45 protein-coding genes and 4 riboswitches (1 of these 49 only partly in view) are annotated in these 57,671 nt (G+C 69.1%); of the genes, 24 read left to right on the top strand and 21 right to left on the bottom strand.

What is annotated here, in order from left to right; genetic code table 11:
* The 3 genes in view from ACZYY4_RS02895 to cobN are tightly spaced (each overlapping or abutting the next) and all read right to left on the bottom strand, a layout consistent with a single transcriptional unit that may run on beyond the window.
* Positions 1-77, bottom strand: the 5' portion of a protein-coding gene (locus ACZYY4_RS02895) for a cobyric acid synthase (RefSeq protein WP_463807907.1). 1,375 nt of this gene lie to the left of the window's left edge; the window shows 77 of its 1,452 coding nt (coding positions 1-77); the start codon lies at positions 75-77; the stop codon falls past the left edge of the window.
* Entirely contained in the window at positions 77-814 is a 738-nt protein-coding gene (cobF, locus tag ACZYY4_RS02890; RefSeq protein WP_463807906.1) for a precorrin-6A synthase (deacetylating), read from the bottom strand. Before cobF ends, ACZYY4_RS02895 begins: the two co-directional genes overlap by 1 nt.
* Positions 811-4,386, bottom strand: a complete 3,576-nt coding sequence (gene cobN / locus ACZYY4_RS02885; protein ID WP_463807905.1) for a cobaltochelatase subunit CobN — start codon at positions 4,384-4,386, stop codon at positions 811-813. The genes cobF and cobN overlap by 4 nt, the downstream gene beginning before the upstream one ends.
* Positions 4,387-4,618: 232 nt before the next feature.
* A riboswitch (cobalamin riboswitch) is annotated at positions 4,619-4,811 on the top strand.
* Positions 4,812-4,848: 37 nt separating this feature from the next.
* Between cobN and ACZYY4_RS02880 the strand changes: the two genes are divergently transcribed.
* The 4 genes from ACZYY4_RS02880 to ACZYY4_RS02865 are packed head-to-tail and all read left to right on the top strand — an operon-like array spanning position 4,849 to position 9,450.
* Positions 4,849-6,063: an ABC transporter substrate-binding protein gene (locus ACZYY4_RS02880; RefSeq protein ID WP_463807904.1), complete on the top strand. Its 1,215-nt coding sequence runs from the start codon at positions 4,849-4,851 to the stop codon at positions 6,061-6,063.
* A complete protein-coding gene (locus ACZYY4_RS02875; RefSeq protein WP_463807903.1) occupies positions 6,060-7,094 on the top strand; it encodes a FecCD family ABC transporter permease in 1,035 nt (344 codons plus the stop codon). Before ACZYY4_RS02880 ends, ACZYY4_RS02875 begins: the two co-directional genes overlap by 4 nt.
* A complete protein-coding gene (locus ACZYY4_RS02870) occupies positions 7,091-8,863 on the top strand; it encodes an ATP-binding cassette domain-containing protein (RefSeq protein ID WP_463807902.1) in 1,773 nt (590 codons plus the stop codon). Before ACZYY4_RS02875 ends, ACZYY4_RS02870 begins: the two co-directional genes overlap by 4 nt.
* Positions 8,860-9,450 carry a DUF7676 family protein gene (locus ACZYY4_RS02865; RefSeq protein ID WP_463807901.1) on the top strand — a complete coding sequence of 197 codons (591 nt, stop codon included), beginning with the start codon at positions 8,860-8,862 and terminating at the stop codon, positions 9,448-9,450. The genes ACZYY4_RS02870 and ACZYY4_RS02865 overlap by 4 nt, the downstream gene beginning before the upstream one ends.
* 49 nt (positions 9,451-9,499) lie before the next feature.
* Here ACZYY4_RS02865 and ACZYY4_RS02860 read toward each other — a convergent pair whose 3' ends face one another.
* Positions 9,500-10,105, bottom strand: coding sequence for a TetR/AcrR family transcriptional regulator (locus ACZYY4_RS02860; protein ID WP_463807900.1), 606 nt, complete (start codon positions 10,103-10,105; stop codon positions 9,500-9,502).
* Positions 10,106-10,167: 62 nt separating this feature from the next.
* On the opposite strand from ACZYY4_RS02860, the gene ACZYY4_RS02855 reads away from it, so the two are divergent.
* Genes ACZYY4_RS02855 through ACZYY4_RS02835 form a run of 5 tightly spaced genes read left to right on the top strand, consistent with a single transcriptional unit; the run spans position 10,168 to position 15,354 of the window.
* Entirely contained in the window at positions 10,168-12,345 is a 2,178-nt protein-coding gene (locus ACZYY4_RS02855; protein WP_463807899.1) for a molybdopterin-dependent oxidoreductase, read from the top strand.
* Positions 12,342-12,764, top strand: coding sequence for an ester cyclase (locus ACZYY4_RS02850; protein WP_463807898.1), 423 nt, complete (start codon positions 12,342-12,344; stop codon positions 12,762-12,764). Before ACZYY4_RS02855 ends, ACZYY4_RS02850 begins: the two co-directional genes overlap by 4 nt.
* Before the next feature lie 24 nt (positions 12,765-12,788).
* Positions 12,789-13,751 carry an NADP-dependent oxidoreductase gene (locus tag ACZYY4_RS02845; protein ID WP_463807897.1) on the top strand — a complete coding sequence of 321 codons (963 nt, stop codon included), beginning with the start codon at positions 12,789-12,791 and terminating at the stop codon, positions 13,749-13,751.
* The gene (locus ACZYY4_RS02840) at positions 13,748-14,698 is read left to right on the top strand and encodes an LLM class flavin-dependent oxidoreductase (protein ID WP_463807896.1); all 951 of its coding nucleotides are present in this window, start codon (positions 13,748-13,750) and stop codon (positions 14,696-14,698) included. Before ACZYY4_RS02845 ends, ACZYY4_RS02840 begins: the two co-directional genes overlap by 4 nt.
* Positions 14,695-15,354: a maleylpyruvate isomerase family mycothiol-dependent enzyme gene (locus ACZYY4_RS02835; protein WP_463807895.1), complete on the top strand. Its 660-nt coding sequence runs from the start codon at positions 14,695-14,697 to the stop codon at positions 15,352-15,354. The genes ACZYY4_RS02840 and ACZYY4_RS02835 overlap by 4 nt, the downstream gene beginning before the upstream one ends.
* Before the next feature lie 136 nt (positions 15,355-15,490).
* On the opposite strand, the gene ACZYY4_RS02830 is transcribed toward ACZYY4_RS02835, so the two are convergent.
* The 3 genes from ACZYY4_RS02830 to ACZYY4_RS02820 all read right to left on the bottom strand — a co-directional run bounded on the left by ACZYY4_RS02830 (position 15,491) and on the right by ACZYY4_RS02820 (position 21,634).
* Entirely contained in the window at positions 15,491-17,224 is a 1,734-nt protein-coding gene (locus tag ACZYY4_RS02830) for a PPE domain-containing protein (RefSeq protein WP_463807894.1), read from the bottom strand.
* Between the two features lie 33 nt (positions 17,225-17,257).
* Positions 17,258-17,440, bottom strand: a riboswitch (cobalamin riboswitch).
* A 169-nt stretch (positions 17,441-17,609) separates the two neighbouring features.
* The gene (locus tag ACZYY4_RS02825) at positions 17,610-19,205 is read right to left on the bottom strand and encodes a PPE domain-containing protein (protein ID WP_463807893.1); all 1,596 of its coding nucleotides are present in this window, start codon (positions 19,203-19,205) and stop codon (positions 17,610-17,612) included.
* A 29-nt stretch (positions 19,206-19,234) separates the two neighbouring features.
* Positions 19,235-19,376: riboswitch (cobalamin riboswitch) on the bottom strand.
* A 23-nt stretch (positions 19,377-19,399) separates the two neighbouring features.
* Positions 19,400-21,634 (bottom strand): NADP-dependent isocitrate dehydrogenase, encoded by a 2,235-nt coding sequence (locus ACZYY4_RS02820; protein WP_463807892.1) that lies wholly within the window; start codon positions 21,632-21,634, stop codon positions 19,400-19,402.
* Between the two features lie 141 nt (positions 21,635-21,775).
* A riboswitch (SAM riboswitch) is annotated at positions 21,776-21,896 on the top strand.
* Positions 21,897-22,035: 139 nt separating this feature from the next.
* Here ACZYY4_RS02820 and ACZYY4_RS02815 point away from each other — a divergent pair.
* From ACZYY4_RS02815 to ACZYY4_RS02795, 5 genes are all read left to right on the top strand, one after another.
* Positions 22,036-23,373: a bifunctional o-acetylhomoserine/o-acetylserine sulfhydrylase gene (locus ACZYY4_RS02815; RefSeq protein WP_463807891.1), complete on the top strand. Its 1,338-nt coding sequence runs from the start codon at positions 22,036-22,038 to the stop codon at positions 23,371-23,373.
* Between the two features lie 11 nt (positions 23,374-23,384).
* Positions 23,385-24,515 carry a homoserine O-acetyltransferase MetX gene (gene metX / locus ACZYY4_RS02810; protein ID WP_463807890.1) on the top strand — a complete coding sequence of 377 codons (1,131 nt, stop codon included), beginning with the start codon at positions 23,385-23,387 and terminating at the stop codon, positions 24,513-24,515.
* 61 nt (positions 24,516-24,576) lie between these two features.
* Complete coding sequence (locus tag ACZYY4_RS02805; protein WP_463807889.1) at positions 24,577-25,323, top strand: class I SAM-dependent methyltransferase; 747 nt, start codon at positions 24,577-24,579, stop codon at positions 25,321-25,323.
* Between the two features lie 147 nt (positions 25,324-25,470).
* A complete protein-coding gene (locus ACZYY4_RS02800; protein ID WP_463807888.1) occupies positions 25,471-25,938 on the top strand; it encodes a DUF732 domain-containing protein in 468 nt (155 codons plus the stop codon).
* 280 nt (positions 25,939-26,218) lie between these two features.
* Positions 26,219-27,088, top strand: a complete 870-nt coding sequence (locus tag ACZYY4_RS02795) for a cyclopropane mycolic acid synthase family methyltransferase (protein WP_463807887.1) — start codon at positions 26,219-26,221, stop codon at positions 27,086-27,088.
* Between the two features lie 15 nt (positions 27,089-27,103).
* Here ACZYY4_RS02795 and ACZYY4_RS02790 read toward each other — a convergent pair whose 3' ends face one another.
* Both ACZYY4_RS02790 and ACZYY4_RS02785 read right to left on the bottom strand, forming a co-directional pair.
* A complete protein-coding gene (locus tag ACZYY4_RS02790; RefSeq protein WP_463807886.1) occupies positions 27,104-27,394 on the bottom strand; it encodes a DUF3017 domain-containing protein in 291 nt (96 codons plus the stop codon).
* The gene (locus ACZYY4_RS02785) at positions 27,391-28,239 is read right to left on the bottom strand and encodes a bifunctional methylenetetrahydrofolate dehydrogenase/methenyltetrahydrofolate cyclohydrolase (RefSeq protein ID WP_463807885.1); all 849 of its coding nucleotides are present in this window, start codon (positions 28,237-28,239) and stop codon (positions 27,391-27,393) included. The genes ACZYY4_RS02790 and ACZYY4_RS02785 overlap by 4 nt, the downstream gene beginning before the upstream one ends.
* A 60-nt stretch (positions 28,240-28,299) precedes the next feature.
* On the opposite strand from ACZYY4_RS02785, the gene ACZYY4_RS02780 reads away from it, so the two are divergent.
* Both ACZYY4_RS02780 and ACZYY4_RS02775 read left to right on the top strand, forming a co-directional pair.
* Positions 28,300-29,487 carry an NADH:flavin oxidoreductase gene (locus tag ACZYY4_RS02780; protein WP_463807883.1) on the top strand — a complete coding sequence of 396 codons (1,188 nt, stop codon included), beginning with the start codon at positions 28,300-28,302 and terminating at the stop codon, positions 29,485-29,487.
* A gap of 78 nt (positions 29,488-29,565) precedes the next feature.
* Entirely contained in the window at positions 29,566-32,250 is a 2,685-nt protein-coding gene (locus ACZYY4_RS02775; RefSeq protein WP_463807882.1) for an ATP-binding cassette domain-containing protein, read from the top strand.
* A gap of 16 nt (positions 32,251-32,266) precedes the next feature.
* Here the strand turns inward: ACZYY4_RS02775 and ACZYY4_RS02770 are convergent, their stop codons facing one another.
* Genes ACZYY4_RS02770 through ACZYY4_RS02755 form a run of 4 tightly spaced genes read right to left on the bottom strand, consistent with a single transcriptional unit; the run spans position 32,267 to position 36,564 of the window.
* Complete coding sequence (locus ACZYY4_RS02770; RefSeq protein ID WP_463807881.1) at positions 32,267-32,848, bottom strand: GTP-binding protein; 582 nt, start codon at positions 32,846-32,848, stop codon at positions 32,267-32,269.
* The gene (locus tag ACZYY4_RS02765) at positions 32,826-33,218 is read right to left on the bottom strand and encodes a DUF742 domain-containing protein (protein WP_463807880.1); all 393 of its coding nucleotides are present in this window, start codon (positions 33,216-33,218) and stop codon (positions 32,826-32,828) included. The genes ACZYY4_RS02770 and ACZYY4_RS02765 overlap by 23 nt, the downstream gene beginning before the upstream one ends.
* 17 nt (positions 33,219-33,235) lie before the next feature.
* A complete protein-coding gene (locus tag ACZYY4_RS02760) occupies positions 33,236-33,679 on the bottom strand; it encodes a roadblock/LC7 domain-containing protein (protein WP_463807879.1) in 444 nt (147 codons plus the stop codon).
* Entirely contained in the window at positions 33,676-36,564 is a 2,889-nt protein-coding gene (locus ACZYY4_RS02755) for an ATP-binding protein (RefSeq protein WP_463807878.1), read from the bottom strand. The genes ACZYY4_RS02760 and ACZYY4_RS02755 overlap by 4 nt, the downstream gene beginning before the upstream one ends.
* 281 nt (positions 36,565-36,845) lie before the next feature.
* Here ACZYY4_RS02755 and ACZYY4_RS02750 point away from each other — a divergent pair, with 281 nt between their 5' ends.
* Positions 36,846-37,310 carry a tRNA (cytidine(34)-2'-O)-methyltransferase gene (locus tag ACZYY4_RS02750; RefSeq protein ID WP_463807877.1) on the top strand — a complete coding sequence of 155 codons (465 nt, stop codon included), beginning with the start codon at positions 36,846-36,848 and terminating at the stop codon, positions 37,308-37,310.
* A 135-nt stretch (positions 37,311-37,445) separates the two neighbouring features.
* Here the strand turns inward: ACZYY4_RS02750 and ACZYY4_RS02745 are convergent, their stop codons facing one another.
* The 4 genes from ACZYY4_RS02745 to ACZYY4_RS02730 all read right to left on the bottom strand — a co-directional run bounded on the left by ACZYY4_RS02745 (position 37,446) and on the right by ACZYY4_RS02730 (position 43,586).
* Complete coding sequence (locus tag ACZYY4_RS02745; RefSeq protein WP_463807876.1) at positions 37,446-38,093, bottom strand: nitroreductase family protein; 648 nt, start codon at positions 38,091-38,093, stop codon at positions 37,446-37,448.
* Between the two features lie 47 nt (positions 38,094-38,140).
* The gene (locus tag ACZYY4_RS02740) at positions 38,141-39,085 is read right to left on the bottom strand and encodes an alpha/beta fold hydrolase (protein ID WP_463807875.1); all 945 of its coding nucleotides are present in this window, start codon (positions 39,083-39,085) and stop codon (positions 38,141-38,143) included.
* Positions 39,086-39,241: 156 nt separating this feature from the next.
* The gene (locus ACZYY4_RS02735; RefSeq protein WP_463807873.1) at positions 39,242-40,231 is read right to left on the bottom strand and encodes an MOSC domain-containing protein; all 990 of its coding nucleotides are present in this window, start codon (positions 40,229-40,231) and stop codon (positions 39,242-39,244) included.
* 46 nt (positions 40,232-40,277) lie between these two features.
* Entirely contained in the window at positions 40,278-43,586 is a 3,309-nt protein-coding gene (locus ACZYY4_RS02730) for an error-prone DNA polymerase (protein WP_463807969.1), read from the bottom strand.
* A 113-nt stretch (positions 43,587-43,699) separates the two neighbouring features.
* Between ACZYY4_RS02730 and ACZYY4_RS02725 the strand changes: the two genes are divergently transcribed.
* Positions 43,700-44,131 (top strand): MmpS family transport accessory protein, encoded by a 432-nt coding sequence (locus tag ACZYY4_RS02725; protein WP_463807872.1) that lies wholly within the window; start codon positions 43,700-43,702, stop codon positions 44,129-44,131.
* Positions 44,128-47,031, top strand: coding sequence for an MMPL/RND family transporter (locus tag ACZYY4_RS02720; protein ID WP_463807871.1), 2,904 nt, complete (start codon positions 44,128-44,130; stop codon positions 47,029-47,031). Before ACZYY4_RS02725 ends, ACZYY4_RS02720 begins: the two co-directional genes overlap by 4 nt.
* Positions 47,032-47,040: 9 nt before the next feature.
* Here ACZYY4_RS02720 and ACZYY4_RS02715 read toward each other — a convergent pair whose 3' ends face one another.
* Positions 47,041-47,913, bottom strand: a complete 873-nt coding sequence (locus ACZYY4_RS02715; protein WP_463807870.1) for a universal stress protein — start codon at positions 47,911-47,913, stop codon at positions 47,041-47,043.
* A gap of 70 nt (positions 47,914-47,983) precedes the next feature.
* Here ACZYY4_RS02715 and otsB point away from each other — a divergent pair, with 70 nt between their 5' ends.
* Together otsB and ACZYY4_RS02705 are read left to right on the top strand one after the other, a co-directional pair.
* Positions 47,984-49,087: a trehalose-phosphatase gene (otsB, locus tag ACZYY4_RS02710; RefSeq protein ID WP_463807868.1), complete on the top strand. Its 1,104-nt coding sequence runs from the start codon at positions 47,984-47,986 to the stop codon at positions 49,085-49,087.
* Between the two features lie 51 nt (positions 49,088-49,138).
* Entirely contained in the window at positions 49,139-50,521 is a 1,383-nt protein-coding gene (locus ACZYY4_RS02705) for an acyl-CoA dehydrogenase family protein (protein ID WP_463807867.1), read from the top strand.
* A 2-nt stretch (positions 50,522-50,523) separates the two neighbouring features.
* Here the strand turns inward: ACZYY4_RS02705 and ACZYY4_RS02700 are convergent, their stop codons facing one another.
* A complete protein-coding gene (locus ACZYY4_RS02700; RefSeq protein ID WP_463807866.1) occupies positions 50,524-51,405 on the bottom strand; it encodes a MaoC/PaaZ C-terminal domain-containing protein in 882 nt (293 codons plus the stop codon).
* A 93-nt stretch (positions 51,406-51,498) separates the two neighbouring features.
* Here ACZYY4_RS02700 and ACZYY4_RS02695 point away from each other — a divergent pair, with 93 nt between their 5' ends.
* From ACZYY4_RS02695 to ACZYY4_RS02685, 3 genes are all read left to right on the top strand, one after another.
* The gene (locus tag ACZYY4_RS02695) at positions 51,499-52,215 is read left to right on the top strand and encodes a histidine phosphatase family protein (RefSeq protein ID WP_463807865.1); all 717 of its coding nucleotides are present in this window, start codon (positions 51,499-51,501) and stop codon (positions 52,213-52,215) included.
* A gap of 66 nt (positions 52,216-52,281) precedes the next feature.
* Positions 52,282-54,327, top strand: a complete 2,046-nt coding sequence (locus tag ACZYY4_RS02690; RefSeq protein WP_463807864.1) for an SDR family oxidoreductase — start codon at positions 52,282-52,284, stop codon at positions 54,325-54,327.
* 10 nt (positions 54,328-54,337) lie between these two features.
* A complete protein-coding gene (locus ACZYY4_RS02685; protein WP_463807863.1) occupies positions 54,338-55,291 on the top strand; it encodes a nucleoside hydrolase in 954 nt (317 codons plus the stop codon).
* A gap of 8 nt (positions 55,292-55,299) precedes the next feature.
* On the opposite strand, the gene ACZYY4_RS02680 is transcribed toward ACZYY4_RS02685, so the two are convergent.
* Entirely contained in the window at positions 55,300-56,895 is a 1,596-nt protein-coding gene (locus ACZYY4_RS02680) for a DNA polymerase Y family protein (protein WP_463807862.1), read from the bottom strand.
* 11 nt (positions 56,896-56,906) lie between these two features.
* Positions 56,907-57,620 (bottom strand): hypothetical protein, encoded by a 714-nt coding sequence (locus ACZYY4_RS02675; protein ID WP_463807861.1) that lies wholly within the window; start codon positions 57,618-57,620, stop codon positions 56,907-56,909.
* Positions 57,621-57,671: the final 51 nt, after the last annotated feature.

Below are 57,671 nucleotides of genomic sequence, written 5' to 3'. Positions count from 1 at the left end.
AGCGCCCGGCACAGCCCGGTGGTCACCACGGTCTTGCCGGCGTCGCTGGTGGTTCCGGCGATCAGCAGCCCCGCCATCAGGGCCGCCGCACCAGGAACACATCCATCACCCAGCCCGCTTCGGCCTTCGCCGCGCTGCGGGCGGCCGCGATCTCGTCGGCCACGTCGGCGACCCGGCCGGTCACCAGCCGCTCCCCTACCGCGCCCAGGTTGGCGCCCCACCAGATGGTCCAAGCGGCCAGCCCGCTCAGATCCAGCCGGTCCGGGTTGAGCATCGCGACGACGTTGTCCTGGCCGGCGGCCACAGCCTCCGAAAGCCGCCGCCCGGTGGTGATGTGCACCGGCCGGCCCACCTCGTGCAGCACGATCCGATGCCGCGCGGCCAGCAGCTGCGGGGCGCTGATTCCGGGCAGCACGTCGTAATCCAATTCCACACCAAGGGCTTTCACCCGCTCGACAATCCGGATGGTCGAGTCGTACAACGCCGGGTCGCCCCAGACCAGAAATGCCGCGGTGCCGCCGCGCGCCCGCAGCACCTCGGCGTAGCGCGCCGCACGGGCGGCATGCCAGTCGGCAACGGCCCGCCCGTAGCCGGGCTCGGTCAGCTCCGGCGAGCGGTCGCGGGGCGGATCGGTGACGGTCACGATCGGGACCGACCCGGCGTAGGTGTCGACGATGCTGCGCCGCAACGCAAGCAGCCCGTCGCTGTCGCTCTTCTCGGCGGCAACCACGTAGTCGGCCGACCGCAGCGCGTCGGCGACCTCGGGCGTGACGTGCTGGGGACCCATCCCCATGCCGAGAATCCAGAGTCTCACCGGTCCTCCAAATCCCCTTCGACGTCCAGGTAGGCCTGCTGCAGCGCCGCCATGGTCTCAGGATCAGGGGCAGCCCACAGGCCCCGGTCGGCGGCCTCCTGCAATCGTTCCACGATGCCGTGCAGCGCCCACGGATTGGACTTGTCGAGGAATTCACGGGTTTCGGGATCCAGCACGTACTCGGCCGCGAGCTTCTCGTACATCCAGTCGTGCACGACCCCGGCGGTGGCGTCGAACCCGAACAGGTAGTCGACGGTGGCGGCCAGCTCGAATGCGCCCTTGTAGCCGTGGCGGCGCATCGCGGAGATCCAGCGCGGGTTGACCACCCGCGCCCGGAACACCCGCGCGGTCTCCTCGGCCAGGGTGCGGGTACGCACGGCATCGGTTGACGTCGAGTCCCCGACATAGGCTTTCGGGTCGGAGCCGGTGAGCGCCCGCACGGTCGCGATCATGCCGCCGTGGTAGACGAAGTAGTCGTCCGAGTCGGCGATATCGTGCTCACGCGTGTCGATGTTTTTGGCCGCCACCTTGATCCGGCGGTAGTTGGTGCGCATGTCATCAGCAGCCGGCGCGCCGTCCAGTCCACGACCGTAGGCGAAACCGCCCCATGCGGTGTAGACCTCGGCCAGATCCTTGTCGTCGCGCCACGTTCCGGATTCGATCACCTGCAGGATCCCGGCCCCATAGGTGCCGGGCGCGGAACCGAAGACCCGGGTGGTGGCCCGGCGCAGGTCGCCGTGCTCCGCCAGGTCCGCGCGGGCGTGGGCGGCCACGAAGTTCACCTCGTCCGGCTCGTCGAGGGCCGCCACCATCTGCACGGCGTCGTCGAGCATCGTCACCACGTGCGGGAAGGCGTCCCGAAAGAACCCCGAGATCCGCACGGTCACATCGATTCTGGGCCGGCCCAGCTCCTCACGTGAGATCACCTCGAGCCCGGACACCCGCCGGGACGCCTCGTCCCACTCGGGCCGCACCCCGAGCAGCGCCAGCACCTCGGCGACATCGTCGCCGGAGGTGCGCATCGCCGAGGTCCCCCACACCGACAGTCCCACCGACTCCGGGTAACCGCCGGTTTCGTCGAGGTAGCGCTGAACCAACGAATCCGCCATGGCCTGTCCGGTCTGCCACGCCAGCCGAGACGGCACCGCCCGCGGGTCGACGGTGTAGAAGTTACGTCCGGTGGGCAGCACGTTGACCAGACCGCGCAGCGGCGACCCGCTCGGGCCCGGCCGCACGAATCCGCCGGCCAGGGCGTGCAGCACCGAGTCCAGCTCGGCTGCCGTGCCGGCCAGCCGCGGAACCACCTCGGTGGCAGCGAATCTCAGCACCCGGCGCACCTCGGGATCGGAGTGCAGCGAATCGGCCGTATCCGGCTGCCAGGCGGCGGCCTCCATCGCTTCGACCAGTTCCCGGGCGCGGCCCTCGATCTCGTCGACCGCCGCCGCCGGGGCGTCGTCCTTCAAGCCCAGCGCGGCCCGCAACCCGGGCACCGCATGGTCCACCCCGCCCCAAACCTGCGGGGCGCGCAGGATCGCCAGTACCAGGTTGACCCGCTCCGGGCCGATCGGGGCGCCACCGAGCACGTGCAGTCCGTCGCGGATCTGGGCGTCCTTGATCTCACAGAGCCAGCCGTCGACGTGCAGCAGAAAGTCATCGAACTCTTCATCCTCGGGCCGCTCGTCGAGCCCCAGATCGCGGTGCATCTCCGCCGCGCGCATCAGGTTCCAGATCTCGCCGCGGATCGCCGGCAGCTTTCCCGGGTCCATCGTGGCGATGTTGCCGTACTCGTCGAGCAGCTGCTCAAGACGGGCGATATCGCCGTAGGACTCGGCGCGCGCCATCGGCGGGATCAGGTGGTCGACGATGGTGGCGTGCGCCCGGCGCTTGGCTTGCGCGCCCTCACCGGGGTCGTTGACCAGAAACGGGTAGATCAACGGCAGATCGGCGATCATGGCGTCGGTGGCGCAACTCGCCGACAGCGCCGCGGTCTTGCCGGGCAGCCACTCCATCGAGCCGTGCTTGCCCAGGTGGATCACCGCGTGCGCACCGAAACCGTTTGCCAGCCAACGGTATGCGGCCAGGTAGTGGTGGCTCGGCGGCAGCTCCGGGTCATGGTAGATCGCCACCGGGTTCTCCCCGAACCCGCGCGGCGGCTGGATCATCAGCACGACGTTTCCGGATCGCATTGCGGCCAGCACGATCTCACCGGCGTCGTTGACGAACAGCTTGCCCGGCGCCGGGCCCCACGCCTGCGCCATCGCGTCGCGCAGCGCGCTCGGCAGCTCAGCGGTCCATTCGGCGTACTGTGCTGCGGTCACCCGCACCTGAGCGTCGGCCAGCTGGGCGGCGGACAGCCAGTCCTCGTCCTGGCCGCCGGCCTCGATCAGGGTGTGGATCAGCCGGTCCCCCGCTTCGGTCTCGTCAGCGATGCCCAGCACCCCGAAGCCGTCTCCGACGTCATACCCCTCGTCGGCCAGCCGGTGCAGCAGCCGCACCGCCGACGCCGGCGTGTCCAGACCGACCGCGTTGCCGACCCGTGAGTGCTTGGTGGGGTAGGCCGACAGCACCAGCGCCAGCTTCTTCTGATCATTCGGGATGCGGCGCAGCACGGCGTGGTTCACCACGACGCCCGCCACCCGGGTGCAGCGTTCGGCGTCGGCGGCGTAGTGCGGCAGCCCGTCGTCGTCGATCTCCTTGAAGGAGAACGGCACCGTGATGATCCGGCCGTCGAATTCCGGGATCGCGATCTGGGTGGCCGAGTCCAGCGGGGTGACACCGTCGTCGTTGGCCGCCCAGTCCGCCCGCGATGAGGCCAGGCACAGCCCCTGGAACACCGGGATGTCCAGCGCGGCGACCCGCTCGATGTCCCACGCGCCATCGTCGTCGCCGGCACCCACGGTCGCGGTGGCGTTCATCGCGCCGCCGGCCGCCAGCATGCAGACCACCACCGCGTCCAGGGTGCCCAGCGCATCGAACAGCTCATCGGCGGCGTTGCGCAGCGACGCGGCGAAGATCGGCACCCCGACCGCCCGGCCGGTGGCGTCGATCGCGTCGGCCAGGGCGTGGGCGAATCCGGCGTTGCCGCTGACCTCGTGCGCCCGGTAGTACAGCACTCCCACCCGCACGGCTTCCGCGGAAGTCTCGACCGCCGCGCGGGCAGCGTACCCCCACTCCGGTATCACCCTCGGCTCGTCGAAACCCTCACCGGTGAGCAGCACCGTGTCGCACAAGAACGCGTGCAGCTGAGCCAGATTCGCCGGGCCGCCCTCGGCGAGATAGGCGTGCGCCTGCGCCGCCAACCCGATCGGGACCGTCGAGCACTCCATCAACTCGGCATTGGGAGACCGCTCCCCGCCGAGCACCACCAGCGGCAGGCCCGTCGCACGCAGCAACTTCAGCTCGGTCTCGATCTCTGCGGACGACCCCAGGATCCGCAGCACCACGACATCGGCGCCCGTCAGCACCGGCTCGATGTCCTGACGCGCCGGGTTGCCGAGCCGGTAGGCGGCGCCGCTGGCCCGCGCCGACAGCAGGTCGGTGTCGGAGGTGGAGAGCAAGGCGATGCGCCGCATGAGGGGTCCTCCCCGGGGTTCGCGCCCCGTATCGTCGGATGCCCCGCGGCCGTATCTGGCTCGGGGCGCTTGCCGATGCGCCCCTCACAGTGGCGGAACCGCCCCGGAATTGAGCGGCGGTCCCAGCTTCGGCTCGCCTCCGCCGCCCCTTCGGGCCAACTCCGACGAGCCTCGCTGACCCGCCGGATTCGCACCGGGTTCCTGACGCCGCGAGACGGCGGCCAGCCTAACGCAGCACGGCATGCGAGAATGTCGCCGGTAAGGCGATGGCATCACAGTGAGGAAGCCGGTGCGAATCCGGCGCGGTCCCGCCACTGTCATCGGGGAGTGACCCTCATCAGCCACGGCCCGCCGTTTGTGGGGCTGGAAGGCGAGGCGAACAGTGATCCGAGAGCCAGGAGACTCACGTCATCGCGTCCTGCGAACCGGGGCGGTGTACCCCGAGGAAGCTGATGCGCGCCCATGTCCCGTGCACTGCGGGTAGTCCCTGCGCTAGCCATAGCGCTGGTAATAGCGCTGGCCACCGCGCTGGCCGGCTGCTCGGCCCAGCGCGTCCCGCGCACCCCCGAGGCGCGGCAGGGCTGCATCACCGACTTCGATCCGCACACCGACTACTTTCCGGACAAGTCGACGCTGTCCGAGGCCACCAACTTCAGTATCGAGTACCACCGCAGCTACCAGGTGCTGACCGTCCACCGCCCCTACCTCGGCGGCAAACCCGTGTCGTATGTGTTGGTGCGCTGCGGGGCGCCGGCGCCGGCGCTGAGCGGCGAACTGGACCCCGAATTGGCCCGGGCCCAACAGATCACCGTCCCGGTGCACAGCCTGTACTCGGGCTCGACGACGCATCTGGCGATGATCACCGAACTCGATAAGGCCGGGGTGGTCACCGGCGTGGCGAGCCCGGCCGCGGTCGCCGACCCACAGATCCGCGCGCGCATCGACGCCGGCGAGATCGTCGGCTACGCGCCCGGCGGACAGGTCAACATCGAGAGCGTGCTGCAGGCCGGTCCCGACGTACTGGTCACCCAGGGCATGGACGATCCCGGCTATCCCAAGCTGCGCGAGGCCGGCATCCCGGTGGTGGCGGACGCCGAATGGCTGGAGCCCACCCCGCTGGGCCGCGCCGAGTGGGTCAAGGTTTTCGCCGCGCTGACCGGCACCGAACGCCGGGCCGGGCAGGCCTACGAGTCCGTCCGCGACCGCTACCGCGCGCTGGCCGCACAGGCCGCGGGGACCCGACCCGTCGACGTGCTGGTCGGCACCATGTATTCGGGCAGCTGGTCGATGCCCACCGGGGCCAGCTACTCCGGCCGCCTCGTCGCCGACGCCGGCGGTAGCTACCCCTGGCTGGCCGACCACGGCGCCGAGAACAGGCAGCTGAATTTCGAATCGGTCTACACCCGAGCGGGAAGCGCTGCGCTGTGGCTGGTCACCGACGATTGGAAAACCGTCGACGACGCGGTGGCGCGCGACAGCCGGTACGGCGAACTCACCGCGGTCCGCAGCGGCCAGGTGTGGTCGGCGACCAAAGCCATCGGCCCCGGCGGCGGCAATCTGTACTGGGAACGCGGCACCGCGCGACCGGATCTGCTGCTCGGCGACCTGCTCGCGATCCTGCATCCCGAGCTGGGGACCGACCACGTCTTCGAGTTCTACCGACGGGTGGACCGATGAAGGCGCGCACCACCCTGGTGCTGGCGGGGCTGGCCGCCGCGGTCCTGGTGCTGGTCCTGCTGGGCCTGGCGCTCGGCCCGGTGCGGGTGCCGCTGGCCGACACCGTGCGGGTGCTGTTCGGCGCCGAAGCCTCCGATCCCCGCTGGCAGGTGATCGTGGCGAACATGCGGTTGCCGCGGGTGCTCACCGCGCTGGCCGCCGGGTCCGCACTCGGGGTCGCCGGGCTGCAGCTGCAGACCCTGTTCCGCAACACCCTGGCCGACCCCTACATCCTCGGGGTCAGCTCCGGGGCCAGCCTCGGTGTGGCGCTGGTGGTGCTGGCCGGCGGTGCGGCCGGCGCCGGTTTCTTCACCGCCGGCGCCAGCCGCGGCGGGGAGGTCATCGCGGCGGCGCTGGGCGCGGCGGCGATGCTGACGCTGGTGCTGATGCTGTCGCGCTGGACCCGCTCGGCGGCGACGCTGCTGTTGATCGGGGTGATGATCGGTGCGGCCAGCACCGCGCTGGTGAGTCTGGCGCTGGTGTATTCCGATCCGCAGCGGGTGCAGCAGTACCTGTTGTGGGGCCTGGGCAGCTTCGCCGGAACCGGCTGGGCCGACCTGCGGTTGTTGCTGCCGCTGGTGGCCGTCGGGTTGATTACCGCGGCAATGACGATCAGGCCGCTCAACGCCCTGCTGCTCGGTGAGAGTTACGCGGCGACCATGGGGATTCACGTGCACCGGGCCCGGGTGGTCACGGTCGCCTCGGCGTCGCTGCTGGCAGGTGTGACGACCGCGTTCTGCGGGCCGATCGCGTTCCTCGGGCTGGTGGTGCCGCACGTCGCCCGCATCGCCGTCGGGACCTCCGATCACCGCGTGGTGCTGCCGACGGTGGTGTTGTTGGGTGCGGTCGCCGCGCTGGCATGCGGCATCGTCAGCCAGGTACCGGACAGCGATCTGGTCATCCCGATCAACGCGGTCACCGCACTGGTAGGGGCGCCAGTGGTGATCACCGTGCTGCTGCGGGCCCGCCGCGGATCCGGGGTGCCGTCATGACCCGCATGACACCCGCTGTGGAACTGGCCAGCCTGGCGATCGGCTACCGCAGCCGGCGCCGATCGACGACCGTGGCGGCCGGGATGAGCGCGCAGGCCCGGCGCGGCGAACTGACCGTGCTGATCGGACCCAACGGCGCCGGCAAGTCCACCCTGATCCGCACCCTGGCCGGGCTGCAGCCCGCGCTCGGCGGCCGGGTCCTGCTGGACGGCGCCGACCTGACCGGGCTGCCCCGCGACGAACTGGCCCGCCGGGTCGCGGTGGTGTTGACCGAGCGGGTCGACCCGGGGCTGCTGTCAGCGCGGGCACTCGTCGGGCTGGGCCGCATCCCGCACCTGGGTCTGGGCGCCCGGCTGCGTCCCGAGGACGACGAGATCATCGACTGGGCGCTGACGGCGACCGGCGCGCAGCATCTGGCGTCACGACCGGCATCCGAACTGTCCGACGGTGAATGTCAGCGCGTCCTGACCGCCCGTGCGCTGGCTCAACAGCCCGGGCTGCTGGTGCTCGACGAACCGACCGCGTTCCTGGACGTGTCCTCGCGAGCCGGACTGTTCGGGCTCCTGCGCGAACTGGCCCGCGAGCAGCAGCTGGCCGTGGTGTGCAGCACCCACGACCTGGAACTGGCGCTGCGGGTGGCCGACCGGGTGTGGCTGCTGGATCCGGCGGGCACCTTGGTGGACACCGTCGGTGAGGAACTGATGCTGTCGGGGCGCATCGGCGCGATGTTCGACACCGACACGCTGCGTTTCGACCCGGCCAGCGGCATGTTCGAGTTCGGCACCGAGAACGGTGAGCTCCGGGGTGCCCGCGTCGACGCCCCGGAGCCGCTGCGCGCGGCGCTGATCCGGGTGTTGTCCCGGGAAGGCTGGGACGTCGACGGGCCTGCCGAAGGCTGCGAGATCTCCATCACCGCAACCGATCCCGCCACGATCACACTGCGCTCCGCAACGTCGACCATCCGCACCGCATTGCGTGACCTGCCGGAGCGGCTGCGGGCACTGCCCGCGGACGCGCAACGCTGCGCGCCAAAGGATCAGGTGATATCGGCGCTGGCCGCATTATCGGATGTCAGCCCGTATTTCGCGGTCTCCACGGGTACCGACGACGGAGGCGACTGGCGCCCGGTGACGCAGCTCTACACCGACCAGGCGCTACTCGCCGGCGCGTTCGCAGGCGTGCGGGAGCGCATCGGGGCACCGGATCTTCGGGTTGCGGCGTCGACATTCTTCCTCGGGTTCGCGGCGCGACTTTGGTCGGTCGCCCTCGGCGGGCTCTGCGAGCACGGGCTGCTGCTGGATCTGGATCCCGATGAGTTGCGCTACTCCGAATCCAGCGGAACAGTCCGGCTGCATCTTGCCGATCCGACGGCCTGGTCGTCGCCGGCCGGGGACGCCCAGCGACTGCTGGCCGACATGGTGCTGAACAGGCACCTGACGCCGTTGACCGCCGCGGTGCGAAAACTCGCTCCGATCTCGGAGAAGCTGCTGCACGGCAACGCCGCCTCCGCCGTGCTGGGCGCCGCCCGCGCCCTGCATCGGCATCGCGGTGCACAACTGGCGGCCGAGCCCAGCTGGGATCTGGCCCGAACCGTCTGCGCAGACGAACGCCTCACCGACACAATACGTTTCAACGAGGTTGGCACCGACTATCGACGATCCACCTGCTGCCTGTTCTACCGCACGCCCGGCGGCGGGTTATGCATCGACTGCGCCCTCACCCACAAGCCCCAGGTTCGCTCACAGCAACAATCGAAGGGATCCACATGACCGAGAACACCATCGCCGACGCTGGAACCGTCGTCGCCGATCCCCCGATCGTCGACACCGAAGACCGCGGCCGCGAACAACTGTGGCCGCTGCCCACCGACCAGCAGAGTCTGCTGGATCTGCTGCACCTGTGCTTCGACGAGTACTGGGACGAGATCTGGTTCGGCATCATCATGCAGGGCGCCGCATGGGAGGTGGCCGCCCCCAACGCACCGCGCAAGATCGCGATGCTCGACGGTTATGCCACCGTCGACTTCGGCCGGTGGCACTTTCACCTGTGCATCGGCAAGCACCGGGCCAGCGGCTCGGAGCTGGGCCGGATTCGCCGGTGCACCCGCGCCGAGCTGTACCGCCGGATCGGCAAGGACGGCAACCCGATGTCGTGGGGGGTGCGCCTGTTCAACGGGCGCGACGAGCAGATGATGACGCTGATGCTGCCCAACCCGTTCCTCACCAACGACCAGCAGATGCGCGACGAGCCCGAGTGGGGCCAGCTGGAGCTGTGGGACAAGTTGCGGGACAAGTACCTGGGCTTGGGCCCGGACCCGCTGGACCGCAGCGGAAACCGGATCCGCTGCGGCGGCTGACCCCTAGGGCGTATCGAACTGGCCGAGTTACCCGGCTACCGGACCTATGCTAGCTGGTGCGGTCCACCGCGATTCCTGCGAGCAGGCGCTCCAGCGCCGCCAGCGCATCCCGGCTTTCGCGGCGCGGGTCGGCGGACCTGGCGACGGTCATCGCGGCTTCACACATCGCTCCGTGAATAAGGTGCGCGAGCGGTTCCACTCGTTGCGGCGGGAGGCGACCGTCGCCGATCGCCATGGATAGCCCTTGGCGCAAAAGGGACGTGACGTGTTCGTCCTCGAGGTCACGCATCGCCTCCCAGCCCAGCACCGCCGGGGCATCGATCAACGTGATTCGCTGCACGCCCGGATCCAGCACGGCATCGAAGAATCCCCGGCAGCCTCGCACGAAGTTCTGCCAGCTGTCACCGCCGCCGCGGGCGGTCCGCAACACCGCGTGGCCGATAGCTCGCTGCTCGTCCTCGTAGACCGCGGCGAACAGGGCGCGTTTCCCGGTGAAGTGGTGGTACAGCGCGCCCTTGGTCATCCCGGCGCGCTCAACGACGACATCGAGGGAGGTGGCGTCGAAGCCGTCAGCAGCAAAAGCCTTCCGCGCCACCGCCAGGATCTGTTCGGTGGTGAGGCGGGTGCGTTCTGCTTGGGTACGCGGGCCGGGCACGCCGACCAGCATACGCGATCCATACTTGTGGTACATACCATCAGTATGTTAATACTGAGGGTATGCAAGTTCGTCGTCACGTCTGTCCGCTCTGCGAGGCCGGTTGTGGATTGCTGAGCGAGGTGGATGGCGACGAAGTGGTCTCCACTCGCGGCAACCCGGACCACGTGTCGAGTCGCGGGCACATCTGCCCAAAAGCCCTCGCGCTCCGCGAGTTACACGCCGATCCCGATCGGATACGCACGCCGCTGATCCGCTCCGCCGACGGAGAGTTGCGGCCCGCCTCTTGGGACCAGGCGTTCGCGGCGATCGACGCACGACTGACCGCGGTCCTCGATCGGCACGGACCCGATGCGGTGGCGTTGTATCTCGGCAACCCGGTAGCGCACGACTTCGCCACGACGCTGTACAGCAGTGCGACGATGCGAGCGTTGGGGTCCCGCAACATCTACACCGCCAACACCGTCGATGCGATGCCGAAGTTCGCGGCCTGCCAACTCATGTTCGGTGGGATGTACACGGTCCCGCTGCCCGACCTCGACCGCTGCTCACATGTGCTGATCCTGGGCGCCAACCCGCTGGTGTCGAATGGCAGCCTGCTCACCGCACCGGGGATGCGGGCACGGCTTCGCGCACTACGGCGCCGCGGGGGGCGGCTGATCGTCGTCGACCCCAATCGAAGCCAGACCGCCCGCGAGGCCGACGAGCACCACGCAATCCGGCCGGGCGCCGACGCCCTGCTGCTGCTCGCGTTGGTACATGCACTGTTCAGCGAGAACCGGGTCGATCTCGGCCGGCTGGCCCCACACGTCCGCGGCGTCGAGACCATCGAGGAGCTGGCCGGCGACTTCTCCCCCGAAGCCGTTGCGCCGCACTGCGACATCCCCGCGGCTGACATTCGCCGGATGGCCCGCGAACTGGCCGCTGCACCGACCGCAGCCGTGTACGGCCGCACCGGCACCTGCACCCAGCGGTTCGGGACCGTGACCAGCTGGCTGATCGAGGTGCTCAACGTGCTGACCGGAAATCTGGACCGGCCGGGCGGCGCCATGTTCGCCCGACCGGCGGCCGATCTGCGGGCGATGACCGCCCAACGCGGCGTCTCGTTCGGGCGCTGGCACAGCCGGGTCCGCGGCGCACCGGAGACCCTGGGCGAGTTGCCGCTGGCCTGCCTGGCCGAGGAGATCGACACCCCCGGGGACGGGCAGGTGAAGGCGCTGATCACCGTCGCCGGCAATCCCGCGCGCTCGGCGCCCGACAGCGCTCGGCTCACGGCGGCATTCGGCCAGCTGGAACTCATGGTCGGCATGGACCTATACCGCAATGAGACGACACGCCACGCCCATGTGCTCCTACCGGCGCCCTCACCGCTGACCAAGCCGCACTACGGCCTGTTCTTCCACCACTTCGCGATCCGCAACACGGCCACCTACGCGCCGCCCGTGCTGCCGCCGTCCCCCGACATCACACCGGAATGGCAGATCCTGCTCCGGTTGATCGGAATCGTCACCCGCCAAGGCGCCACCGCCGACCTGTCAGCCATCGACGACATGGTCGCCGAATCCCTGGCGCGAACGCTCGGAGGCGACGGCGAGACGGGGGGCCTGCGCGGCCCCGAGCGTCTTCTCGACCTGCTGTTACGGGCCGGGCCGTACGGCGACACCGAGCCGCTGACGCTGGCCCGGGTGCGTGCGCATCCCGACGGGGTCGATTTCGGTCCGCTGCGCCCGCAGCTGCCGGGTCTACTCAACACGCCGTCGGGCCGGGTCGAGCTCGCCCCGCAACCGCTGGTCGACGACGTCGCCGAACTACGCATCCGGCTGCTTTCGCCGCCGAAGGACGCCATGGTGCTGATCGGGCGACGCCACCTGCGGTCCAACAACTCCTGGATGCACAACCTGCCCACGCTGGCCAAGGGGCCGCAGCGCTGCACGCTGTTGGTCAATCCCGCCGACGCAGCACGGCTGGGGCTGGGGACGCGCGCACGGGTGACCTCACGTGCCGGGATCCTCGACGCGCCGGTGGAGGTGACCGACGCGGTCCGGCCCGGCGTGGTGTCACTTCCTCATGGCTGGGGCCACGGCGAACCCGACGCGACGCTTCGTCTCGCGGCGCGACGGCCCGGCGTCAACAGCAACGTCCTGTCCGACGGTATCGAGCTGGATCCGCTGTCGGGCACCGCGGTGCTCAACGGCATACCGGTACAGGTCACAGCCAGTCCCGAGGAGAGATCGCTGTGACCACCGATGCCGCACTGGACGCAGCGCTGCGCAACTACGCCGAAGCCAAGAACCGACATGACGTCGAGGCGATCGTGGCGGCGTACGCCCCCGACGGCCGGTATCAGGACCCCGGTCTGCGCCAACCGATCACCGGCCGCACGCAGTTGCGCACCTTCTACACCGCCTTCTTCGAATCCGTTCCCGACTACCGCGGCGAGTTCGACGGGACGGCATTCGGCAAGGACATCGTCGTGGTGTGGGGCCGCATGACCGGAACGGCGGTGACCGATCTGCTCGGCCTGCCGGTCCGGCCCGGCAGCCGTTTCGAGGTACCCGTCACCTTCGTCTGCACCTTCCGCGGCGGACAACTGATCAGCGACGTCGGCTACTTCGACACCAGGACCCTGCACCGTCAAGTCGGCCGACCGAACCGCTGACGGCCACAACCAAACGAGGAGGCGATGTCCGTGCTCGCGATCACCCAACATTCCTGGGACGGGCCCGATTCCGCGCGCCTGGAGGAGGTCCCCGAACCGCGCCCCGCGCCCACCGAGGTGAAGGTTCGAGTCCACGCCGCCGGGGTGAACCCGGTCGACTACTACACCAGCGGCGGCATGGCATACAACCGGGTGCTCGCCCTGCCCTTCATTCACGGCTGGGACGTGGCCGGCGTCGTCGAAGAGGTCGGCTACGGCGTCACCCGATTCAGCGTCGGCGATCGGGTCTTCGGCATGCCGTGGTTCCCGCGACAGGCCGGCGCCTACGCCGAATTCGTCACCGCGCCGTCACGGCACTTCACCGCCATTCCCACCGGACTGAGCTACGTCGAAGCGGCAGCACTGCCCCTGGCGGGGCTGACCGCGTGGCAGATGCTCGTCGACGTCGCCCGGGTCACGGCAGGACAGCGGGTATTGATCTCGGCGGCGGCCGGAGGCGTCGGGCATCTGGCAGTCCAGATCGCCAAAGCGCGCGGCGCGTACGTCATCGGCACCGCCCGGGCCGCCAAGCACCGATTCGTCTCCGAGCTCGGCGCGGACGAGGTGGTCGACTACACCACGACTCCGGTTCACCAGGTGGTCAAAGACGTCGACGTGGTGATCCAGATGTTCGGCCGCGACGCCGGTCTCGCCGCGCTGGAGTGCCTTCGCCCCGGCGGAACCCTGGTCAGCGCCCAGGCCGCCTGGACACCCGGCATGCAGGAGCGTGCCGAGCAGCTGGGGGTTCACGCCCACGGCTATCTGGTCGAGCCCGACGCGTCCGGACTGGACGCCCTCGGCGAACTCGCAGCCGGCGGAGAATTGCGGGTACATATCGCCGAACAGCTTCCCCTGACACAGGCCGCACGTGCCCTGCAGCTTGTCGGCGACGGCCACACCACCGGCAAGATCATCCTCACCGCAGCGGCCGAGACGATCAGCGCATGACGCCAGAGGCGAGCCTCGGGGTCGTGGCACCACTGACCGGTGATCAGTGGGCCGGCGCCGAGCCCGGGCAGCTGAATCGTCTGGTACGCACCATCGAAGATCTCGGCTTCGATTCACTGTGGGCCAACGATTCACTCTTCGGACCACGAGTTGAGGCCTTGACGTTTCTGACGGCGGCAGCGCCGGTCACCGAGCGCATGACGCTCGGTACCGCGGCACTGCTGCCCGCACTGCGTCGACCGCTACAGACCGCACAGGCGCTGGCCTCATTGGATCTGCTGTCGCACGGTCGGTTGATCGTCGGTGTGGGCGCAGGCTTTCCAGGGGCCTCCGAGCGCGAGTACGCACTGTCGCAGGTACCGTGGCCGCGACGTTTTGCCCGCCTGGACGACACCGTGGCGCTGTGGCGACAGCTGTGGGCCGGCGAGGGTCCCGACGAGTTTCGCGGCGCGACGATCTCCCTTGCGGGACTTCCCGATTGCATCGCGACGGCGACTCCCGGTGGCCCGCCGGTGTGGCTTGCCGGCGACACCCCGAACGCCCGAACCCGCGCTGGCACACGCTATGACGGATGGCTCCCATATCCGCCCACACCCAAGCAGTACGAGGCGGGCCTCGATGAGGTACTGGCAGCCGCCCGAGGCACGGGCCGCGCGCAAAGCGATATGACACCGGGGTTGTTCGTCACCGTGCTGATCACCGATGCCCCAGATGGTGGCCGTGAAGCGCTGGAGCAGTTCGCGAAGGCAACGTACGGATATCCGTTGCGAATCATCGAGCAAATCCAGACGTTCGCGACCGGATCGGCCGAACAGGTCGCTACGACACTGGCAAGCTACATCGACGCCGGAGCCCGCCACCTGGTATGCCGCATCGCAGTACTGACACTGAGCGACTTTCACGATCAACTCAAACAGCTACGCCATATCCGGGAGGAGATCAAGTGACGCGTCCTATGCCGCAGCGGGCACAGACGATCGCCCAACTACTCGACGAGTACCAGCATTTCGCCGAGCTATTGAGTTCCATAGAAATGGCCGCGTGGAACCGGGCGACACGGTGTTCGAAGTGGCAGGTTTGCGACGTCGCAGGGCATGTCGTCGGTCAGGCCGTCGAGACCGTTAACGGCATGATCGGCACTCGGACCCCCGACGAGCAGGCCGCATCGATGCGGCACCTGCTGCCTTCGACACTCGCCCTTGAGTTGCTGGACGCGAGAAGCAAGACGGCAGTTCTCGCCGCCACTTTCGACGACTCCGACTGGGAAAGATCCAGCCCCCTACCATATTTCACGATTGGCCAGGGGATGCATTCGCTTCTGGCTGATACCTTCATCCACGCCGACGACATTCGGGCCGCTCTTGGCCGACCCGCTGTGACGGGGCCAGCCCTGTACACAAGCATTGATTTCATTCTGGGCCTACTCAGCCGGGACAAGGCCGCATTGGCCGACCCGGATGTGGCACGGCTTCTCGCTCTGCCGCCGGAAAGCCTCGGGCATGCCACCGGATTGGATCCGCACGAATTCCTGCTCGCCGCCACCGGACGCCGCGACACCACATGGTTGGGCCTTCCGCCATACATCAACGTATTCCGGTCCTGAGGCAATGATTGATTACGCCTCTGGCTCGGGCGGGTTGCCCGTCGCGTTCTCGGATGCCGCGATATGCGCGCCACGCCTTCACCGATAAGACACCCATCGAACGCCCACGCGTTCACAACCTGCCCGTCAAGAACGCCTAGGGCTCCTCGGCCGGCCAGGTGTGGGGCATCATCGGACTGACCGCGCCCCCGCCGAACCCGTCGTCAGCCAACTCGGTGAGCCCGCCGGGTCGTGCCGCGGCCACCCGATGCGTGCCACCGACGAAGCCGTGCGGCCCGGCACTCCGGCCCGAAGCGGACACCGGCTCCGGCACCAGGTCTTGGTCCAGATCCATGTACTCGTGGCCGCGTCCCAACATGCTGGCCTTTGCACGGCGCCGGTGGCGCTGGGGCGCAACCTGTTCCGCCGCCTCGGCCGCGGGGTCATCTGCACTGTCTGGCTTGGGCGCCGCCTTCTTGCGCGCGCTGGTCCCCGATCCTCGTCGGGCACCCATGTCCAGGCCGCCGACCAGGTACATGTAGGCCGGCATGGTCACCGACGGCGGCCCCGCCGGGGTGGGCGGCGGCGCACCGGGCGGCGGGGTGGGGGCAGCGGCGGGCGCGGCCGGCGGCGCGGGCGTCGGGGACGGCGCCGGAGCCGGCGCGGGGGTGGACGCCGGCGGCTGGGCCATTGCCAGCGCGGGTGAGGGGGGCGGGGCCGGGGGCGGCGGGACGGCAGCAAAGTGGTGTGCCGTCGCCCCGATCCCCAGACCGCCGAGCACTCCCGCCGGAGCCAGCACGCTCGTGGCGGCCAGCGCCGGCAGCAGCGCCGGTATCAGTACCGTCTGGGTGATCAGATAGTTGAGCGCCTGGATGGTGTTGCCGATCGTCGCGGTGACGATCTCGACCATCGCCAGCGATACGACCAGACCCAGGCCCTGGGGATTGAACAGGGCGGTGTACATGATCGCGATCAGGTCGTCGATGATCACGATGCTGGTGAACGCGAAGTAGGAGCCCGGATCCAGCGGCACCGAGAAGATGTAGGCCAGGTTGGCGGGGTTGAAGAAGCTCAGGGGGTTTCCGGTCCACGCCAGCCACGACCCGGGCACCCCGGGCGGCGGCAACATCGGCGATCCGGCCTGCAGGGCCGCGAAGAACTTGGCCAGCGGGTCCGCGATGCCGTTGAACCCGATCTTGTTGAAGAACTCCGTCAACTGCGCATACAGCGGGTACTGACCGCTGTCGGGGTAGGGCGGATGCGGGACAAGGCCTTCCAGCCATTTCGCGAAGTCGAGGAACCACTGCGGCGGCTGCGGCGGTTGGGAGGGCGTCGCGTCGGCGCTGCCGGGCGTCTTGAGCACCACCGGTGCCGGCTCGGGCTGCGGCGACGACGCCACCGCGGTGGCCGCGGTCGCCTCGTAGCCGGTCATCACGGTGGCGGCCTGCAGCCACATCCGCGCGTAGTCGGCCTCGTTCAGCGCGATTGGAATCGTGTTGATACCGAAGAAGTTTGTGCCCACCAGCACGCCGTGGGTGGCGTGATTGGCGGCCAACTCCGCCAGGGTCGGCATCGCCGCCAGCGCACTGGTGTAGGCCGCCGCCGCGGTCTGCTGCGCGGTGGCCGCCACCGTCGCATCAGCACCGGCACGCAGCAGCCACGCCAGATAGGGACCGTTGGCGGCCACGAACGCCTCGGCGGCCGGACCCTGCCAGGCTCCGGCCTGGACAGCGGCCAACAGGCTGGTCAGCTCGTCGGCGATCGCCGCGTACTCAACGGACAGGGAGGTCCACGCCGCCGCGGAGGCGAGCAGCGGGCCGGCGCCGGGGCCGGCGGACAACAGGGACGAATGGATCTCAGGAGGCGACGCCACCCAGATAGGCGCGGTCAAGGTGATCAGCTCTCTCGGGGTACACCGCCCCGGGTCGCAGGATGCGACGACGTGAGTGTCCTGACTCTCGGATCACCGCTCCCCTCGCCTTCCAGCTCCATCAGAGCCGTGGCTGTTGAGGTTCGCTCCCCGATCACAGTGGCGGGACCGTGCCGGATTCACACCGGCTTCCTGCACCATCGTTGCCTTACCGACGCATTCTCGCACGCTGAGGCGATCGCAAGCGCGGCGGAGCCGGGCGAAGCGGATCGCCGTGACGGCCCGAGGCGATCGCAAGCGCGGCGGAGCCGGGCGAAGCGGGTCGCCGTGAGGACCCGAGGCGATCGCAAGCGCGGCGGAGCCGGGCGAAGCGGGTCGCCGTGATGGCCTGAGTTGATCGCTTGCGCTACTCCCGCATCCAGGTGCCCGGTGTCATCGGGGTCCTCACCCCGCCACCGAACGCGTCCCGGGCCAGGGCGGCGAGTCCGCTCGGCGCCACATCCGCCAGGTCCGCAGAGTCCTCCAGATCCATGTACTCGAACCCGCGGCCGAGCATGTCGGCCTTCGCCTTCCGGCGCCGACGGGCCTTGACCTGTGGCTCGGCGGCGGCCGCGGGCACCGGCACCTCGGCGGCGTCGGGCTCGGGTGCTTTGCGGCGGCGCGCGCTGGTGCCGGCCGCCCGGCGGGCCTGCTGGCCCAAGCCGGCAACCAGGTACATGGCGGCCAGGCTGTCTCCCGGAGCCAGCGGCGGCGCGGGCGGCGCAGGAGGTGCGGGCGGCGCACCCGGCGGCGGTGCCGGGGCCGGAACCGGTGCCGGAGCGGGCGCCGGTGCCGGAGCCGCCGCCGGCGGGGTGGGCGCCACCGTCAGGCCGGCGAACGGCGGTGGGACCGGAGCCAGCGGAACCGGGACGGCGTGCAGTGCGGCCAGGCCGGACAGGCCGGCCAACCCGGCCAGTGGTGCCGCCGCCAGCGGTGCCAGGGCGGCGGTCATCATCGGCAGCATCACCGGGATCAGCACGATGGCCTGCTCCAGCAGCGTCTTGAGCAAGGCGATCACATCGGTGATGATCGTGCCGATCGCCTCGACGGCGGTGAACAGCAGCGTCGAGGCGATGGTGCCGGGGTTCCCGGAGGCGAACGCCGCGGTGAGATCCGCGGCGATGAACGCGAACGTCTGCGACAGGTAGGCGGCGAACGATCCGAAGTCCATCGGGTAGCCCAGCGCGAACGCGATGTTGTAGGGGCTGAAGAAGCTGAGCGGATTGCCGGTGATGGTCAACCAGGGGTCGAATCCGGCGAAGATCGACTGGAGGTAGGGGTTGCTGGCCAACTCGTTGATCATCGGCTGCAGGACATTGTTGTAGAAGTCGGTGTAGCCGCTGTTCTGCAGCCACTCCATGATGTCGTTCTGCCGATCCGGCGGCAGCGCCGGCTGGCTGGCATCGCTCGAACTGGCCGATTCGGCTTTGGCGATCTGCGGCGCCGCGCCAGCCTGCGGGCTCGACGCCATCGCCGCGCCGGCGACGGCCTGGTAGCTGGCCATCACGGTGGCGGCCTGCAGCCACATCCGGCCGTAGTCGACCTCGTTCAGCGCGATCGGGATGGTGTTGACGCCGAAGAAGTTGGTGCCCAGCAGCACCGCGTGGGTGGCGTGGTTGGCCGCCAGTTCGGCCAGCGTCGGCATCGCCGCCAGCGCGGTGCTGTAGGCCGCGGCCGCGGTCTGCTGCGCGGCGGCCGCCACGGCACTTGTGGTGCAGGCGTGGAGCAGCCACGCCAGATACGGCACGTTGGCCGCCACATACGCCTCGGCACTCGGGCCCTGCCACGCCCCTGCCTGCACCGCACCGAGCAGCGCCGTCAGCTCGTCGGCGATCTCGGCGTATTCGGTGCTCAGCGCGCTCCAGGCCGCCGCCGAAGCCAGCAGCGGACCGGCGCCGGGGCCGGCCGACAACAACGTCGAATGAACTTCAGGGGGAGATGCGATCCAGATCGGCGCGGTCACGTTCGCCAGCTCTCTGGGGTGCCCGCCCCGAATCGCAGGATGCGACGACGTGAGTATCTGGCTCTCGGAGGAGGTTCACTCCCCGATCACAGTGGCGGGACCGCACCGGATTCGCACCGGCTTCCTACATCGTCATCGCTTTACCGCCGAATTGTCGCACGCCGGGCATCACCGAGTCCGCCGAGTGGGGCCCGTCAGTCCTTGGCGTCGACCGCGGCGTTCAGCGTCGGGCTGGGCCGCATCACCGCCGACGTCAAGTCGTGGTCCGGTGCGTAGTAGCCGCCGATGTCCACCGGCTTGCCCTGCACCACGGTCAGTTCGTTGAGAATGGCGTCCTGGTTCTTGTCCAGCGCATCCGCCAGCGCGGCGAAGTGCTTGGCCAGCTCGGTGTCCTCCGTCTGCCCGGCCAGCTCCTGCGCCCAGTACTTGGCGAGGAAGAACTGGCTGCCGCGGTTGTCGAGCTCACCGGTCTTGCGCGACGGGCTCTTGTTGTCGCCCAGCAGCCTCCCGATCGCCGTGTCCAGCGTCTCGCCGAGGATCTTGGCGCCGCTGTTGCCGGTCTTGGCGCCCAGGTCGTCGAAGCTGGCACCCAGCGCCAGGAACTCCCCGAGGGAGTCCCAGCGCAGGTGGTTCTCCTCCACCAGCTGCTTGACGTGTTTGGGCGCCGAACCGCCCGCGCCGGTCTCATACATGCCGCCGCCTGCCATCAGCGGCACGATCGAGAGCATCTTGGCGCTGGTGCCCAGCTCCAGGATCGGGAACAGGTCGGTGAGGTAGTCGCGCAGGATGTTGCCGGTGGCGGCGATGGTGTCCTGCCCGCGGATCAGCCGCTCCAGGGTGTAGCGCATGGCCCACACCTGCGGCATGATCTGGATCTCCAGGCCCTCGGTGTCGTAGTCCTTGAGGTAGGCCTTGACCTTTTTGCGCAGCTCGGCCTCGTGCGGACGCTCGGTGTCCAGCCAGAACACCACCGTCATGCCAGAGGCCCGCGCCCGCTCGACGGCCAGCTTCACCCAGTCGCGGATCGCGGCGTCGGTGACCGTGCACAACCGCCAGATGTCGCCGGCTTCGACGTGCTGGGTCAGCAGCACCTCGCCGGTGGCCAGATCCACGATGTCGGCGACCCCGGCCTCGGGGACCTCGAACGTCTTGTCGTGGCTGCCGTACTCCTCGGCCTTCTGCGCCATCAGGCCGACGTTGGGCACGGTGCCCATGGTGGCCGGATCGAACTGGCCGTGGGTCTTGCAGAAGTTGATCATCTCCTGGTAGATCCGCGCGAACGTCGACTCCGGATTGACCGCCTTGGTGTCCTTCTGCCGCCCGTCGGCGCCGTACATCTTGCCGCCGGCCCGGATCATCGCCGGCATCGAGGCGTCCACGATCACATCCGAGGGCGAGTGAAAGTTCGAGATGCCGTTGGCCGAGTCGACCATCGCCAACTCGGGACGGTGCTCGTGGCAGGCGTGCATGTCCTCGATGATCTCTTCACGCCGCGAGGCCGGCAGCGTCTCGAGCTTTTCGTAGAGGTCGGACAGGCCGTTGTTGACGTTGACGCCGAGGTCGTCGAAGAGCTCCTGATGCTTGGCGAACGCATCCTTGTAGAACACCTTGATGGCGTGGCCGAACACGATCGGGTGGCTGACCTTCATCATGGTCGCCTTGACGTGCAGGGAGAACATCACGCCGGTCTTGCGGGCGTCCTCCATCTCCTCCTCGTAGAACTCGCGCAGCGCCTCAATACTCATGAACATCGAATCGATGACCGTGCCGTCGAGCAGGGAGACCTTCTCCTTGAGCACGATCGTCTCGCCGCTCTTGGTTTTCAGCTGCATCTTCACGTCGCGGTCGCCGTCCACCGTCATCGACTTCTCACCGTGGTAGAAGTCGCCGGTACGCATGGTGGCCACATGGGTGCGCGACGCCTGCGACCACTTGCCCATGCTGTGCGGGTGCTTGCGGGCGTACTCCTTGACCGCCTTGGGTGCGCGGCGGTCGGAATTTCCTTGTCGCAAAACCGGATTCACCGCACTGCCCAGGCACTTGGCGTAGCGGTCGTGGATCTCGCGCTCGGCGTCGGTCTTCGGGTCCGCGGGGTAGTCCGGCAACGCGAAGCCCTTGCCCTGCAGCTCCTTGATCGCGGTGACCAGCTGCGGCACCGATGCGCTGATGTTGGGCAGCTTGATGATCGTGGTGTCGGGCAGGCCGGTGAGCCGCCCGAGTTCGGCCAGGTTGTTCGGCACCCGTTGCGCCTCGGTCAGCTCGTCGGGGAACTCGGCCAGGATGCGGGCCGCCAGCGAGATGTCGCTGGGCTGGACATCGATACCCGCCGGCCCGGCGAAGGCCTGCAGGATCGGCAGAAACGAGTACGTCGCCAGCAGCGGCGCCTCGTCGGTCAGCGTGTAGATGATGGTCGGCTGGTCGGCGCACATGGCTGTTCTCCCGGCGTCAGGGGTCTTATGTTCCGTTGTTCCGCGTTGTACACGGCGGCCTCAGTATCGCGCACCGCACAATGGCGTCCACCGCCGGTGAGCAGGTGGCGACACCTCCGAGGAATGCGATAAGCTGCGAGCGGTCATGAGTGCCAGCGCTAAGCCCCGGCTTGCTGGCCGGCAACCCTCCAACCGCGGTGGGGTGCCCCGGGTGATTGACCGGGTTGAGTAGCCACCGTCGGCTACGCGGCAAGCGCGGGTCCGCCACAACGGGCCCCCCGAGTAGACAGGGGAACCTGATGCGTGCCTCCTTGTGCCCGCTCGCCCGTTGTTGTTGTCGCTGAATCCACACTGAATTCACTCCTGCCCCAGCGACGGCTCTCCGCAGAAAGCATCCAGATATGACCGCCGGTACCAACTGGTCGTTCGAGACCAAACAGATCCACGTCGGCCACGCCGGCGACCCGGAAACCGGGTCGCGCGCCCTGCCGATCTACCAGACCACGTCGTATGTGTTCAGCGACACCGACGAGGCCGCCGCCCGCTTCGCACTGGCCGAACCGGGCAACATCTACACCCGCCTGACCAACCCGACCAGCGCGGTCATCGAGGAGCGCATCGCCGCCCTGGAGGGCGGGGTGGGCGCCACCCTGTTGTCGTCGGGACAGTCCGCCAGCACGTTCGCGATCTTCAACCTCGCGAGCGCCGGCGACCACATCGTGGCCAGCCCGCGGCTGTACGGCGGCACCTACAACCTGTTCCGCTACTCGCTGCCCAAGCTGGGCATCGAGGTCAGCTTCGTCGAGAACCCCGACGACCTGGAGTCCTGGGCCGCAGCGGTTCAGCCGAACACCAAGGCGTTCTACGCCGAGAGCATCTCGAATCCGAAGATCGACATCCTCGACACCCCGGGGGTCTCCGCGGTGGCCCACGAGCACGGGGTGCCGCTGATCGTCGACAACACGATCGCCACCCCCTACCTGATCCAGCCGATCAGCCAGGGCGCCGACATCGTCGTGCACTCGGCCACCAAGTACCTGGGCGGGCACGGTACCGCGATCGCCGGCGTGATCGTCGACAGCGGCAACTTCGACTGGACCCAGGGTCGCCACCCCGGGTTCACCACCCCCGATCCCAGCTACAACGGCCTGGTCTACGCCGACCTGGGCCCGCCGGCCTACGCGATCAAGATCCGCGCCCAGCTGATGCGCGACTACGGGTCGGTGGCCTCGCCGTTCAACGCCTTCCTGATCGCCCAGGGACTGGAGACGCTGAGCCTGCGGGTCGAACGCCACGTCGCCAACGCCCAGCGAGTCGCGGAATTCCTGGCCGCCCGCGACGACGTGCTGAGCGTCAACTACGCCGGGCTCCCCGACTCGCCGTGGCACCAACTGGCGCAGCGGCTGGCCCCCAGGGGCGTCGGCGGCGTGCTGTCGTTCGAGGTGGCCGGCAGGGGGCAGGGCGGCGGCCTAGAAGCAGGAAAGGCGTTCGTCAACGCACTGAAACTGCACAGCCACGTCGCCAACATCGGCGACGTGCGCTCCCTGGTGATCCACCCGGCGTCCACCACGCACAGCCAGCTCTCCGGAGACGAACTGCTGAGCACCGGTGTCACCCCGGGCCTGGTGCGGCTCTCGGTCGGCATCGAGGGCATCGAGGACATCCTGGCCGACCTGGAACTCGGGTTCGCCGCGGTCGCAGCACAGCTCGGCGAATCGTCGGCGCTGGCGGCGCGTTGAGGCGGTCCCCGGTGACGATCTCCGACGTGTCCAGGCAGGTGCTGCCCGCCGAGGGCGAGACCGGCGTGGTCGACATCGGCACGGTGGCGCTGACCGGCGGCGCGGTGCTCGACGACGTGCATATCGCCGTGCAGCGCTGGGGCGAGTTGTCACCCCGGCGCGACAACGTCGTCATGGTGCTGCACGCGCTGACCGGGGACTCCCACGTCACCGGGCCCGCCGGATCCGGGCATCCCACCGCGGGCTGGTGGGACGGGATCGTCGGGCCGGGCGCCCCGATCGACACCGACCGGTGGTGCGCGGTGGCCACCAACGTGCTGGGCGGCTGCCGCGGGTCGACCGGCCCGAGCTCCCTGGCCCGCGACGGGAAACCTTGGGGCTCAAGATTTCCCGCTATCTCGATTCGCGACCAGGTGGAAGCCGATATCGCCGCGCTAGCCGCGCTGGGCATCACCGAGGTGGCCGCGGTGATGGGCGGTTCGATGGGCGGTGCCCGCGGGCTGGAGTGGATGGTCGCCCACCCCGACCGGGTGGGCGCGGGCCTGCTGCTGGCCGTCGGCGCCCGCGCGACCGCCGACCAGATCGGCACCCAGAGCACCCAGATCGCGGCGATCAAGGCCGACCCGGACTGGTGCGGCGGCGACTACCACGGCACCGGCCGCAGCCCCGAAACCGGGCTGGCGATCGCCCGGCGCATCGCGCACCTGACCTACCGCGGCGAGGCCGAGCTGGACCGGCGCTTCGCCAACGACGCCCAGGAAGGCGAGGACCCGACCGCCGGTGGCCGCTACGCGGTGGAGAGCTACCTGGGATACCAGGGCGGCAAGCTGGTGTCCCGTTTCGACGCCGGCAGTTACGTGACCCTGACCGATTCGCTGTCGGGGTTCGACGTGGGCCGCGGGCGGGGCGGAGTCGCGGCGGCATTACGCGGCTGCCGGGTGCCGGCAGTGGTCGCCGGGATCACCTCGGACCGGCTGTATCCGCTGCGTCTGCAGGCCGAGCTGGCCGACCTGCTGCCCGGCTGCGACGGCCTGCAGGTGCTCGAATCCGACTACGGGCACGACGGCTTCCTATTGGAGACCGACAGTGTCGGCGCGCTGATCCGCCAGACCCTGGACTTGGCCGAAGGAGACGGCGGGTGAGCGCCGGCTCACGAGTAAGGAGCCGAGCAATGGGCACGGCCACGGCCGGGGATCGCCGGCGGTGAGCCCGCAGGCCCGGCACGACCGATCGCTGTCGTTCGGTTCGCAGGCCGCCGCCTACGAGCGGGGCCGCCCGTCCTATCCCCCGGAGACCATCGACTGGCTGCTGCCACCGGGTGCCACCGACGTGCTGGATCTGGGCGCCGGCACCGGCAAGCTCACCACCCGACTGGTCGAGCGCGGCCTGAACGTGGTGGCCGTCGACCCGATCGCCGAGATGCTCGAGGTGCTGCAGACCGCGCTGCCGGAGACCCCGGCGCTGCTGGGCACCGCCGAGCAGATTCCGCTGCCCGATGACAGCGTCGACGCCGTGCTGGTGGCGCAGGCCTGGCACTGGTTCGAGCCGGCGCGGGCCATCCCCGAGTTGATCCGGGTGCTGCGACCGGGCGGCCGACTGGGGCTGGTGTGGAACACCCGCGACGAGCGGCTGGGCTGGGTCAAAGAGTTGGGCGAGATCATCGGCCGCGAGGACGCCCGTGACGCGGTGGACGCCGGGGTGAGCTTGCCGGCGCCGTTCGGTGCGATCGAGCAACACCAGATGGAGTGGACCAACTACCTGACGCCGCAGGCGCTGATCGACCTGGTCGCCTCGCGCAGCTACTGCATCACCTCACCGGATGCGGTGCGCACCAAGACGCTGGATCAGGTCCGCCACCTGCTGAGCACCCATCCGGCGCTGGTCGGTTCGACCGGACTGGCGCTGCCCTACGTCACGGTGTGCGTGCGGGCGACTCTGTCGGACTCCTAAAAGCCGGCGGTGCCGTCATCAAGAGAATCACCGCACTGTGCGCCAAGCGTGACCTGATCGTGTCGCTGGTGTGACTGCGTTGCTGCAGTGTTCTTACTGACGGGCGGCCAACGAGCCGCCCGCCACCAAGACGGATGGGGGACCGACATGGGGTACGACCGCGCGAAGACAGCGCTGCCGGCGGCGACGGCGCTGACGGCGGCCGGCACGGTATGGGCAGGCCTGATCGCCTCGGTGTGGCTGGCAGCGCCGGCGCAGGCCGAGCCGATCGACACCTCGTTCCTCTCCGCGCTGGGCGGGGCCGGGGTGCCAGTCGGCGACCCGGGCGCGACCGCGGCGCTGGGCCAGTCCATCTGCCCGATGCTGACCGAGCCCGCCGGCACCGCCGCCTCGGTGGCGTCGCCGATCGCCGGCCTCGGCGGCGGCCCCGCCATGTCGCCGGAGATGGCTCAGATGTTCACCGAGATCGCGGTGCAGATGTACTGCCCGCAGATGCTGTCGCAGCTGGCCAGCGGCCAGCTGCCGGAACTGCCGCAGATCCCGGGAATGTCGGGCGGTATCCCCGGCCTGTCCGGCGGGATCCCGGCCATCCCGGGCATACCCGCCGGCCTGTAAGCAGGGCTGCCGGGCTGCCGCCCGGTGGTCGAGAGTCCTGGCGTAGCGCGGCCGCAGGGCCTGCCGTCGGGTCAAGGTTGAAACCCGCCCGTGAAGAGTGCCCCCACGTGGACGACCTGGTCTTTTACTCAAGGTCAGGCCGTTGACTTTGACGTTGACGTCAAACTTATCGATGGCGCGCCGCATGGTGGCGTCAGACAGTTTGCGCGGACCGACAGCGGGTACTCGCGCTCTCGACTGGGCGGGGCCATGCCGCTCGGCTGGCCGGGGGCAGACCGCAATGACCGAAGACCATCATCTGATCCCGCATTTCGACGACGTACAAGCCCATTACGACCTGTCCGACGACTTCTATCGGCTGTTTCTCGATCCGAGCCAGACCTACAGCTGCGCCTACTTCAAGCGCTATGACATGACGCTGGAGGAAGCCCAGCTCGCCAAGATCGACCTTTCGCTCGGCAAACTGGGCCTGCAGCCGGGAATGACGCTGCTCGACGTCGGCTGCGGTTGGGGCGCAACCATGCGGCGAGCCATCGAGAACTACGACGTCAACGTGATCGGGCTGACGTTGAGCAAGAACCAGGCCGCCCATGTGCAATCGATGTTCGACGCGATGGAGACCCCGCGCAGCAGACGAGTGCTGCTGGCCGGTTGGGAGAACTTCGACGAGCCGGTCGACCGGATCGTGTCCATCGGGGCGTTCGAGCACTTCGGCTACGACCGCTACGACGATTACTTCGCGATGGCCCACAAGGCGCTGCCCGACGACGGAGTGATGATGCTGCACACCATCTGCGGCTTGTCGCCTCAAGAAATAGTCGAGCACGGCATGAGGCTGACGCCCGAGCTGGCCGATTTTCAGATCTTCCTGATGACGGAGATCTTCCCCGGCGGTCAGCTGCCATCGATCGGCTTGGTCAAAGAGCATGCCGTGAAGATGGGGTTCACGGTGCGCCGCATCCAGTCACTGCAGCAGCATTACGCGATGACCCTCGATCACTGGGCGGAGGCGTTGGAGGCGCACGAGTGTGAGGCCGTCGAACTGCAGTCCGAAGAGGTCTACAGCCGCTACATGCGTTATCTGACCGGCTGCGCGGAGGAATTCCGTGCCGGGCGTTTCGACGTCAACCAGTTCACCTTGGCGAGGTAGCCCACGGCACGGGCGTCAGCTGGTCCCCAGCGGATCGATGGTCGCGGCGATGTAGAGCATCGCCGTCGCCGCCGTCGTCATCGTCGCGAAGTCCCGCGCCCGGCCGCGCAACACCAGCAGCCCGGCGCGGTCCTCGGACAACACCAGCCGCAGCGTGGCGGCCACCGCGGTCGCGATCCCGATCAGCAGCGCGCCGCGGCGCCAGAAGTTCGCGCCGGCCAGTACGAACGCCGCCACCAAGATCAGCCCGACCAACACGATCGGCCACTGCGCGGCGATCACCCGGCGGACATCGGCGGCCGTCACAGCGCGCTCTCGACGCTTTCCACCACGTTGGTCAACAAGAAGGCCCGGGTGAGCGGGCCCACGCCGCCGGGATTCGGCGACACGTGGCCGGCCACCTCCCACACGTCCGGATGCACGTCACCGACCAGTCCGGCGTCGGTGCGAGACACGCCGACGTCGACGACGGCCGCGCCCGACCGCACCATGTCGGCGGTGAGCATGTGCGGCACCCCAACCCCGGCGACGATGATGTCGGCTTGCCGGGTCAGCGCCGGCAGGTCACGGGTTCCGGTGTGGCACAACGTCACCGTGGCGTTCTCCGAGCGGCGGGTCAGCAGCAGCCCCAGCGGACGGCCGACCGTCACGCCGCGGCCGATCACCACGACATGCGCCCCGGCGATCGGCACGTCGTAGCGGCGCAACAGGTGCACGATCCCGCGCGGGGTGCACGGCAGAGCCGCCGGGGTGCCCAGCACCAGCCGGCCCAGGTTGGTCGGGTGCAGCCCGTCGGCGTCCTTGGCGGGATCGACGCGCTCCAGCGCGGCGTTCTCGTCCAGATGTTTGGGCAGCGGCAGCTGCACGATATAGCCGGTGCACTCCGGGTTGGCGTTCAGCTCGTCGATGGTGTCGTTGAGCTGCTGTGCGCTCACGTCCGCCGGCAGGTCGCGACGGATCGAGGTGATGCCGACCTTGGCGCAGTCGGCGTGCTTGCCGCGCACATAGGCGTGCGATCCGGGGTCGTCGCCGACCAGGACGGTACCCAGCCCGGGAGTATGGCCCGCGGCGGCCAGCGCGGCCACCCGAGCTTTGAGGTCGACGAAGATCTCGTCGCGCGTGGCCTTGCCGTCCAACGTGATTGCACCCACGCCCGACATTCTGACATTCCCCGCCGATTCCAGCGCCACCCTCGGGGTTAAGCTCCGAGAATGGCTGCCGCTCCCGACGTCTTCAGTCCCGCCAAACTCGGTCCGATCACCCTGCGGAACCGGGTCATCAAGGCGGCCACGTTCGAGAACCGCACACCCGATGCGCTGGCCTCCGACGACCTGACCGAGTACCACCGGCTGCCGGCCGCCGGCGGGGTGGGGATGACCACCGTCGCCTACTGCGCGGTCTCCCCCGGCGGCCGCACCTCCAACGACGGGCTGTGGATGCGTCCGGAGGCCGTCGCGGGACTGCGCCGGCTCACCGACGCCGTGCACGCCGAGGGCGCGGCGGTCAGCGCGCAGATCGGCCACGCCGGCCCGGTCGCCGACGCCCGCTCCAACAAGGCCCGGGCGTTGGCGCCGGTGCGGTTCTTCAACCCGATCGGCATGCGGTTCGCCAAGAAGGCCACCCGCGACGACATCGACGAGGTGATCACCCAGCACGCCGACGCCGCCCGCTACGCCGTCGACGCCGGCTTCGACGCCGTCGAGATCCACCTCGGCCACAACTATCTGGCCAGCTCGTTTCTTTCTCCGCTGATCAACCGCCGCACCGACGAGTTCGGCGGGTCGTTGGCCAACCGGGCCAAGGTGGCCCGCGGGATCGTGGCGGCCGTGCATCGCGCGGTGGGCGGACAGATCGCGGTCACAGCCAAGCTGAACATGTCCGACGGGGTGCGTGGCGGCATCAGCCTGGACGAGTCGCTGACCACCGCGAAGTGGCTGCAGGACGACGGCGGGCTGGACGCCCTGGAACTGACGGCGGGCAGCTCGCTGGTCAACCCGATGTACCTGTTCCGCGGACACGCCCCGGTCAAGGAGTTCGCGGCCGTCTTCCCCCCGCCGCTGAGCTGGGGCATGCGGATGACCGGGAAAAAGTTCCTGCGCGCATACCCGTATCAGGACGCCTACCTGCTCAAAGACGCCCGACTGTTCCGTGCCGAGCTGTCGCTGCCGCTGATCCTGTTGGGCGGTATCACCAACCGCGAGACCATGGACCAGGCGATGTCCGAGGGGTTCGAATTCGTCGCGATGGCCCGGGCCTTGCTGGCCGAGCCGGATCTGATCAACCGGATCACCGCCGAACCGGCGACCCTGTCGGAATGCATCCACTGCAACCAGTGCATGCCGACGATCTATAAGCGCACTCACTGCGTGGTCACCGGTGCACCGGACTCGCTGCGCTGACCCTGCGCGGACGTTTCGCGTCGACTCGCGGCGCGACGGACAGCCGGGCAGTTCCATCCGCCCGATACAGTTGATCCGATGAGTCACCCAGTCCCGCCGGTGCTGACCGTGCGCCACGACGGGTCGCAAGGCACGTTCTCCGCAGGCCATGACGTGGTCATCGGACGTGACCTGCGCGCCGATATCCGCATCCCGCATCCCCTCGTCTCCCGCGCGCATCTGCTGCTGCGCTTCGAGCAGGGCAGGTGGCTGGGGATCGACAACGGCTCACTGAACGGCATCTACGTCAACGGCCAGCGGGTGCCGGTCGTCGACATCCGCGACGGCCAAGCCATCAGCCTGGGCAACCCGGACGGGCCACGGCTGACCTTTGAGGTGGGTCGCCACCAGGGCCAGGCCGGCCGGCCGCCGCAGACGGTCTCGATCCAGCTGCCCCAACCCGGCATCGCGCGCCCGGGCCGGCCACCGCAGCAGCAGGGCTGGCCTGCCCCGCCGGAGCGGTATCCCGACGCCACGCACCACCCGGAAACGCGTTCGGCAGGGCAGCCCGGCATCCAGCAGCCGCAACGGCCCGGCCCGCCGCCGTTGCAGCCGCCGCCCATGCAGCCGCCGCCCAGCCATCGGGAACCGGCATACCCGCCCGGCCCGGTCGGCCCGCCGGGCGAGGCTGCACTGCGGCCCGGCTATCAACCCCCCGCGCAACCGTCGGCGCCCGTCGAGGCGTTTGCAGCGCGGCAACCGTCCACCCGGATGGCGCCGGTGTCCGCGAAACCCCCGGAGGTCGCCAACCTCGCCACCCGGATGATCGATATCCTCCGGCCCGCACCCGCCGCGCCGCCGGACACGCCGGCTGGCGCCCTGACCATCGGACGCGCCACCGACAACGACGTGGTGATCTCCGATGTGCTGGCCTCCCGGCACCACGCGATGCTGATCCCGACCCCGCTGGGCACCGAGATCCGCGACAGCCGAAGCATCAACGGCACGTTCGTCAACGGTGTGCGGATCGGCTCGGCCATCCTCAGCGAGGGCGACGTGGTCACGATCGGCAACGTCGACCTGGAGTTCACCGGCGGCACCCTGCTACGCCGCACCGAAGCCGCCTCGAAGTCTGGAGGGCTTGAAGTTCGGGACGTCTGCTTCGACGTCGAGGGCGGCAAGCGACTGATCAACAACATCACGATGACGGCCCGGCCGGGCACCCTGACCGCGCTCATCGGCGGCTCGGGCGCCGGCAAGACGACGCTGTCGCGGCTGATCGCCGGCTACACCCGGCCCACCGCCGGCACGGTCACCTTCGAGGGCCACAACATCCACACCGAATACGCCTCATTGCGCAGCCGGATCGGAATGGTGCCGCAGGACGACGTGGTGCACCGGCAGCTCACAGTCAACCAGGCGCTGGGCTATGCGGCCGAACTGCGGCTGCCGCCGGACAGCAGCAAAGCCGACCGGGACCAGGCCGTCTCGCAGGTGCTCGAGGAACTCGAGTTGACCAAGCACGCCGACACCCGGGTGGACAAACTCTCCGGCGGCCAGCGCAAACGTGCTTCGGTGGCCCTGGAGTTGCTGACCGGGCCGTCGCTGCTGATCCTCGACGAGCCGACCTCGGGCCTGGACCCGGCGCTGGACCGCCAGGTGATGCTGATGCTGCGCGGGCTGGCCGACGCCGGCCGGGTGGTGCTGGTGGTCACCCACTCGGTGTCCTACCTGGATGTGTGCGATCAGATCCTGCTGGTGGCCCCCGGCGGCAAGACGGCGTTCTGCGGCCCGCCCAAAGAGGTCTTCCCGGCGATGGGCGCCGACAACTACGCCGACATCTTCGCCAACGTGGGCGCCGACCCCGACGAAGCCAACCGGCGGTTTTTGGAGCGCGAAGGCGGCCACCAGCGCGCGGCCGCGCCCGTTCCCGCGACCCCGCCGAGCGACCTGGGCTCCCCTCCCCCGGAAAGCCTGCGCAAACAGCTGTCGACGATCGCCCGCCGGCAGGTCCGGCTGATCGTCTCCGACCGGGGCTATTCGATCTTCTTGGGCGTGCTGCCCTTTATCGTGGGCGCACTGTCGCTGACGGTGAAGGGCAAGGGCGGCCTCGGCATGCCGGGACCCGATGCTCCGACCGAGCCGCAGTACATCATGGTGCTGCTCATCATCGGCGCGGTCTTCATGGGCACCGCGCTGACCATTCGAGATCTGATCGGCGAACGCCCGATCTTCAAACGAGAACAGGCCGTGGGCTTGTCGACGACGGCCTACCTGCTGGCCAAGGTCACGGTCTTCTGCGCGTTCGCCACGGCGCAGGGGGCGATCGCCACCACGATCGTGATTCTGGGCAAAGGCGGGCCGACGCAGGGCGCGGTGATGTTCGGCAGCGCGAATCTCGACTTGTTCCTGGCGGTCGCCGGAACCTGTGTGGCCTCAGCGGTACTCGGGTTGGCGATGTCGTCGTTCGCGCAGTCCAACGAGCAGATCATGCCGATGCTGGTGGTGTCGATCATGTCGCAGCTGGTACTGGCCGGCGGCATGATCCCGGTGACCGGGCGGATCGGGCTCTCCCAGGCCGCCTGGGCGACTCCCGGCCGGTGGGGCTACGCCGCGGGCGCGTCTGCGATCGACTTCAACAAGCTCGTCAACGTGCCGCAGATCCCCAAAGACCACCTGTGGGACCACACCAAGGGCATCTGGCTGCTGGACATGGGGATGCTGGCCCTGCTGTCGGTGTTCTACACCTGCGTTGTGTGGTGGAAGATCCGGCTCAAGCGCTAGGCGGGGACGACCCTACTCAGCCCTGGGCAGGCGCCAGGCTCGCCAGCGCGTACTCGCTGATCGCGATCAGGGCGTCCCGGGCCGAACGACGGTCGCGCGCGTCGACGCTGATCACCGGGATGTGATCGGCCAGGGTCAGGGCCTTGCGCACGGCGGCGACCGGATAGCGCGGTGCACCCGCGAATTCGTTGACCGCGATCAAGAACGGCAGGTTGCGGTGCTCGAAGAAGTCGACGGCGGCGAAGCTGTCCTGCAGCCGCCGGCAGTCGGCCAGGATGATCGCGCCGATCGCGCCGTGCACCAGGTCGTCCCACATGAACCAGAACCGGCGCTGCCCGGGCGTGCCGAACAGGTACAGCACCAGGTCGTCGGCCAGGGTGATGCGGCCGAAGTCCATCGCCACCGTGGTGGTCCGCTTGTCCGGGGTGGCCTCCAGCGTGTCGACGGCCGCCGAGGCGTCGGTGACCAGCGCCTCGGTGCGTAACGGCATGATCTCCGAGACCGTGCCGACGAACGTGGTCTTGCCGACGCCGAACCCGCCCGCGATGACGATCTTCGTCGACGCGGAATCGCGGCTAGCCGAGCGCTCGTAGGCCACGGAGCGTCCTTCCTATCAGTTCTCGTCGTTCGTCCCGGGTGGACGCCTCGCTCAGTGTGCGACGCACCCGAAGGTATCCCGACGTGACCAGATCCCCCACCAGGACGCGCGCGACACCCAACGGCAGGTCCAGCCGGGCGGAGATCTCGGCGACCGACGGGCCCGCCTGACACAGTTCGACGATCCGGCCGCGCGGGTCGCTGACCGGCCACTGGTTGGGCTGCGCCGGCCGCAAAGTCTGCACCGGGGCCTCCAGCGGCAGGCTGACGTCGGTGTGGGTTCTACCGGCGGTCAGCGTGTAGGGGCGTACCAGGTTGGCTTCTGTTTCCAGGGTTTCCGGGGTCTCCGGCTGCTCGGGGGGAGTGTGCATCACCATTCACCGGCGCCTCACGAGCGGCCGCCCGGCGTCGGCGCGGACCGGCGCGACGACTGCACCACGGCACCGACCCGTTCCACCAGGATCGCCATCTCATAGCCGATCTGGCCGATGTCGCAGGAGCTGCTCGCCAGCGTCGCCAGGTGGGACCCGTCACCGACTCGCATCAGCAGCAGGTAGCCGTTCTCCATCTCCACCACCGACTGCAGCACCCGACCGCCCTCGAACAACTGGGCCGCGCCGCTTGCCAGGCTGGCCAAACCGGACGCCACGGCGGCCAACTGGTCCGCCCGCTCCTTGGGCAGGTGTTCGCTGGCCGCGACGGCCAGCCCGTCGACCGACACCAACAGCGCATGCGATACCCCGGGTACGTCGCGGGCGAAGTTGGTTACCAGCCAGTCCAGCGAGCTTTCGGGGCTACGCCGTTGATCACTGTGGTCGGTGGGGAAAGTCATTGCCGATTCTGTCCCTGGTCGGTGTCGAGTCCGTTTTCCAATGCGTTTTCAAATCCGTTTTCGGGGCCGCTTTCCCGGGCGTGCGATCTCGCGGCATGCACCCCGCCGAAGTGGCTGCTGATCGAGGCGCGGATCGCCGCGGGATCCCGTTCCGGTACCTCATGGCCGGGCCCGTTCGGTCCGCCGTTGGATGCTACCGGCTCGTCGGTGTCGTCAAAATGGTGCGCCGGACCGTCCGGGCGCTCCGACGGCGGCTCGGCTCCGGCCGAGCCGGGCACCAGCCGGGCGCCCGGTTCGCGGACCGGCAGGCCGTGCTCGGTGTGGGCGGCGACCGGCATATCCTCCGCCTCGGCGGCCACCGACCAGCCGCGGTCCCACACCGACTGCCAGTCCAGGTCGGCACGCAGGCCCGCCTCATTGGGGTCGTTGCCCACCGACTCCGAGAGCATCCGCTGGTAGATCGTGTCGGTGTCGGCGTCACTCACGGCACTCTCGGCCCGAGCTCGCGCCGCAAAGTATGCCGAAGTGTCTGAGGGAGAAGAACTTTCCGTCACCGGCTCGGGGTTCGCGACCTGTTGTGCACCGTGTTCTGCGGCTGGGGGTCCGGCCTGTTCGTCGGCCTCCCACCAGGGTTGCGGCAGTTCGCGGCGCGCCCGGTCGCCGTCGGCGTCGCCTTCAGAGGGCGCGACCTGAACCGGCTGCCCGGCAGGCACCCCGGTGATGCCACTGGACCCCGGGGTGCGTCGCGGCAGCAGCGACACGACGGGGCCGGGGGTGGGCTCCTCGTACCGCTCGTCAGGCGCGTACGGCTCGTCCGGCTCGTACTGCTCGTACTGCTCCTCGGGCTCGTACCGTTCGTACTGCTCGTACGGCGCGGGCTCGTCGGGCTGGTACTGCTGATACGACTCCGGTTCGGTCAGCCCGGTGTAGAGCGGTGCCGGGCCGGCCGAGGTGACCATCGGGGCCGGCTCCTCGACGGCCCGCTCGACCAGCAGGTGCGACGGCAGGTACACCTCGGCGGTGATGCCGCGCGATCCCGGCGACGCGGGGAACAACCGGACCTCGATCCCGTGCCGGTGCGCCAGCCGGGAGATCACGAACAGACCCATGTGGCGGGCGTTCTCCGGACTGAACTCGCCGCCGGCCGACAGCCGCATGTTCGCCATCCGCAGGTCGGAGTCGGTCATACCCAACCCGACGTCGACGACCTCGACGACCACCCCGCCGTCGTTCTCGAATCCGGCGACCACCCGCACCGCCTCGGTGGGCGCCGAATAGCGCAGGGCGTTGTCGATCAACTCCGCGAGCAGGTGCACGCAGTCGGCCGCCGCGGCGCCGACCACCGTGATGTCGGGCACCAGAACGGTCTGCACCCGGTGATAACCCTCGACCTCCGAGGCGGCAGCACTGATCAGCGTGGCCAGCGGAGTCGCCCGACCCCGCTCGTGCGGCGCCCGCGCGCCGGCCAGGACCAGCAGGTTCGCGCCGTTGCGCCGCATCCGGGCGGCGAGGTGGTCCAGGCGGAACAGGCTCTCCAGCCGGTCCGGGTCGTCCTCGTTGCGCTCCAGCCGGTCGATGAGTGCCAACTGCTGGTCGACCAGGGACCGGTTACGCCGCGACATCGTCTCGAACATCTCGTTGACCAGGCGCCGCAGCCGGGCCTCGTCACCGGCCAGCAGCAGCGCCTGCGCATGCAGCTCGTCGACGGCGTGGGCGACCTGACCGACCTCCTCGGTGGTATAGACCGGCAGCGGGTCGGGTTCGCGTTCATCCCCGGCGCGCACCCGGGCGATCTCGTACTCGAGGTCGGTGTGTGCGACCTGCAACGCGCTGTCGCGCAAGATGCGCAGCGGCCGCACCAGCGAGCGCGCCACCAGAAACACCACCAGCAGCGTGCCGATGATCGCGGCCAGCACCAGCGCGATGTCGCGCATCGCGGCGGCGCGCCGGTCGGCGGCGCGGTCCTCTACCGCCTTGGTCACCGCGCCGGTATTCTCGGCGATCAACCGCGCGGCGATCTGGTCGGTGGTGCGGATCGAGTCGCGCAGCACCGGATTGTTGGGCAGCACCTGTTCCGGGTCGGAGATGACCCCCATCCGGGTCACCAGCTGCTGCTGCAGGGTTTTGGCGTCCGGGGAGTCGACGCCTAATACCTCGCTCATCCCGAACAGCGTTGACGGCTCGGTGCCGGCCAAGGTCATCATCGAGCTGCGCAGTTCCGGGTCGGGAAGTTCACCACCACGGTTGACCAGCAGTTCCTGCATCATCATCTGACCGCGGGCGCCGACGGCGCGGCTCAGGCCCTCGGTCTGCGCGCGGATCCGTTCACTGTCCAGACGCACCGACCCGTTGATGGCGTCTTCGGCGGTGAGCAGGATCGGCGCGTAGCCGGTCACCTCGTCGCGCAGACCGACGCCGGTGGACGACACCGCATCCAGCAGCCCCTGGCCCCGCTCGATCAGCGTGCCGACCCCGGAATGCACGTCGGTCGCGACGTCGGTGTGCGACAGCCGCGACTGGAGCTCGTACCTGCGGTTCTCGAAGTTCTTCCGGGCTCCCTCGGCGTCGCCGTCGGAGGAGACTGCCACCAGCGCGTCGCCGAGCGCCGACATGTAATTGGTGATCGGCGGGATCATCTCGGCACGGTCGGCGACCAGCCGGAGGCGGCTGGCCTCGGACAGTGCGCTGGAGATCCGCAGCCCGCCGAAGACCCCGGCCAGCAGCATCGGCAGCAGCGCGATCGCCAGCACCTTCCACCGCACCGGCCAATTGCGCACCGACCACCGCGACGGACGTTTCACCGCCACGGCGTCCGGCTGTGGGGCGTGGTCAGCTAAGCCCTCCAGGGCCGGGTCCACCCCGTCCGGGTGGTCGAAGAGCGTCACCGCTCGGCGGCCGGCTCACCGACCGCTCGGCTGAAATTCACCGTTTGCGCCTCATTCATCGGAGCTTCCGGCACATCGCACACGCTGAGCCATTAGCGGTGTGAGACCCGCCTTGATCTGGGCCGTCCTCAAGTCGGCAATTCGACGAGTATGACAGTCAGCCCGCGCCATCACCAGAGCCTTTACCGAAAAGGCACAGCTCCCGAGATGGTTTCGTGTCTTGAAAAAAGCGGGGCGACGCCGATGCATCGCGATCCGCGCCGGGCCGTAACCTCAGCTGCGTGTTTCGGGTGCTGTTCTATTCACCGCGCATTCCGCCCAATACCGGCAACGCGATCCGGATGGTGGCGGCCACCGGCGCGGAGCTGCATCTGGTGGAGCCGCTGGGCTTCGATCTGTCCGAACCCAAATTGCGCCGCGCCGGACTGGACTACCACGACCTGGCGGCGGTCACCGTGCACCCGTCCCTGCCGGATGCCTGGGCTGCGCTGATGCCGGCCCGGGTGTTCGCCTTCACCGCCCACGCCGAAACCTCGTTCGCCGACGTGCGGTACCTGGCCGGCGACGTGCTGATGTTCGGTCCGGAGCCCGACGGGCTGGATGCGGCGACCCTTGCCGATCCACACATCACCGAACAGGTGCGCATCCCGATGCTGGCCGGGCGGCGGTCGCTGAACCTGTCCAATGCCGCCGCGGTCGCGGCCTATGAGGCGTGGCGTCAGCACGGGTTCGCCGGCGGGGGGTAAAGGTCGGGTCGGGTGTAGCGGTCGGGCCGGCAGAGCCATTCGACGACTGTGCGGTTTGGTTCGCCGAAGCGCCGAAATGCCAACCAAACCGCACACTCGGCGCATCGTCCGGTCAGGAAGTCGGCGTCTTGACGATCACCATTTGTCCCAATGCGTCACCTGCTCGGCCGGCAGCCGCTTGGCCGGCTTGAAGTCGGTGCCCACCGTGTAGGCGATCGGGAACAGGCCGCCCTGGCTGTAGTCGTCGTAGGGGATGCCGAGCACCTCGGCGGTCTGCCTCTCGCCGTCCTCGAGCAGGTGCAGCGTCGTCCAGCACGAACCCAGTCCGCGGGAGCGCAACGCCAGGCAGTAACTCCAGGCGGCCGGGAACAGCGACGCCCAGAACGACGCGCTGATACCCAGCGGCGCCTTCTCCGGCCGGCCTTCCAGACACGGGATCATCATCACCGGCACGTCGTGCAGGTGCTCGGCCAGGTATTTGGCTGAGCCGCTGACGAACTCCATCCGCTCGCCGCGCACGTCGCCCTCGCCATAGTCGGGCTTCATCTGGTTCAGATACGGCAGGGCGTTGGCGCGGTAGATGTCGGCGATCGCCTGCTTCTTGACCGGGTCGGTGACGAACATCCACTGCCAGCCTTGGGCGTTGGACCCGGTAGGCGCCTGCAGCGCGATGTCAAGGCATTCCATCAGCACCTCGCGCGGAACCGGCTTGTCAAGGTCGAGGCGCTTGCGAACCGATCGGGTGGTGGTCAGGACTTCGTCTACGGACAAGTTGAGTGGCATGTGGCGAGACTATCGAGCTTTACCGCCAATGTCTGGGTCACGGACCGCTAAGGCGCCGCCGGCGCCTGACCTGGCGACGAGTCGTCGCCCAGTCCATCGAAAAACTCGAGGATGGCCCGCGCACCGGTCTGCGGAATCTCCGCTTGCCAGAAGTGGCTTGCAAACGGCAACAGCTTGACGTCGTCGGGCGAGCCGGGAATATCGTGCGCCAGCCGTAATCCCCAGGACGGCGGCAAGAAGCAATCCTCCGCGGCCCAGATCACCCGTGCCGGCTTGGTCCAGGATTGCAATGTCGGGACGGCATCGAGCGTCCAGCGCGGTGATTGCGCGACCACATAGCGGATCCAGTCGCGCTGCAGTTGGCCGCCTTGGTCCAAGGCCGCAAACCAGTCCTGGGCCAGGGCGGCGGGGAAACGGCCGCGCACGATGGTCTGCTGCAGGCTGTGCCGCTTCAAGATGAACTGCAGGAGCGTGATTCTGGCGAGCAGCGGGATGAGTTGGTGTCGGGCCAGCCAGGCCGTGATACTGATCATCGGGACCAGCCAATTGTCGTAGCAGACAACGTCGGTAAAGACGACGGCCTTGACGCGTTCGCCGTGATGCTTCAGGAACTGCTGGCCGTGTGAGCCGCCCTGGTCGTGGAAGACCGCATACGTTTGGTCGATACCGAGGCCGTCCAGCAGTTGCGACAACATCGTCGCCTGGCCGGGGCTGGACAGGTCGGCGTCGGCGTTGGGTGCGGATCGCCCCAAGCCGAGCAGGTCCGGCACGATGCAGTCATAGTGCTCGCCGAGGGTCCCCAACAGCTGTTCCCACAACCGGCAGGAGGTGGGAATCCCGTGGACCAGCAACAGGGTTGGCCCGTTGCCGTGGCGCAGGTAGGCGACGCGCCCGCAATCCAGGTCGATGTACTGCCGGTCCAGGGTCCCGATCGCCATGGACGGTGTTTCCGGCTGCATCTGGCGCAGCGGCGTCCTATTCGCTGTCAACATTTGTTTTCTCCAAGGCGCGACGCGAGACTCAGCTGGGGTGCCGGGCTCGGATCTGAGCGTAGCGGTGGTGATCCTCGCCTGGTGCATGTGCTCGGCCGGATACCGCGCCGAGCGTGAATCGGTGGCGAGATGTTGTCCCGCCGTTTCGCACCGGGCTCACGCTCGGCGGGTAAGACCGGTCTTCGATATCGCGGCGGTGCCGGCCTTCATCAGCAGGCGTTTGACCATCGCGGCGCCCGCCCCCGCGGTGGACGTGATGACCGACCGGTCCGACGGAACGAAATGAAGGGGGTCGCCTTCGCGGAGTCGCCCGCTGCGGGAGACCGTTCCGTAGACGCCGAGGCAGTGCCGGGCCTGGGCGGCGAGGGTGTGGGTGATCTGCCGATCGCGCCTCAGCTCGTATTGCTGGTGCGACGGCATCACGCAGCGGACCGTGGGCAGTAGCGGTGTGAGGTCGGCTTCGGGAGCCCGCAGCGTGCCGCCGCACCAGCCCAGCTCCGGCGAGTCCGAGGTTTCGGTCGCGTCAATCAGAATCGTGGGGCGGAATCGGCGAACGTCGAAGTCGGAATCCGGGGCCAGCCCGATCATGGTCCGTAGTGTCTGCTCGGTGATGACATGCACCGGATAGGCGTCGGCGTAACTGCCGACCGGTGTGACGTAACGGCTCAGCTCCACAAGCTTTTTGACCGGGAACATCGATAAGTCCGGTAGGGGTTCGTCATCGTCGAGGCCGAAGAAGTCGCGCATATCGCCCGGGGTGGCCATTGTCCCGCGATATTGGTCGCGTTCCTCGATCGGCGGCAGCGGCCTCAGCTCGACGTCCCTGTCGAGGTAAGACGAAAGCGCTTGGTGGACGCCAGGGTCGAAACTGGAGATCTCTTGGCCGTCCGGGAATCCGATGATCACCTCCGGCGCGTGACCCGGTCCGGCCTCTCGCGGCGGAGGTTGCGTATAGCGCGCGGTGCACAGCAGCAGCCCGGGCAGGCGCTTAGCGCTTGTCGTCGCAGCCTTTTTCAGGTCACGGACCGCCCATGTCCGGTCCGCGTGCAAGCCCAGTGCACCGACTTCGGCGGTGGCGACGCGTTGGCCGGCCATGGACTTCACCGGGTAGCGCCACATCCCGGTGATACGACCGACTTCAACCATGCCTGCAGAGCCTAACCAGCCGAGCGGCGCCGCTGTGCGACGGGCGTCAGCGGAAATCCCGGGAGCGCGACCCCACCACCAACTCGAGTGCGCCCATGCGCTCGGCCAGCACGGTGACCGCCCCACTGGCGTTCTGCACCCGCCCGCGGATCAGCAGTGCCGTCGCGGTCTGCGCCAATCGGCGATGCCGCGTCCAGACCCCCGGTGTGCACAGCACGTTGACCATCCCGGTCTCGTCCTCGAGGTTGACGAACGTCACCCCGCGGGCGGTCGGCGGCCGCTGCCGGTGCGTCACCGCGCCGGCCACCAGCACCCGGGTGCCGTCGGGGACGGCGGTGAGCTGCCCGGCCGGGACGACCCCGGCCGCGTCGAGGTCGGCGCGCAGGAACTGGGTCGGGAAGCTGTCCGGTGACACCCCGGTGGCCCACACGTCGGCCGCGGACAGCTCGATCTCACTCATCCCGGGCAGCTCCGGAGTGTGCCCATCGCACCCGGACACCCCCACCCCGGGCAACCGGTCCGGCCGCTGCCCCGCCGCCGCTCCGGCCGCCCACAACGCCTCGCGACGCGACATGCCGAAGCCGCCGAACGCGCCGGCGGTCGCCAGCGCCTCGGCCTGGGGCGCCGAGAGCTGCACCCGGGCAGTCAGATCCAGCAGCGAAGCGAATGGTCCATGAGCGTCGCGGTCGGCCACCAGTCGCTCGGCGAGGTCGACACCGATTCCGCGGACGACACCCAACCCGAGCCGGACCTGGGTCCCGGCTTCGGCCAGCGTGGCGTGCGCCAGGCTGGCGTTGACACACGGGCCGTGCACGACGACCCCGTGCCGGCGGGCGTCGGCGACCAGCGACTGCGGCGAATAGAAGCCCATCGGTTGCGCCCGTAGCAGTGCGGCGCAGAACGCCGCCGGGTGGTGCAGCTTGAACCAGGCCGAGTAGAACACCAGCGACGCAAAGCTCATCGCGTGACTCTCCGGAAACCCGTAGTTGGCGAAGGCTTCCAGTTTTTCGTAGATCCGATCGGCCACCGCGCCGGTGATGCCGTGACACTGCGCCATGCCGTCGTAGAACCGGTCTCGCAGCCGACGCATTCGCTCCGGAGACCGCTTGGAGCCCATCGCGCGCCGCAACTGGTCGGCTTCTCCCGCGGTGAATCCGGCGCAGTCCACCGCGAGGGTCATCAGTTGTTCCTGAAACAATGGAATTCCCAAGGTTTTTCGCAGCGCCCGTTCCATGCACGGATGCTCGTAGCTCACCGGGTCGATGCCGTTGCGGCGGCGAATGTAGGGATGCACCGACCCGCCCTGGATCGGCCCGGGGCGGATCAGCGCCACTTCCACCACCAGGTCGTAGAACACCCGCGGGCGCAGCCGCGGCAGAGTGGCCATCTGCGCGCGCGACTCCACCTGGAACACCCCGACCGAGTCGGCGCGGGTCAACATCTCATACACCGCCGGTTCGGACAGATCGATCGCGGCCAGGTCCACCGAAATCCCCTGGTGTTCGGCCACCAGGTCGATCGCGTAATGCAGCGCGGAGAGCATGCCCAGTCCCAGCAGGTCGAACTTCACCAAACCGATTGCCGCACAGTCGTCTTTGTCCCACTGCAGCACACTGCGACCGGGCATCCGCGCCCATCCCACCGGACACACGTCGGCGATCGGCCGGTCACAGATCACCATGCCGCCGGAGTGGATTCCCAGATGTCTTGGCAGGTCGGCGATCTGGTCGGCCAGGTCGATCACCGGCCCGGGGATACCCTGGGTGTCAGCGTCGTCGGCGTGTTTCAATGCACCCCACCGGCCCAGCTGCTTACTCCAGGCGTCCTGCTGCCCCGGTGAGTAACCCAGCGCGCGGGCCATGTCCCGCACGGCGCTGCGGCCCCGGTAGGTGATGACGTTGGCGACCTGGGCGGCGTGGTTGCGGCCGTATTTGTCGTAGACGTACTGGATCACCTCTTCGCGCCGGTCCGACTCGATGTCGATGTCGATGTCGGGCGGGCCGTCGCGGGCCGGGGACAGGAACCGCTCGAACAGCAGCTCATTGGCCACCGGATCCACCGCGGTGACACCGAGGGCGTAGCAGACCGCGGAGTTGGCCGCCGATCCCCTGCCCTGACACAGGATGTCGCTTTCCCGGCAGAACCGGGTGATGTCGTGCACCACCAGGAAGTACCCCGGAAACCCCAGCTGGGATATGACTTCCAGTTCACGCTCGATCTGGGCATAGGCTTTGCGGTTCTGCGGCCCCCGGCCGGGCGGGCCGTAGCGCTGTTCGGCGCCGGCCAGGGTCAGCCGTCGCAGCCAGCTGCCCTCGGTGTGTCCGTCCGGGACACGAAACGGCGGCAGCTGCGGGGCGATCAGCGCCAGTGAGAACGCGCACTGTTCACCGAGTTCCGCCGCCGCCGGCACCGCCGCCGGGTGTGCCGCGAACAATCGGGTCATCTCCGCGCCGGAACGCAGATGGGCGCCACCCAGCGGAGCCAGCCGGCCGGCGGCGGCATCCAGGGACTGCCGGGCCCGGATCGCCCCCATCGCCATCGCCAGCCGGCCCCGGTTCGGCCCGGCGAAATGCGCTGCGGTGGTGGCCACCAACGAAACCCCGAACCGGGGCGCCAGTGCAGCCAGTGCCGCGTTGCGCTCGTCGTCGCAGGGATCGCCGTGCCGGGTCAGCTCGACACTGACCCGCGCGGCGCCGAACCGGTCCACCAGGTCGGCCAGCGCGGTGGCGGCCGCATCCGGGCCGCCGTCAGCCAGCGCGTGGCGGACATGACCCTTGCGGCATCCGGTCAGGATGTGCCAGTGTCCGCCCGCCGCGTCGGCCAGCGCGTCGAGATCGAAACGCGGCCTGCCCTTTTCGCCGGCCAGGTGCGCGGCGGCGATCTGCCGTGACAACCGCCGGTAACCCTCCGGGCCGCGGGCCAGCACCAGCAGGTGCGGGCCGGGCGGGTCCGGGTCGTCGGTGCGGGCCACCCGGCCCAAGGACAGTTCAGCGCCGAAGACGGTGGCGATCTCCCGTCCCTCGGCGGCCAGCTCGGCGGCCGCCTCGGCGAACCGCACCACTCCGTACAAACCGTCGTGGTCGGTCAGCGCGATCGCCCGCAGGCCCAGCCGGGCGGCCTCGACGACCAGCTCCGCCGGGGTGCTGGCCCCATCCAGGAAGCTGTACGCCGAGTGCGCGTGCAACTCGGCATAAGGCGGGGAAGGCAGGGAAGGCACCGTCGGGCGCGGCCCAGGCCGCACTGCCGACAGGCCACGCTCAGCCGACACACCGGCCGCGCCAGGGGTGTGACGAGGCTTACCATCGAGCACCCGCTCCATCTCCGCCCAGCTCGGCGGCCCGCTGCCCCAGCCCACACCCGTCAAGATATCGAACATACGTGCGAAACACTTAAGTTGGGTGTGAAAAAGAACTTTGATGCACTAATCTGTGTCAGATTCCGGCACGATGCGAAGGGGCCACTGCTTTCATGTTCGGCGTTCTCAGACGCGCCTGGTTGCCGTTGCTCATCGTGATGGTTCTCTTGGTGGGGGGTTTCACGGTGCAGCGGGTTCGCGGCTATTTCGGCGCCGACGACAGCGGCAACGGGACCGTTCCGTTCGAGGACACCAAGCCGTTTCACCCCAAGGTCGTGGTCTACGACATCTTCAGCCCGGACGGGACCTACGCCGACATCAACTATCTGGACTTGGACGCCACGCCGCAGCGCGTCGACGGTGCCAGCCTGCCGTGGTCGCTGACCCTGTCGACCACCAACCCTGCGGTGAGCCCCAACATCGTCGCGCAGGGTGACGGCACCACCATCGGCTGCCGGGTCACCATCGACGGCGTGGTCAAAGAGGAACGAATCGCCAACGGCCCCGTGAGCGCCCAGACCTTCTGCATTGTGAAATCCGCATGAGCAAACACATCAGTGACCCCGCGCCTGACGCCCCGACCGACACGATGCCGGCCGTAAAGCCGCCGCACCGCGGCGGCATCCCGGCGTGGATCCGCCGGCTGGCGGTGCCGATCATCCTGGTCTGGCTGGGGCTCACAGTGGTGGTGAACGTCATCGTGCCGCAGCTCGACGAAGTCGGGAAGATGCGCGCGGTGTCGATGGCCCCCGCGGACGCTCCGTCGATGGTCGCGATGAAGCGCATCGGCAAGGTGTTCGACGAGTTCAAGTCGGACAGCTCGGGGATGGTGGTGCTCGAAGGCGACCAGCCACTCGGCGACGATGCGCACAAGTATTACGACGAACTGGTCACCAAGATGGAGGCCGACCACACCCACATCGAGCATATCCAGGACTTCTGGAGTGACCCGCTGACCGCGGCGGGCTCGCAGAGCCCGGACGGCAAAGCCGCCTACGTTCAGGTGTATCTGGCCGGCAACATGGGCGAGACCCTGGCCAACGAATCGGTCGAGGCCGTCCAGCAGATCATCGCCAACACCCCGGCGCCCGAAGGGGTGCACGCCTACGTCACCGGCGGGTCCGCCCTCAACGCCGACCAGCACATCGCCGGCGACAGAAGCCTGAAGATCATCACCGCGCTGACGTTCGTGGTGATCATCACGATGCTGCTGAGCATCTACCGATCCATCGGCACGGTGCTGCTGGTGCTGGGCATGGTGGTGTTCGAGTTGAGCGCCGCCCGCGGCATGGTGGCCGTGCTCGGCTTCTACGACATCATCGGCCTGTCGACGTTCGCGGTGAACCTGCTGGTGACGCTGGCGATTGCCGCCTCGACGGACTATGCGATCTTCCTGCTCGGCCGATATCAGGAGGCCCGATCCCTCGGCGAGGACAAGGAGTCGGCCTTCTACACCATGTATCACGGCACCGCGCACGTGATCCTGGGTTCGGGGCTGACCATCTCCGGGGCGACCTTCTGCCTGCACTTCACCCGGCTGCCCTACTTCCGCTCGCTGGGCATCCCGCTGTCGATCGGCATGCTGGTGGTGACCTTCGCGGCCCTGACCTTCGGGGCCGCAGTGGTGACGGTGGCCAGCCGTTTCGGGATGCTGGAGCCCAAGCGGGCGATGCGGATCCGCAGCTGGCGGCGGCTCGGCGCGCTGATCGTGCGCTGGCCCGGGGCGGTGCTGGTGGCCACCACGGCGGTCTGCCTGGTCGGGCTGCTCACCCTCCCCGGTTACCAGCCCAGCTACAACGACCGGCAGTTCCTGCCGGCCGACATCCCCGCCAACGTCGGCTTCGCGGCCGCCGACCGGCACTTCTCCCAGGCCCGGATGAACCCGGAGCTGTTGATGATCGAGTCCGACCACGACATGCGCAACCCGGCCGACTTCCTGATCATCAACCGAATCGCCAAGCGGGTGTTCGAGGTGCCGGGCATCGGCCGGGTGCAGACCATCACCCGGCCGCTGGGCACTCCGATCGAGCACACCACGATCCCGTTCATCATGAGCATGCAGGGCACCACCCAGCAGCTGAACATGAAGTACCAGCTCGACAGCATGAAGAGCATGCTGAAAATGGGCGAGGACATGCGGGTCTCCGTCGACAGCATGAAAGCAATGCTCGAAGTCACCCGCGACATGTCCGCGACCACCCACAGCATGGCCACCAAGATGCACGTCATGCTCGGCGACATCCAGAAGATGCGCGACGAGATGGCCGACTTCGACGACATGTGGCGCCCGATGCGCAGCTACTTCTACTGGGAGCCGCACTGCTTCGACATCCCGATCTGTCATTCGATCCGGTCGATCTTCGACCTGATGGACGGCATCGACGCGATGACCGAGGACTTCGAATTAGTCCTGCCCGACATCGACAACCTCGACCGGCTGATGCCCAAGATGCTCGAGATCATGCCGCCGATGATCGAGACCATGGAGAACATGCGGACCACCCAGCTGAAGATGCAGTCCACCATGGAGGGCCTGCAGCTGCAGATGGAAGAGATGATGGACGGCCAGAACGCCATGGGCAAGGCGTTCGACGAGTCGAAGAACGACGACTCGTTCTACCTGCCGCCGGAGGCGTTCGACAACCCCGACTTCAAGCGCGGCATGAAGATGTTCCTGTCCCCCGACGGGCACGCGATCCGGTTCATCATCAGCCACGAGGGCGACCCGATGTCGATCGAGGGCATCAGCCACATCGCGCCGATCAAGCACGCCGTGCACGAGGCGATCAAGGGCACCCCGCTGGAGGGCTCCAAGGTCTATCTCGGCGGCACCGCGGCCATGTTCAAGGACATGAAGGACGGGTCGGCTTACGACCTGATCATTGCCGGGATCGCCTCACTGTGCCTGATCTTCATCATCATGTTGCTCATCACCCGGGCCGTGGTGGCCTCGGCGGTGATCGTCGGCACGGTGCTGCTGTCGCTGGGCACCTCGTTCGGGATCTCGGTGCTGATCTGGCAGCACATCATCGGGCTGCACCTGCACTGGATGGTGCTGGCGATGAGCGTGATCATCCTGTTGGCCGTCGGATCGGACTACAACCTGCTATTGGTCTCCCGGATGAAGGAAGAACTCCCCGGCGGAATCAAGACCGGCATCATCCGCGCCATGGGCGGCAGTGGCTCCGTCGTCACCTCGGCGGGCCTGGTGTTCGCGTTCACGATGATGTCGATGATTGTCTCCGACCTGAAGGTGATCGGTCAGGTGGGCTCCACCATCGGGCTGGGTCTGATGATCGACACCCTGGTGATCCGCTCGTTCATGACGCCGTCGATCGCCGCGCTGCTGGGCCGCTGGTTCTGGTGGCCGCAACGGGTGTGGTCGCGGCCGAGTCCGGTGGCGCAGCAGGCTACTGCGCCGGTCCCGGTGTCCAGCAGCGTCTGATCGCGGCGGTCACTTCTGCGGGCGGACGACGAGCACCGGCGCATACGCCGACTGCACCACCGCCATGCTGACCGAGCCCAGCAGCATGCCGGTGAACCCGCCGCGGCCGTGGCTGCCCACCACCACCAGCTGAGCCTGCTGCGACTGCTCGACGAGTTGGTCTGCCGGCCGGTCACAGACCACCACCCGGCGCACCGTGACGTCCGGGTAGCGCTCGTGCCAGCCTGCCAGCCGCTCGGCCAGGGCCAATTCGCCATCGGAGGCCATCGCGGCCATGTCGATGCCGGGGAAATCCAGCATTCCGGTGTCGTGCCAGGCGTAGACGGCCACCAACTCCACCCCGCGCAGCGACGCCTCCTCGAACGCCACCGACGTGGCGGCCTCCGACACCGGGGAACCGTCGATGCCGACCACCACCGGTGCGGTGTCGGGGCGCGGCCGGCCTTCCGGGTGGGCTTCGTGGATGACTGCCACCGGGCAGTGCGCGTGCCGGACCAGTGACGAGCTGACCGAGCCGAGCAAGCTGCGGCGCAGCAGCCCGTGGCCGCGGGACCCGACCACCAGCCGGGCGGCGTCGCGGCTCATGTCCACCAGCATCGGAACCGTCGAACCGACCACGATCTGCGCGTCGACACGCAGCTCCGCATCCTGGGTCTCGGCGATTTTGACGGCTTCCCGCAGATGGCGTTCGCCCTGTTCCTGCTGCCACTCGGTGTAGCCCGGCGGCATCGGCGTCTCGGGGAACGTCATCACCACCGGCGGGGCCAGCACGTGGACCAGGGTGAGCGGCAGGTTATGCAGGGCGGCGTCGCGGGCCGCCCAACCGACCGCGGCGTTCGACGAGGGCGATCCGTCGACAGCGACCAGGATTGCAGGGTTCACCCCTCCACGCTAAGCGGTGTGACACCGTGGTGACTACCCAGGCGTTCAGCGCAGGAAGGCGGACCCGAAGTTGCCCATCACGATCGACCCGCGGCGTCACGACGCGGTGCTGTGGTGTCTTGATGCCGACACGGTGGAGTTGACCGAGCGGCTGCAGCAGGCCGGGGTGCGGTCTCTGCCGGTGGCCTCGAGCGCCGAGCTGATGTCCGCGGCTGCCCGGCTGCGAGTCCGGCCGGGCCGGTGCGTGGTGATCACCGACTCCGAAGCGGACGTAAACACTGCTCGCAGTATGGGATTCGCCCTGGTGATCGGGTTGGGACATGACGGTGGCGACGCCATGGTGGCCGACCCGAGCAAGATCGAGGTGCGTACCGGCGACAAACCGATGTCGACGCTGGCCGACGCGATGACCGCCCCGGAGCTGAGCGGGCTCACCCACCCGGCGGTGTTCTTCGACTTCGACGGCACCCTGTCGGACATCGTCGACGACCCCGAAGCGGCCCGGCCGGTCGCCGGCGCGGTAGATGCGTTGGCCGCGTTGGCCGCCCGCTGTCCGGTCGCGGTGCTGTCCGGCCGGGATCTGGCCGACGTGCGGACGAGGGTCGGTCTGGGCGGGATCTGGTATGCGGGCAGTCACGGCTTCGAGTTGACCGGACCCGACGGTACCCACCACCAGAACGACGCCGCCGCCGACGCGGTGCCGGTGCTGGCCGGCGCGGCCGCCTCGCTGCGCGATCAGCTCGGGCCGATACCGGGAATCGCGGTGGAACACAAGCGATTCGCCGTCGCGGTGCACTACCGTAACGCGGCCCGGGACCGGGTCGGTGAAGCGACGGCGGCGGTACGCGACGCCGGGCGGCAGTTGCGGCTGCGGGTGACGACCGGCCGCGAGGTGATCGAACTGCGCCCGGAGATCGACTGGGACAAGGGCCGCACACTGCACTGGATTCTGGACCGGCTGGGCGCTGGTCCGGTGACGCCGCTCTACCTCGGCGACGACATCACCGACGAGGACGCGTTCGACGCGGTGGCCGATCTGGCGGGCGCCGGAATCATCGTGCAGCACAGCGACGACGGTGACCGCGCCACCGCCGCCCGGTTCGCATTGGACAGCCCCGCCCGGGTGGCCGAGTTCACCGCGCGACTGGCCGGCCGGCTCGGCGGCGGGGGGTAACGGCCGGGCGACGGGACGTTTGGCCGACCGCCGAACGGGCAACTCCCGTCCATGACCTTCGACCTCAGGCCGACGGCGGCACAACACGACTTGGCACGCCGTACCCACCAATTCGCCGAGACCGTCATCCGTCCGGTCGCACTCGACTACGACCAGCGCCAAGAATTCCCGTGGCCGGTCTTGGAGGAAGCCGCCCAGCAGGGCTTCTACAGCCCGTTGTTCTACCGGGATCTGATCGGGGACTCGACGGGTCTGTCGATGCCGATGTTCATGGAAGAGCTGTTCTGGGGTTGCGCCGGAATCGGGTTGGCGATCGTGATGCCGGCGCTGGCGCTCTCGGCGATCGGTCAGGCCGCCTCCCCCGAACAGATGCTGCAGTGGGCGCCGGAATGCTTCGGAACGCCCGGTGACCTCAAACTCGCCGCCCTGGCGATCTCCGAGCCCGAAGGCGGCAGCGATGTCCGGAATCTGCGCACCACGGCCCACCGCGACGGCGGCGACTGGGTGATCGACGGGCGCAAGATGTGGATCGGCAACGGCGGCATCGCCGACGTGCACGTGGTCAACGCCGTCGTCGACGAAGAGCTGGGCCACCGCGGCCAGGCGTTGTTCATCGTGCCCGGCGGCACCCCAGGCCTGGAGTTGGTGCGCAAACTCGACAAACTGGGCTGCCGCGCCTCGCACACCGCCGAGCTGCGTTTCGATCGTGTGCGGGTCCCGCAGACCAATCTGCTGGGCGGGCAGGACAAACTCGCCCGCAAACTCGCGCGAGCACGCGAAGCCGCTGCGGGCGGGAAGCCGTCCAGATCGGCGACGCTGGGTACTTTCGAGCAGACCCGGCCGATGGTTGCCGCACAGGCCATCGGCATTGCCCGAGCCGCACTGGAGTACGCCACCGGCTATGCCACCCGGCGTGTTGCCTTCGGCGGACCGATCATCGACCATCAGGGCATCGCCTTTCCGCTGGCCGAGCTGGCCACCCAGATCGACGCTGCGCGGCTGCTGACCTGGCGGGCGTCGTGGATGGCGGCCAACGGGATCGCGTTCGGCCACGGCGAGGGGTCGATGTCGAAGCTGGCCGCCAGCGAGGCCGCGGTACGGGCCACCGAGCGCGCCGTTCAGACCCTCGGCGGCTGGGGTTACATCACCGATCACCCGGTGGAGAAGTGGTATCGAGACGCCAAGTTGTACACCATCTTCGAGGGAACCAGCGAGATACAGCGGATCGTGATCTCGCAGGCGCTGGGCGCATCCGAAGGCGCTCCGCCGCTGCATGTCGAGATCGAGCCGTCCGGCGGCCCACTGAACCGGATGTTCGGCCGTGGGACCCCGGTTCGTACCCGCGCCGCCGGCGCTGCGCTGGCGATGCAAGACCGTATCCCCGATCCGGTGATGCGGGTCGCGATGAAAGTGCTGCGGCCCCCGCGCCCGTAAGCTCAGCCGTTCGTCTGGCCCCGGTACTGGGCCGCCCCGTCGTCGAGCACCACCCGCGGGGCGGCGCCGTCGGGACCGGCGGCCTCGGTGCGGAACACCGCCCTGCCCGGCTCGGTCCGCCAGATCGAGGTGGTCAGCGTCTCCCCCGGGAACACCGGGTCGGTGAACCGCGCCGCGATCGCGCTGACCCGGCCGGCGTCGCCGCCGCCGAGTTCGGCGACCAGCGCACGGCCGGCGAAGCCGTAGGTGCACAACCCGTGCAGGATCGGCTTGGGGAAACCGGCCAGCGTGGTGGCGAACCACGGGTCGCTGTGCAACGGGTTGCGGTCGCCGGAGAGCCGATAGAGCAGCGCCTGGTCCTCGCGGGTCGGATAGGCCACCCGCGCATCCGGTTCGGAGTCCGGTATCTGCGGGGCCACCGGCCGCTGCCCCGGCGCCCCGCCGAAGCCACCGGCCTTGCGGATCACCACGGTGGTCAGCGTCTCGGCGATCGGCTCGGAGGTCTTGGGGTCGGTGCCGCGGGCCCGCAGCATCACGACGGCGTTCTTGCCCTCCCCCTTGTCCTGGATGTCGGCGACCTCGGCGACCACCTGCAGGCTTCCGGCTGCGGGCAGCGGTGCGAACAGCCGCACCTCTTGGGAGCCGTGCAGCAGCAACGCCGGGTTGAAGGTGCCGATCTTGCCGGCGGCCGCGAAGCCCAAGCAGCAGATGACGGCATAGGTGGGCAGCACCTGCTGGGCAATGTCGTGACTGTTCTCGGTGGTGAAAGCCAGGTCCGCTGTTCCCGCACCGACGCCGAGCGCGTAGAGCATGGTGTCGCGATCGGTCCATTCGACCAACACCGGATCGGTGGTCACGCCGACGGCTGTCGGATCCAGTGCCATGGTTTCTCCTTACGGGGATTGCGGAAGCGGATTCGCCTCACCATTTCAGCAGAACCGGCCCCGTCGGCGCCGTCAACACGGCAGGCTGTCGCCATGGGGAAGCGTATCTGGAACCGCACCGGCACGGTGTTCGCAATGTTGGCGGCCGCGCTTGCGGTGGCACTGACGCTCGGCGGTTGTTCGAGTACACCGCACACCCGCACCATCACCCTGACATTGGTCCGGCACGCGGAATCCGAGAGCAACGCGGCCGGGATCATCGACACCTCGGTGCCCGGTCCGGGGCTGACCGACAAGGGCCGGACCGAGGCTCAGGAGATCTCGGATCAGCTCTCGCGCAACCACTACGACGGCGTCTACGCCTCCTCGATGGCGCGCGCCCAGCAGACCGCCGCCCCGCTGGCGCGCGAGCTCGGCCGTCAGGTGCAGATCCTGCCCGGCCTGCGGGAAATCAACGCGGGCTGGTTCGCCGACAAGCAGAATTCGGTGGTCAACGCGCCGTATCTGCTCGCCCCGCAGGCCTGGATTCACGGTCAACGGACCGCAGCCATACCCGGCTCGATCGACGGCAACCAGTTCAACGACGAGTTCAGCGCCGCAGTGCAGCAGATCTACGACAGCGGAGACGCCAATCCGGTGGCGTTCTCGCATGCGGCGTCGATCATGACGTGGACCTTGATGAACGTCCGGAATCCGCGTGACGATCTGATGACCGACCACCCGCTGCCCAACATCGGCCGGGTGGTGATCAAGGGCAGCCCGGCCACCGGATGGAAGCTGGTGGATTGGGACGGCATCCGCGCCTTCTGACTTGGGGCGTCCGGAGGTCTGAAATCCGCGGTTGACGTGGCCGCCTCGACGGACCACCATGACCGCATGCGTTATGTCGTTACCGGCGGTACCGGGTTTATTGGGCGGCGGGCAGTGACCCGCCTGGTGGAGAAACAGCCCGACGCGCAGGTGTGGGTGCTGGTGCGCCGTGCGTCGCTGGGCCGTTTCGAGGCCCTGGCCTCTCACAACGGTCAAGCATGGGGCGAGCGGGTCAAACCGCTGGTCGGCGACCTGACTGCCGAGAACCTCGGGTTGACCGACACGGTGATCGCCGAGCTCGGCGACATCGATCACGTGCTGCACTGCGCGGCGATCTACGACATCACCGCCGGCGCGGCCGAGCAGCAGGCGGCCAACGTCGAGGGCACTCGCGCGGTGATCGAGCTGGCGAAACGGCTCGACGCCACTCTGTCGCACGTGTCGTCGATCGCGGTGGCCGGCGACTATGCCGGTGAGTTCACCGAGGCCGACTTCGACATCGGCCAGGCGCTGCCGACCCCGTATCACCAGACCAAGTTCGAGGCCGAGGCGCTGGTGCGCTCGGCGCCGGGGCTGCGCTACCGGGTGTATCGCCCGGCGGTGGTGGTGGGCGATTCGCGCACCGGCGAGATGGACAAGGTCGACGGCCCGTACTACTTCTTCCCGCTGCTGGCCAAGCTGGCGATGCTGCCCAGAATCACCCCGATGGCGGTGCCCGACACCGGGCGCACCAACGTCGTCCCGGTCGACTACGTGGTCGATGCGCTCGTCGAGCTGATGCACGCCGACGGCCCATCCCCCTCCTCCTGGGACGGGCGTACCTTCCACCTGACGGCGCCGAAATCGATTGGGCTGCCGGAGATCTACCGGGCCGTCGCACGGGAGGCCGGACTGCCGCCGCTGCGGGCCAAGCTACCCGGCGCGGTGGCGGCCCCGGTGCTCAACGTCGGCGGGCGGGCGCGGGTGTGGCGCAACATGCTGGCCACCCAGCTGGGCCTTCCCGGCGAGGTGCTCGACCTGGTGAACCTGCGGCCGACGTTCGTCGCCGATGTCACCCGCGAGGCGCTGCAGGGCACGGGCGTCGCGCTTCCTGATTTCGCCGACTACGCGCCGCGGCTGTGGCGGTATTGGGCGGCACACCTGGATCCCGACCGGGCCCGCCGCGACGATCCGGCCGGACCGTTGGTAGGTCGGCACGTCGTCATCACCGGGGCGTCCAGCGGCATCGGCCGGGCCTCGGCGATTGCGGTCGCCGAGCGCGGCGGCACGGTCTTCGCGCTGGCCCGCAGCGGTGCGGCACTCGACGAACTGGTGGCCGAGATCCGCGCCGCGGGCGGAGCGGCCCACGCGTTCACCTGCGACATCACCGACTCGGCATCGGTGGAGCACACCGTCAAGGACATTCTGGGCCGGTTCGGGCACGTCGACTACCTGGTGAACAACGCCGGCCGGTCGATCCGGCGCTCGGTGGGCAGCTCCACCGACCGGCTGCACGACTACGAGCGCACCATGGCGGTCAACTACTTCGGTGCGGTCCGGATGGTGCTGGCGCTGCTGCCGCACTGGCGGGAACGCCGATTCGGTCACGTCGTCAACGTCTCCAGCGAAGGGGTGCTGGCGCACAGTCCCCGCTACAGCGCGTATGTGCCCACCAAGGCCGCGCTGGACGCGTTCACCGATGTGGTGTCGACCGAGACGCTCTCAGACCACATCACGTTCACCACCATCCACATGCCGTTGGTGGCCACCCCGATGATCGTGCCGACAGGGAAACTGGTCCCGATGGGGGCGATCAGCGCCGAACACGCGGCGGCCATGGTGGTGCGCGGCCTGGTCGAGAAGCCGGACCGGATCGACACCCCGTTGGGGACACTCGCCGAGACCGGCAACTATGTCTTCCCGGGGCTGGCGCGCCGGCTGCTGCACCAGCTCTACTTGGGTTACCCGGACTCGGCCGCCGCCCGCGGCGTAACACCCGCTGTTGCGGCACAACCGGATCGGCAGTCCGCACGCAGGCCGAAGCGGCCGGCCCGGGCGATCGCCAAGATGCGGGTACGGGCGCCCCGCACGGTCAAGCGGGCGGTCCGACTGGTGCCGGGCCTGTACTGGTGATCGCACGGTCGTGACACTGCCCGTCTTCGCCGACGTCGACACCGGCGTCGACGACGCAGTCGCACTGGTGTATCTGCTGGCCGACCCGCAGGCGCGGCTGGTGGGTCTCGCCTCGACCGGCGGAAACGTTGCGGTGCAACAGGCCTGCCGTAACAACCTGGCCCTGCTGGAATGGGCCGGGATGCCCGGCATCCCGGTGTCCAAAGGCGCCGAGGCACCGCTGAACGGACCGGTCCACACCGCGGAGAGCATCCACGGGCCGCAGGGACTCGGCTATGCCGAGCTGCCGCCCGGCAGCGGCCGGCTCACCGAGCATGACGCCGCCGCGGCGTGGGTCGCCGCCGCGCGGGCACACCCGGGGCAGCTGATCGGGTTGGCCACCGGCCCGCTGACCAACCTGGCGCTGGCGTTGCGCACCGAACCCGCGCTGCCCACGCTGCTGCGCCGGCTGGTGATCATGGGCGGCGCGTTCTCCGGCGAGCGGGCCGGCCGGGCCGAGTTCAACATCGGGGTCGATCCCGAGGCTGCCGCCGAGGTGCTCGACGCCTGGTCGGCTGTTGCGCCGCAACGACTCCCGATCGTGTGCGGGCTGGATTTGACCCGTCATATCGCGGTCACCCCGGCGATCCTGGCGGGGCTTGCAGCGGCGGCGGACAACCCGGTGACCCGGTTGCTCGACGACGCGCTGCGGTTCTACTTCGAGGCGCATGATGCCCGTGGCCACGGCTACCTGGCATACCTGCACGATCCGCTGGCCGCGGCGATCGCGCTGGAGCCCGAGCTGGTGACGACGCGGCCGGCCGCGGTACGGGTCGAACTCACGCCCGGGGCGGCGCGCGGGTGCACGGTTGCCGACTGGGACGCCGCGGTACCGAATGCGCTGATCGGTGTCGGCGTCGACCCGGCGGCGTTCTTCGACCGGTTCGCGCAGCGGGTCGCCACGTTGGCCCGCCGGCTGGGCTGAGCGCCGGGTCATTCATAGCTGCCCTCCAGGTACCAGCGCCGCAGCCGGTAGCACAGCAACAGTGCCGCGCCGGGTGCACCGCTATCCGGCGAATCGTCCAGCAGTGCCTGGACCCGCGCGGTGCGTCCTGATCCCGGCCCTTCCCGCTGCGGGTCCCACCACCGCTCGTCGACCGGCCAGGGCCCGGCCCACCAGCGCAGCCGGTCGTCGCGGCCCCGGGCGACCAGCCACACCGGATCGGCGGAGAACAGTCCCCGGCCGGTCACCCGGATCGGATTACGTTCGGCGTCAAGCAGTTCCACCGGATCGTCGAGCAGCACCGCCGGCGACGGTTCGGGGAGCCGACCGGGCCACGGCTGGCGCGGGTCGGCCAGCGGCACCGGCTCATCCCCCAGCGGGGTCAAGGTGATGCGCTCGGCCGGGCCGCGGCCACCGGACAGCACCGGCACCCGCACCGCCTCCGGGCCGAGCAGGCCCTGCACCCGCACCAGCGCCCGGCGGGCACGCAGCCGGTCCTCCTCGCCGAGGCCGCCCCAGAGCGGCAGCTGCAGCGCCTCGGTGGCCGAGAGCACCTCCACCGGCTGCAGCCGCAGCAGTGTCACCGGACCGGTGGGCCGATCCCGGGCCACGCGGCTGGTCAGCCAGCCGTCCAGCTGCCAGCGCACCCGGTCGGCGGTGGCGTCCTCGGTCAACGGCTCGGCGCACCGCCACACCCGGGTCAGCTCTTCCCCGGTGGCGGTGACGGCGTGAATGGCCAGCCGGGTGCAGCCGACGCCGGCGGCCATCAGGGTGCGGTGCAGCTCGCCTGCCAGCGAGCGGCCGGCGAACGCCGCGGCGTCGACCCGGTCGATCGGCGGATCGCAGTGCAGCACCGCATCGAGGTCCGGGGTCGGCTCCCGCCCGGACGGCCCGCGTTCCGGCTCGCCGCGGGCGAGCCGGTGTGCAGTGAGCGCGTCGAGACCGAACCGCGATGTCACATCCGGTCGTGGTAGCGCGGCGAACTGGCCGATGGTGCGAATCCCCAACCGCCACAACAGGTCGACCAGGCCGTCACGCCCGGGTCCGGAGAGGCTGGGCTCGGCGGCCAGTTGCCGGATCGACAGTGCCGACAGGAACCGGGCGTCGGCTCCGGGCGGCACCACAGCACCGGCGCGGGCGGCGAGCACCGCGGCGGAGAGCCCGTCGGCGATCCCGACCTGGCATTCGACATCGGCCGCGGCCACCGCGTCGACGAGGCGTTCGGCGGCTTGCCCCTCGGAGCCGAAGGCTCGCACCGCGCCGCGCACCGACACCACCAGCAGGCCGGGCCGCAACACCTCGGCGGCCGGCACCAGTTCGTCGACCGCGACCAGGACCGGCTCGAACAACCGGGCGTCTCGGTCGGTGTCGGCGGCCACCACGTGCAGTGCTGGGCAGCGGGCCGCGGCTTCCCGGCGCCGCAGCCCACGGCGCACCCCCGCCGCGCGGGCGCCCGCCGAGCAGGCGATCACCCGGTTGGCCAGGGTGACCGCGACCGGCGCGGTGGCCGGCAGGCCCGCCGCGACCGCCGCGGCGACCGCGGGCCAGTCCATGCACCACAGTGCCAGCACTCGGGAGTCGGCCATGAGAAGACCCGCTACCCGACCCTGGTTCGCCCGGCCGCGCCGCCGGCCGCCCGCACCTCCAGGCGCACCGCGCCGATCCGCCCGAACCCGGGCAGCGCCGCACCGCCCGTCGGCTCGCCGCTTGTCACCTCGCCGCTCGTCACCTCGCCGCTTGTCACCTCGTAGCCGCTCACCCGGGCGTCCAGCCGCAGGGCCGCGCCCTGCCAGTCACCGCCGCAGATCAGCAGGGCGCAGCCGCGGTGGCGGGCGCGGGCCAGCACCACCCGGGTGCGCGCCGGCGGCACGCGGCGCCCGCCCAGGCCGAGCACCACCAGATCCATGCCGTCCATCAGCACCGTGGCCACCTCCACCGGATCGTTGCCGGGGTCGGGGATCACCGCGAGCCGGCTCAGGTCGGCGCCCATCTCCGTCGCGGCCAGCAGCCCGGTGTCGGGCTGGCCGACGATGGCCGCGTTACCGCCGGCCGCCGTCACGGTGGCCACCATGCTCAGCACCAATGAGCGGGCCCCCGAGGCCACCGCCACCGTGCCCCGTGGCAACCCCGCGGGCAGCACCCCGGCCAGCAGCGGCGGAACCGGCAGCACGTTCTCGGAGGCTGGAACGGCGGCGGGTGCCCGCCGGCCGGCGCCCACTTTCCCGGTCACCGCCGCCATCTGCCGGCGCAGCTGTTTCAGCTGGTCAGCACGGTCGTTATGACGTTGACCCAAGCTCGTAGCCGCCGTCATGATCGCCTCCGGAAAACTCGCATCGACTCGAAACTATGTTCGATTGATCCG

The sequence above is a fragment of the Mycobacterium sp. IDUB_21 genome (genome assembly GCF_055419425.1).
Note: the sequence above shows the minus strand (reverse complement) of the source record. Positions and strands in the feature narration are given on the sequence as shown.

Excerpts from the sequence above, each read along its gene's own strand:
- cobN (WP_463807905.1), bottom strand. The coding sequence starts at position 4,386 with ATGCGGCGCATCGCCTTGCTCTCCACCTCCGACACCGACCTGCTGTCG.
- ACZYY4_RS02880 (WP_463807904.1), top strand. The coding sequence starts at position 4,849 with ATGTCCCGTGCACTGCGGGTAGTCCCTGCGCTAGCCATAGCGCTGGTA.
- ACZYY4_RS02875 (WP_463807903.1), top strand. The coding sequence starts at position 6,060 with ATGAAGGCGCGCACCACCCTGGTGCTGGCGGGGCTGGCCGCCGCGGTC.
- ACZYY4_RS02870 (WP_463807902.1), top strand. The coding sequence starts at position 7,091 with ATGACCCGCATGACACCCGCTGTGGAACTGGCCAGCCTGGCGATCGGC.
- ACZYY4_RS02865 (WP_463807901.1), top strand. The coding sequence starts at position 8,860 with ATGACCGAGAACACCATCGCCGACGCTGGAACCGTCGTCGCCGATCCC.
- ACZYY4_RS02855 (WP_463807899.1), top strand. The coding sequence starts at position 10,168 with ATGCAAGTTCGTCGTCACGTCTGTCCGCTCTGCGAGGCCGGTTGTGGA.
- ACZYY4_RS02845 (WP_463807897.1), top strand. The coding sequence starts at position 12,789 with ATGTCCGTGCTCGCGATCACCCAACATTCCTGGGACGGGCCCGATTCC.
- ACZYY4_RS02840 (WP_463807896.1), top strand. The coding sequence starts at position 13,748 with ATGACGCCAGAGGCGAGCCTCGGGGTCGTGGCACCACTGACCGGTGAT.
- ACZYY4_RS02820 (WP_463807892.1), bottom strand. The coding sequence starts at position 21,634 with ATGTGCGCCGACCAGCCGACCATCATCTACACGCTGACCGACGAGGCG.
- ACZYY4_RS02815 (WP_463807891.1), top strand. The coding sequence starts at position 22,036 with ATGACCGCCGGTACCAACTGGTCGTTCGAGACCAAACAGATCCACGTC.
- ACZYY4_RS02800 (WP_463807888.1), top strand. The coding sequence starts at position 25,471 with ATGGGGTACGACCGCGCGAAGACAGCGCTGCCGGCGGCGACGGCGCTG.
- ACZYY4_RS02795 (WP_463807887.1), top strand. The coding sequence starts at position 26,219 with ATGACCGAAGACCATCATCTGATCCCGCATTTCGACGACGTACAAGCC.
- ACZYY4_RS02780 (WP_463807883.1), top strand. The coding sequence starts at position 28,300 with ATGGCTGCCGCTCCCGACGTCTTCAGTCCCGCCAAACTCGGTCCGATC.
- ACZYY4_RS02775 (WP_463807882.1), top strand. The coding sequence starts at position 29,566 with ATGAGTCACCCAGTCCCGCCGGTGCTGACCGTGCGCCACGACGGGTCG.
- ACZYY4_RS02765 (WP_463807880.1), bottom strand. The coding sequence starts at position 33,218 with ATGCACACTCCCCCCGAGCAGCCGGAGACCCCGGAAACCCTGGAAACA.
- ACZYY4_RS02760 (WP_463807879.1), bottom strand. The coding sequence starts at position 33,679 with ATGACTTTCCCCACCGACCACAGTGATCAACGGCGTAGCCCCGAAAGC.
- ACZYY4_RS02745 (WP_463807876.1), bottom strand. The coding sequence starts at position 38,093 with ATGCCACTCAACTTGTCCGTAGACGAAGTCCTGACCACCACCCGATCG.
- ACZYY4_RS02740 (WP_463807875.1), bottom strand. The coding sequence starts at position 39,085 with ATGTTGACAGCGAATAGGACGCCGCTGCGCCAGATGCAGCCGGAAACA.
- ACZYY4_RS02735 (WP_463807873.1), bottom strand. The coding sequence starts at position 40,231 with ATGGTTGAAGTCGGTCGTATCACCGGGATGTGGCGCTACCCGGTGAAG.
- ACZYY4_RS02725 (WP_463807872.1), top strand. The coding sequence starts at position 43,700 with ATGTTCGGCGTTCTCAGACGCGCCTGGTTGCCGTTGCTCATCGTGATG.
- ACZYY4_RS02720 (WP_463807871.1), top strand. The coding sequence starts at position 44,128 with ATGAGCAAACACATCAGTGACCCCGCGCCTGACGCCCCGACCGACACG.
- ACZYY4_RS02705 (WP_463807867.1), top strand. The coding sequence starts at position 49,139 with ATGACCTTCGACCTCAGGCCGACGGCGGCACAACACGACTTGGCACGC.
- ACZYY4_RS02700 (WP_463807866.1), bottom strand. The coding sequence starts at position 51,405 with ATGGCACTGGATCCGACAGCCGTCGGCGTGACCACCGATCCGGTGTTG.
- ACZYY4_RS02695 (WP_463807865.1), top strand. The coding sequence starts at position 51,499 with ATGGGGAAGCGTATCTGGAACCGCACCGGCACGGTGTTCGCAATGTTG.
- ACZYY4_RS02690 (WP_463807864.1), top strand. The coding sequence starts at position 52,282 with ATGCGTTATGTCGTTACCGGCGGTACCGGGTTTATTGGGCGGCGGGCA.
- ACZYY4_RS02680 (WP_463807862.1), bottom strand. The coding sequence starts at position 56,895 with ATGGCCGACTCCCGAGTGCTGGCACTGTGGTGCATGGACTGGCCCGCG.
- ACZYY4_RS02675 (WP_463807861.1), bottom strand. The coding sequence starts at position 57,620 with ATGACGGCGGCTACGAGCTTGGGTCAACGTCATAACGACCGTGCTGAC.